Source organism: Micrococcus sp. HOU01, assembly GCF_035609305.1.
GTDB lineage: Bacteria > Actinomycetota > Actinomycetes > Actinomycetales > Micrococcaceae > Micrococcus > Micrococcus luteus.
The window spans coordinates 2,269,990-2,326,891 of the sequence record NZ_CP141211.1 but is presented as its reverse complement, the minus strand read 5'-3'; the positions used below and the strand labels follow the sequence as shown (position 1 = coordinate 2,326,891).

The window sequence follows — 56,902 nt, the reverse complement described above, 5'->3', positions numbered from 1 at the left end:
CGGCCGTCCAGGCGGCGGAGTCCTCGCGCGCCGCCGCGTCCCGTTCGGCCGCCGCGGCGGAGGCCTCGCGCTCGCAGTCCGCGGCCGCGTCGAGCTCCCGTGCGGCCGCGCAGTCTGCGGCCGCGTCGAGCTCTCGTGCGGCCGCGCAGTCTGCGGCCGCGTCGAGCTCTCGTGCGGCCGCGCAGTCTGCGGCCGCGTCGAGCTCTCGTGCAGCCGCGCAGTCCGCGGCCGTGCGCGGCACCCACGTCACCGTGTACAACGCGACCCGTACCCAGGGCCTCGCCGCCTCCTACGCGCAGCGGCTCACGAGCTCCGGCTACACCTCGGTGGACGCGAAGAACTGGAGCGGCTACGGCATCCAGTCCTCCACCGTCCTGTACAACGGCTCGGCCAACAAGGCCGCCGCCGAGGCGGTCGGCAAGGAGCTCGGCTTCCCGGTCATGCAGACCCCGAACCTGCAGGTGAACGGCGTCGCGGTGGTCGTCACCGGCTGACCCGACCGTCGTGCGGCCGTGCCGGCCGCGCACCCTTTCCGGCCCCCGGCGGGGCGCCTTCCGAGGCGTTCTGCCGGGGGCCGTCCGCCGTCCGCGGAAGGGCGGGCCCCGCACTGCGGACCTTTTGCACTCTCCCGGTGCGAGTGCTCATAATGGGGTTAGCACTCCGAAGGCGCGACTGCCAGCCGTACCCCGGTCGGTCCGGCGCCGTGGAGGAGGACCTGTCCACCGGTGAGGCCCCCCAGGGGCCGTCCGTCGCGGGCATCGGCGCGGGTCAGCCACCAGCAGTAGGAAGCCGACGTCCAGAAAGGACCTGCACATGGCCAAGACCATCGCATTCGACGAAGAGGCCCGCCGCGGCCTGGAGAAGGGCCTGAACACCCTGGCCGACGCCGTGAAGGTGACCCTCGGCCCCCGCGGCCGCAACGTGGTGCTGGAGAAGAAGTGGGGCGCCCCCACCATCACCAACGACGGCGTCTCCATCGCCAAGGAGATCGAGCTCGAGGACCCGTACGAGAAGATCGGCGCGGAGCTCGTCAAGGAGGTCGCCAAGAAGACCGACGACGTCGCCGGCGACGGCACCACCACCGCCACCGTGCTGGCCCAGGCGCTGGTCCGCGAGGGCCTGCGCAACGTGGCCGCGGGCGCCGACCCGCTGTCCCTGAAGCGCGGCATCGAGAAGGCCGTGGAGGCCGTCACCTCCGAGCTGCTCTCCGCCTCCCGCGAGATCGAGACCAAGGACCAGATCGCGGCCACCGCCTCGATCTCCGCCGCGGACAAGCAGATCGGCTCCCTCATCGCCGAGGCCCTGGACAAGGTCGGCAAGGAGGGCGTCATCACCGTCGAGGAGTCCAACACCTTCGGCCTCGAGCTCGAGCTCACCGAGGGCATGCGCTTCGACAAGGGCTACATCTCCGGTTACTTCGTGACCGACGCGGACCGCCAGGAGGCCGTCCTCGAGGATCCCTACATCCTCATCGTCAACTCGAAGATCTCCTCCGTGAAGGACATGGTGGCGATCCTCGAGAAGGTCATGCAGTCGGGCAAGCCGCTGCTGATCATCGCCGAGGACGTCGAGGGCGAGGCCCTGGCCACCCTCGTGGTCAACAAGATCCGCGGCACCTTCAAGTCCGTGGCCGTGAAGGCCCCGGGCTTCGGTGACCGCCGCAAGGCCATGCTCGCCGACATCGCCATCCTCACCGGCGGCCAGGTCATCTCCTCCGAGGTGGGCCTGTCCCTGGAGAACGCGACCCTCGACCTGCTGGGCACCGCCCGCAAGGTGGTCATCACCAAGGACGAGACCACCATCGTGGAGGGTGCCGGCGACGCCGAGCAGATCGCCGGCCGCGTGGCCCAGATCCGCTCCGAGATCGAGAACACCGACTCGGACTACGATCGCGAGAAGCTGCAGGAGCGCCTCGCCAAGCTGGCCGGCGGCGTGGCCGTCATCAAGGCCGGCGCGGCCACCGAGGTGGAGCTCAAGGAGCGCAAGCACCGCATCGAGGACGCCGTGCGCAACGCCAAGGCCGCGGTGGAGGAGGGCATCGTCGCCGGCGGCGGCGTGGCCCTGATCCAGGCCGGCGCCAAGGCGTTCGGCGGCCTGCAGCTCGAGGGCGACGAGGCCACCGGCGCGAACATCGTGAAGGTCGCCATCGAGGCTCCGCTGAAGCAGATCGCCTTCAACGCCGGCCTGGAGCCCGGCGTCGTGGCGGACAAGGTCAAGACCCTCGACGACGGCCACGGCCTGAACGCCGCCACCGGCGAGTACGAGGACCTGCTGGCCGCCGGCATCAACGACCCGGTGAAGGTGACCCGTTCGGCCCTGCAGAACGCCGCGTCCATCGCGGGCCTGTTCCTGACCACCGAGGCCGTCGTCGCGGACAAGCCCGAGAAGGCCGCCGCCGGCGCCGAGGGCATGGACCCGATGGGCGGCATGGGCGGCATGATGTGATCAGCCGCTGAGCCGGCCCGACCCGTTCGGGCGCCAGCCTGCGAGGCCCGTCTCCCCGTCCGGGGAGGCGGGCCTCGCCGCGTCCCGGGCCGGCACCGGGGCGCCCCGCTCAGGCCGAGAGCGCGGCTCGTTCCGCCGCCAGGTTACGGCGGGCGGCGGCCTCCCAGCGTGCTCGGCCGGGCGCGGTCCGATACAGCCGCCCGGCGTCCAGCAGGGCGTCCAGCACCGCGCCGCGACCGCGGGCCCAGTCCGCGTCGGACACGTGCGCGTAGTCCCGCCGCACCGCGGCCACGTAGCGGGCGTAGGCCTCGGGGGAGCGGCCGAGGACCTCGAGGTCCGCGTCCGAGAGCACCGCCCCGGCCGCGTCGTGCGGGGCGGGGTCATGGGCCGCGGTGAGCAGCACGAGGCGTGCCACCTCGTCGACGACGTCGGCCGGCACGGCCAGCCGCGGATCGGTGAGCACGTCCCGGGCCAGGGCGGCCGAGTCCGCCTCGTCCTGGCCGGCGGGCGCGGCGGGGTCCCCGACGTAGACGGCGTCGTGGAACCACGCGGCCAGGCGGACCGCACGCGGATCCGGCCCGGCCTTCGCCCCCGCCCGCTCGAGCAGGTCCACGGACTCGAGCACCGCGAGCAGGTGGGCCGGGTCGTGGTAGTGCCGATGCGGCTCCGCCCAGCGGGCCAGCAGGTCGCGTCCCGCCGTCGTCACCGCGTCCGGGCTCGCCGCCGTGCCCTCGAACAGCCGCGCCCAGCGCCGGGCGAGGACGACGTCGCGCTTCTCGGCGCGGCTCCGGGCGGGCACGCGCAGCCCCGAGGCGGCGAGGCGGCGCACCAGCTCCCGTCCGGTGACGGGCACCGCCCCGCGGGCCACGAGCTCGGCGCGTCGGTGCGCGGGCACGTCGTAGTGGTCCCGGTCGAAGGCCCGCTCCGAGAGCCCCGCCGCCCGCGCGAACGCGTGGAGCTCCTCGAGGGAGGCGTCGGAGACGAGGTGGGAGAACACGGTGCCGTGGGCGGGCCACGCGGGCGGGTCGATCAGGACGGTCATGCCCCCACTCTAGGAAGCACGGACCGGGGCGCGGCCGGCCGGCCGCACCCCGGACCGTTCCGGGCGCTCAGAACCGGAACATCGCGGCGTTGGCGGTCTCCGCGTCCTGGTACTGGGTGGCGGCGGCGTCCATCGCGCGGCGGATGCCCGCCAGGGACTCCTCCACGCGCTGCTGGGTGGCGCGCCACTCGGTGAGCACACCCTGGAAGTTCGCGGCCGCCTGGCCGCGCCAGGTGTCCTGCAGCTGGCGCAGGTTGGCCTCCATGGTGCTCACCTCCGCCTGGAGGCGGCCGATGGAGCCCTCCACCGCCCCGCTCTTGGCCCGCAGGTCCTCGACGTCGATCTGCACGATGCTCATGTGACTGTCCCCTCTGATGAGTGCTGATGGGCGGCGGGTGCCGCCGGGCACCACGCTAGGGACGCGCGTCGCGCCCGGCCGCCGGGTTGTCCCCGCCTGGGGACGGGACGCTGGCCTCGGGCGCCTGTGCAGGAGCAGACACCCGACGGCGGCGCTCGGCCGAGGCACGACGGAACCGCTCCGCCGCCCGCAGCAGGCGGCTGCGCCGGGCGGCGTCCGCGGCGCTGGCGCCGGCGCCCGACGGCGCGGTCAGGGCGAGGGGGCCGCTGGGCGGACCGGCCGCGTCGTCGTCGGTGTCCTGCGCGGACGGGCGCTCGTCCTCGACGTCCTCGTCCGCCTCGTCCTCGAACGGCGCCCACGGCAGGTGGACGGAGAAGGTGGCGCCGCCGCCCTCGGTCTCCAGCAGCCGGACGGAGCCGCCGTGCTGGGCCACGATCGCCGCGACGATGGCCAGGCCGAGCCCCGTGCCGCCCGTCTCGCGGTGCCGGGAGGTGTCCGCGCGGTAGAACCGCTCGAAGATGCGGGCGCGGTCCTCCTCGGACACGCCCGGCCCGTGGTCACGGATCTCGATCACGGAGCTGCGGCCCGCGCCGTCCGCCCCGGCCCGGCCGCCGAGGTGGTCGACCGTGCCGACCGCGATCTCGATGGGGGTGCCGGCGGGGGTGTAGCGCAGGGCGTTGGCCATGAGGTTCACCACCACCTGGCGCATCCGGTTCTCGTCGCCGAGGATGGGCGCCGGAGCCGCCCGGTCGCCGTCGGGGCCCACGAGGGTGACCTTGCGGTCCGGGGCGTTCACGGACGCGTCCATCATGGAGTCCATCGCGAGGATGAGCAGGTCCACCGGGGCGTGCTCGAGGGGGCGCTGCTCGTCGAGGCGGGCCAGGGTGAGCAGGTCCTCCACGAGGCGCGTCATGCGGGTGGCCTCGGACTCGATGCGCTGCATGGCGGCGGCGACGTCCTCCTCCTCGCGCAGCCCGCCGTGCCGGTACAGCTCGGAGAACCCGCGGATGGTGACCAGGGGGGTGCGCAGCTCGTGGGAGGCGTCCTGCACGAAGCGGCGCATCTTGTCCTCGGAGATCTCCTTGTCCCGGAACGCGGACTCGATGTGCGCGAGCATGGCATTGAGGGAGCGGGAGAGCCGGCCCACCTCGGTGTCGGGCGCCGCGCTCTCCACGCGCTGGCTCAGGTCGCCGGCGGCGATCTTGGCGGCGGTGCGCTCCACGCGGTTCAGGGTGCGGAACGCGCGCTGGACCGCCAGGTTGGCCACGATCACGGTGCCCGCCGTCGCGAGCAGGCCGATGGTCACGACGATCGAGGTGACGCGCTCGACGGAGGAGGTCACGCTCTGCAGGGGAAGGGCCACGGCCATGGTGCCGTCGCCGCTGCTGAGCCCGTACAGCTGCACGCGCCAGCCGCTCGAGTCCGGCTGTGTGCCGGGCACCTCGAAGGAGGCGGAGCCGCGCTCCAGGGCCTCGGCCGGGGTGATGTCCGGCAGGGCCGGCTCGTCCGCACCCGGCATCACCGGGGTCTGGACGACCCGCGCGCCCTCGTTGTCCCACACGACGCCGTAGAAGCGCAGGATGGGCAGCTGCGGCATGTAGTACTCGCCGGTCTGGGCGACGTTGGCCAGGTACATCGAGACGGTGTCCCGGTTGGCGGCCATGTCCTCGTCCAGCTGGCGCACCGCCTCCTGGCGGAACAGCACCGCGGTCGCCACGGCGGTCACGGCGACCAGGGCCAGCATGAGCGCCGCGATCATCACGACCAGCTTGGTGCGCAGGGACTGCCCCTGCCACGCGCCCCTCAGCCAGGCGCGCGGATGGCGGACGCGGGCCGCCGCGGCGTCGAGCCGCGCACGCACGTCAGCGCTTGTCCGCGGTGCGGAGCATGTAGCCGACGCCGCGCTTGGTGTGGATCATCTTCTCGCGGCCGCCGACGTCGATCTTGCGGCGCAGGTAGGAGATGTAGGACTCGACGATCGAGGCGTCCCCGTTGAAGTCGTACTCCCACACGTGGTCCAGGATCTGGGCCTTCGAGAGCACCCGGTTCGGGTTCATCATGAGGTAGCGCAGCAGCTTGAACTCGGTGGGGGAGAGCTCCACGACCTCGCCGCCGCGGCGGACCTCGTGCGCGTCGTCGTCGAGCTCGAGATCGTCCACGCGCAGCACCGCCGCGTCGTCGTCGTCGAGGGAGGCAGTGCGGCGCAGCACGGCGCGGATGCGGGCGACCACCTCGTCGAGGGAGAACGGCTTGGTCACGTAGTCGTCACCGCCGACCGTCAGGCCGGTGATCTTGTCCTCGGTGCCGTCCCGCGCGGTGAGGAACACGACGGGGAAGTGACGGCCGGCGGAGCGCAGGCGGCGGGTCACGGTGAAGCCGTCCATGTCCGGGAGCATCACGTCCAGCACGGCCAGGTCCGGCTGGAACTCCTCGGCGGCGTCCAGGGCCTCCCGGCCGTTGGCCGCGGCCGTGACCTCGAAGCCGGCGTAGCGCAGGGACGTGGAGAGCAGCTCGCGGATGTTGGGCTCGTCGTCCACCACCAGGAGGCGTGCTTCGGGGTTCTGAGGCTGCATGGAGCCCAGTCAACCGCCCCGACCTGGGAACACCCTGAAAGGGTGCTGGATGTCACGGGGCGTCGTTGGCCCGACGGCTCAGGGGCGCGAGCGCCGGACGGCGCCCAGCACCACGTGCAGCAGCATCAGGCCGAAGCCGACGGGCAGGCCGAACAGCGCGAGCGCGAACAGCGCCGGGGACGCCGGCCACGCCAGGAAGTACGCGACCAGCAGGGCCACCAGGGCCAGAGCGGACACCGCCGTCACGGCCACGCCCAGCACCAGGACGACGCCACGACCGCCCCGGTGATCGGCGGGGTCGGCGGCGGGCGCGGAGGCGGGGAGGGTGGAGGTCCGAGGCATGCCCGCCACTCTAGTCGGGCTATCCTGGGAGGTCATTGACGACCACGTCCTCCGCCGTCCCCTCCGGGCGCACGGCCAGGCTGGTCCCACCGATGCCGCGGCGCACCGCCACGCCGGTGCCGGACCCCGCCGACCCGAGACGAGAGCACGGCCGCCCCTGCGGCGCCGGCCCGACGCGGTGGACCCATATGACGAGGAGCAGGTGACGCACATGCCCACCGGGCGCATCAAGTTCTACGACTCGACCAAGGGCTTCGGGTTCGCCCAGACGGACGAGGGCGAGGAGGTCCACGTGCCCGCCTCGGCCCTGCCGGCCGGGGTGACCGAGCTGCGCGGAGGCACCCGCGTGGAGTTCGGCGTGGCCGAGGGCCGCCGCGGCAAGCAGGCGCTCTCGCTGCGCGTGCTCGACGCCGCACCCTCGGTGGTCCGCAACCACCGACCCGGCGCCACCGAGATGGCCGTCCTCATGGAGGACCTCATCACGTGGCTGGACCAGACCTCCAACGGCCTGCGCCGCGGCCGCTACCCCCAGCGCGCCCAGGCGCAGAAGATGGCGCAGGTGCTGCGCCGTGTCGCCGACGACCTGGAGGCCTGAGCCATGACCACCCACGACGACGCCCCGCGCGTCGACCACCGGAGCCCCGACGCCGAGCCCGCGCCCGCCGAGGAGAGGACGGCCGCGCCGCCCGCGCGTCGCCGGGCCCCGCGCCGCGACGAGCTGCTCGCCGCCGCCGTGGACGCCGCCCGCGCGGGGCTGGCCGGGCTGGCCGCCCCGGACGAGGTGGGGGAGCACGTGGACGTGCTCGTGGACGACGACCGGCTCCTGACGCACCGCTTCGCGTGCCGCATGCCCGGCTACGCGGGCTGGCTCTGGTACGTGACGATCGCCCGGGCCCCACGCGCCAAGCAGGTCACCGTGTGCGAGACCGGCCTCATGGCGGGGGAGGGTTCGCTCGTGGCGCCCCCGTGGGTGCCGTACGCCGAGCGCGTGAACGAGGAGGAACGCGAGCGGCACAAGGCCGTGGCCGAGGGCCGCGTGCCCGGCGCCCCGGCGCCCGAGGCCGCGCCGGACGACGCCGCCCAGACGGCCCCCGAGCCCGCGGCGGCCGACCGCGGCTGAGCCGGCGCACCCCGGCGGCTCAGGCCAGGCGCTCGACCACGTGGTCGATGCAGCGCAGCAGCGCCGCGACGTCCTCGGGCTCGGTCGCGGCGAAGGTCGCGATCCGCAGCTGGTTCCGGCCGAGCTTGCGGTAGGGCTCCACGTCCACCACGCCGTTCGCGCGCAGGGCCTGGGCGACCGCCGCCGCGTCGACGTCGTCGGAGAAGTCGACGGTGCAGACCACGGCGGAGCGGTCCTCGGACCGGGCCACAAACGGCGTGGCGAACGACGACGCCTCGGCCCACGCGTACACGCGCGAGGAGGAGTCGGCGGTGCGGGCGGTCATCGCGTCCAGCCCGCCCTGACCGTTCATCCAGCGCAGCTGCGCGTCCAGCATGACGAGCGTGGCCAGCGCGGGCGTGTTGTAGGTCTGGTCCTTGAGGGAGTTCTCCACGGCCGTGGCCAGGTCCAGGAACGCCGGGATCCAGCGGCCGGACTCCTTGATCTCCGCGACCCGCGCCAGGGCCCGCGGGGAGAACAGCGCGAGCCACAGACCGCCGTCGGACGCGAAGTTCTTCTGCGGCGCGAAGTAGTACACGTCCGCCTCGGACACGTCCACCGGCAGGCCGCCCGCGGCCGAGGTGGCGTCGACGACGACCAGGGCGTCCTCGTCGATGCCCGCGGGGCGGACGACGGGCGCCATCACGCCGGTCGAGGTCTCGTTGTGCGGCCACGCGTACACGTCGACCCCGGCCACGGCCTCCGGCTCGGGGCGGGTGCCCGGCTCGGAGGTGCGGATGTCCGACGGGGCCAGGAACGGCGCCTGGTCGGTGGCCTTGGCGAACTTCGAGCCGAACTCGCCGAAGCTCAGATGCTGGGCGCGCTCGCGGACCAGGCTGAAGGCGGCCGCGTCCCAGAACGCGGTGGAGCCGCCGACGCCGAGGATCACCTCGTAGCCCTCCGGCGCCGAGAACAGCTCGGCGACGCCCGACCGGACGCTCGCCACCAGGTCCTTGACCGGCTTCTGGCGGTGCGAGGTGCCGAGCAGCCCTGCCGCGTCCTGGAGCGCCCTCAGCTGCTCGGGGCGCACCTTGGACGGGCCGGCGCCGAAGCGGCCGTCGGCCGGCAGCAGGTCCTGGGGGATGGTGATCTCGGCGGGGGAGGTCATGCGTGCTCCTGACGCTTCGGGGTCGCGGGTCGTGCCCATTCTCCCGCGCCCGGGACCACCGGCCGTCCACGTGACTCACGCCTCGCTAGGATGTCCGGGACGAAGAGCCCGAGGGAAGAGGACGCGCCATGACGGATCTGATCGACACCACCGAGATGTACCTGCGCACGATCCTCGAGCTCGAGGAGGAGGGCATCCCCCCGCTGCGCGCCCGCATCGTCGAGCGACTGGAGCACTCCGGACCCACCGTCTCCCAGACCGTGGCCCGCATGGAGCGGGACGGGCTGGTGCACGTGGGCACGGACCGTCGGCTGGAGCTGACCGTGGCGGGCCGCGAGCGGGCCGTGTCCGTGCTACGCAAGCACCGCTTGGCCGAGCGCCTGCTCGCGGACGTGATCGGCCTCGAGTGGGAGCTCGTCCACGAGGAGGCCTGCCGCTGGGAGCACGTGATGAGCGACCAGGTGGAGCGCCGCCTGCTCACGTTGCTGGAGAACCCCACCGAGACCCCCTATGGCACCCCGATCCCGCCCCGGCCCGAGCAGGCCTCCGCCGAGGACTGGAGCCGCGAGATGGGCCTGGCGGGCACCCGGCTCTCCGAGGAGGCCGCCACCGCCGGCCGGTTCCGCGTCCGCGGGCTGGCCGAGGGCGTGCAGACCGACCCCGAGCTGCTGGCTCAGCTGGCCGGCGCCGGCGTCACCCCGGGCCGCGTGGTGCGTGCCCAGGCCGCCCGCGACGCCGGGTACATCCGAGTCGAGGGCGAGGCGGAGAACGGCGCGGCCGCGGACGGCGGGGCCCTCGAGCTCGCCGAGGCCACGGCCGCGCACGTGTGGGTCGAGCGTCTCGACGGCTGAGACGCGGTGCGCCGCCGTCGTGCGTGACGGGGGCGTGATGGCCCGGTGACGGGCCGGTGAACCTCTTCCGCCGCCGCAGGCGACACGTGGCGCGCCGATGCACCCGCGTCTAGCGTGGAGACACGACGCCCCTGTGTCCCCACGCTTCCGAGGCCCCCGATGCGCACACTCGTCCTCAACGCCGGCTACGAACCCCTCTCGGTCGTCTCCGACCGCCGGGCGCTGCTGCTCGTGGCCACCGGCAAGGCGAGCGTGCTCGAGGACGCCGGTGACCCGATGCGCAGCCCCACCCGCGCGTGGGGCCGGCCCCTCGTGATCCTGCTGCACCAGTACATCCGGGTGCCCCACACGGATGCGGCCCCGGTCTCCCGCAAGGGCGTGCTGCGCCGGGACGGACACCGCTGCGCCTACTGCGGCGCCCACGCCACCACCGTGGACCACGTGCGGCCGCGCTCGCGGGGCGGCGAGAACTCGTGGGAGAACCTCGTGGCCTGCTGCCTGCGCTGCAACGGGGCGAAGGCGGACCGCTCGCTCGAGGCCCTGGGCTGGCGGCTGCGGGTGGAGCCGGTGCGCCCGCGCGGGGCCCAGTGGCGGATCCGCGAGCTGGAGCGGCCCGCCGAAGCGTGGCGGGACTACCTGCGCCTGGCGGCCTGACGCCGGAAGCGGAATCGCGCCCGCCCGTGCCCGGCGGTTCCTAGACTCTCCAACGGTCGAGAGAGCGGAGGGGCCCATGAGCATGGAGTCGGCGGCACGGATGTCCATGATGCGGATGACCCGCGGGCAGTCCGACGCCCAGCAGAGCCTCGCCCGCGGCACGGTGCGCCGGACCATCGCGTTCGCGGGCCGGTACCGCACCCGCCTGATCGTGTTCGTCGCGGCGTCCATCGTGGGCGCGGTGCTCGGCGTGGCCTCGCCCGTGCTGGCCGGCGACGTCGTCAACGCGATCACCGGCGGCGCGGACCGCGGGCTCGTGGTGCGGCTGGCCCTGCTGATCGCCCTCGTGGCGGTGCTCGACGCGGCGCTGTCCGTGTTCACCAAGTGGCTCTCCGCCGGGCTGGGGGAACAGGTCATCTACGACCTGCGCACCGCCGTGTTCGACCACGTGCAGCGCATGCCGGTGGCGTTCTTCCAGCGCACCCGCACCGGCGCGCTCGTCTCGCGCCTGAACAACGACGTGATCGGGGCGCAGTCGGCGATCTCGCGGACGCTCTCCGGCGTCGTCGCGAACGTGGTGTCCGTCGCGCTGACCCTGGGCGTGATGGTGGCCACCAGCTGGCAGGTCACCGTCCTGTCCCTCGTGATGCTGCCGCTGTTCCTGCTGCCGGCCCGGGCGGTCGGCTCGAAGCTGGCGGGCCTGTCCCGCGAGCGGGCCGGGCACAACGCGGCCATGGGCGACCAGATGACCGAGCGGTTCTCCGCTCCCGGCGCCACACTCATCAAGCTCTTCGGCCGCCCCGCCGCCGAGTCCGCCGAGTTCGCCCGCCGCGCGGACCGCGTGCGCGCCACCGGCGTGGACATCTCCGTGCGCCAGGCCGTCTTCACCACGCTGCTCACCCTGGTCTCCGCGCTCGCGCTCGCGGCCGTGTACGGCGTGGGCGGGCTCCAGGCGATCGCGGGCACCCTCGACGCCGGCGACGTCGTCACCCTCGCCCTGCTGCTGACCCGCCTGTACGCCCCCCTGACCGCGCTGGCGAACGCCCGCGTGGAGATCATGAGCGCGCTCGTGAGCTTCGAGCGCGTGTTCGAGGTCCTGGACCTGGAGCCGCTCATCACGGAGCCCGCGCGGCCCGCGGCCCTGCCGGAGGGGCCCCTGTCCGTGCGGCTGCGGGACGTGCGCTTCGCCTACCCCACCGCGGAGCAGGTGTCCCTGGCCTCCCTCGAGGAGGTCGCCGTGCTGGACACGCGCGGCGGCGAGGAGGTGCTGCACGGGATCGACGTGGCCGTGCCCGCCGGGGCCACCGTGGCCCTCGTGGGCTCTTCGGGTGCGGGCAAGTCCACCATCGCCTCGCTCGTCACGCGCCTGCACGACGTCACCTCCGGCGCCGTCGAGATCGGCGACGTGGACGTGCGGGACCTCGCGTTCGCGGACCTGCAGCGGGCCGTGGGCATGGTGACCCAGGACGGCCACCTCTTCCACGAGACCGTGCGCGCCAACCTGACGCTGGCCCGCCCCGACGCGACGGACGAGCAGCTGTGGGACGCCGTCGAGCGGGCCCGCCTGCGCCCCGTGGTCGAGGCGCTGCCGGACGGGCTGGACACCGTGGTCGGCGAGCGCGGCTACCGCCTCTCCGGCGGCGAGCGGCAGCGCATGACGATCGCGCGGCTGCTGCTGGCGGCTCCGCGCGTCGTGGTGCTGGACGAGGCGACGGCGGCGCTGGACTCCACCAACGAACGCGCCATCCAGGAGGCGCTGGGGGAGGCGCTGGCCGGGCGGACCGCGATCGTGATCGCGCACCGGCTCTCCACCGTGCGCAGCGCGGACGAGATCCTCGTGGTCGAGGCCGGGCGGATCGTGGAGCGCGGCACGCACGCCGCGCTGCTCGCGGCGGGCGGGCGGTATGCGGAGCTCTACACCACGCAGTTCGCCGACGCGGAATGAGGCGGCGACCGGACCGGCCGCCCAGGTGCCCCAGGCCGGAATCGAACCGACGGCCTACCCTTTAGGAGAGGGTCGCTCTATCCAACTGAGCTACTGGGGCGCGGACCGTGCGTCGGTCCGGTGAGCGAGTCTAGCCGAGCCCTTCAGGCCGCCCGCGTGGCGCGACCACGACGGCGCCGCCCGGCCCACAGCATCACGGCCACCGCCAGCGCGAGCAGCGCCAGCAGGACCCAGCGGGTCAGCGTCAGGGCGGCGGCCAGGCCGGTGCCCGGGCCGCCGGCGGCGATCGCCTGCTCGATCGCGATGTTCTCGCAGATGTCCACGACCGCGAACAGCACGCCCAGCCCGAAGACGGCCCACTTGGCGCCGACGGGACGCAGGCGCCACGCGCCGACCGCGGTGACCGTCAGCGCCACGGCGATCGGGAAGATCACGCCGGCCGTCTTGTGCACCCAGTTCAGCTGGCCGCGGGCGTCCTCGTCCATGACCGCGGAGAGCGCACGGATGTGGTCCTGCCCGTAGAACAGCAGGGAGTCCGGCATCGCCAGTCCGCCGCTGAGCTGGGTCATCTGCTGCAGCACCAGCAGGTGGAGGTACGCGCCCACGAGCAGGGTGGTCACGATCAGCGCGCTCACCGGGATCGCCGGGCTGCCCTCGCGCTCAGCGGCCGCGGCGAGGTCCTCACGGACGTTGACGTCCCGCAGCGTGGGACGGGAGCGCGGGGACTCGGCGACCGGGCGCGCGGCGGGCCGCGACGGGCGCGGACGGGACTTGCGGGACTTCTGGGACACGGGGCACCTCCGCGGTCCATCCTCCCAGACCGTCCGAGCCGGCCCGGCCTCGTCCGTCCCGTCCCGCCCCGCCCAGCTCACTTTCGAACGTGAAATCGGGGTCATGGGGACTTTCGAACGCGAGATGGGCCCCACATCACGTTCGAAAGTGCGGGTGGGGTGGGGTGGGGGGCGGGGTCGAGTCGGGGGCGGCTCAGTCCGCGTGGCGGGGCCGCGGGCGGGGGACCCGGACGGGTGCGTCGGCCGCCGGCTCGGTGGCCGGGGCCGGCCCCGCGGTGGGCTGCGGCTCGGACGCCGGCTCGACAACCGACAGGGGCGCCGTCGTCGGGGCGGGCTCGGCGGTCTGTGCCGGCACGGCGTCCGCCGCCTCCGACGCCGAGACCCGGGTGCGTGGCCGCGCCCGGACGCGTCCCGCCGTCGGGAATTCGAAGAGCCAGCGCACCCGTCGGTAGCCGAGCGCGAGGGCGAGCGGGACGAGGAACGTGAACGACGCGATGGCCACGTAGAAGTCGACCGGACGGACCGCGGCGAGGTCGCGGAAGGCCGCCACCGCCAGGATCAGCACCGGCATGTGGGCGACGTAGAGGACCATCGAGCGGCGGCCGCAGAACTCGAGGAACGGCAGACGCGGCAGGCGCGGGCCGAGCCACAGCACCACGAGGATCCCCGGCAGCGCGGCGAACACGGACCAGGGCTGGCGCTCCGCCACCACGAGCGCGCCGGTGCGCGTGGCCGTCACGGTGAGCACCATGAGGATCACCGCGATCACGCCCAGGGCGGCGGGCGCCGTGCGGATCCGGGGGAGCAGACGCGCGGAGGCGGCACCGAGGAAGAAGTACACGCCCCAGTACAGCGGGCGCACCCAGTCGCGGGGGCCGCTGACGAACTCGAGGAGCAGGACGAACAGGACGACGGCGACCACCAGCGCCGGGACGCGACGGATCACCGGGCCGATGAGGTAGCAGAGCATGAGCACCCACAGGAACCACAGGTGCCACGCGCCGCCGCGCCAGAACTCACCGGACAGCAGGGACCCGGGCCTGCCCGTGGCCAGCGCCAGCACGACCATCCAGACGACGAACGGCCACAGGATCCGCTCCGCCTTGCCGCGGTAGTACGTGCCCAGCGGCTTGGACACGGAGCGGGGCAGCAGGACGCCGGACAGGAACACGAGCATCGGCATCCGCCACGACTGGAACACCTGCGCCACGTTCGCGAACGCCACGGAGCTGAAGGCCGCGTCGAGTCCCTGCGGCATCGTGTAGGTGTGGGCGAACATCACCAGCAGCACGGCGAACCCGCGCATCGCGTCCATCCAGGTCATCCGGCTGGGGGTGGACCCGTGGGACACGGGCGGGGTCGGCGTGGTGGACATGGCGGCTCCGGGGTGACGTGGTGGGGCAGGGGAAGGAGGCTCCGCCGCCACATCGCGCGGAACGCCCAGAAGACCATAGCGGGCCGGTCGATTCCCGCCGGCTTTCGAACGCGAAATGGGGGTCATGGGGACTTTCGAACGCGAGATAGGCCCCGCATCACGTTCGAAAGTGCGGACGGGCGGGGTGGGGTGGGGATGTCGACGGCGGCCCCGCTGTCGCGTCCGGGGCCGCGCCTAGACTGGGTCCGCCATGGCTGACCTCTTCTCCGCGCTCGGACGCACGCCCCTGAACCTCGACCGCACCCGCCGCCCGGCGGACCCGGAGACCGCCCTGCCCGGGCTCGTGCCCCCGGCCGTCACGCGCGCGGCCGCGGACCCCGAGGCCTGGGGCGAGGACGTCCGGCCGGCCGCGCCGACGCACACTCCCGAGTCGCTCGTGGCGGGGCTCAACCCGCAGCAGGCAGCCGCGGTGACCCACACGGGGGCGCCGCTGCTGATCGTGGCGGGCGCCGGCTCGGGCAAGACCCGGGTGCTGACCCACCGCATCGCGTGGCTGCTCGCCACCGGACGGGCGCGGCCGCACGAGATCCTCGCCATCACCTTCACGAACAAGGCCGCCGCGGAGATGCGCGAGCGCGTGGCCGGTCTGATCGGTCCCACCGCCCAGCGGATGTGGATCTCCACGTTCCACTCCTCCGCCGTGCGGCTACTGCGCAACGAGGCCGCCAACATCGGGCTGAAGTCCACGTTCACCATCTACAACTCGGCGGACAGCCTGCGCCTGGTCACCACCGTCGCCAAGCAGCACGAGCTGGACCCGAAGCGCTTCGCGCCCAAGGCCCTGCTGAACCGCATCAGCTCCCTGAAGAACGAGCTCGTGGAGGCGGACGACTACGCCGCCACCGTGGCCGAGGGGGACCCGTGGGGCCGCGCCGTCGCCGCCGTCTACCGGGACTACACGGCCCGCCTGCGCCAGGCCAACGCCCTGGACTTCGACAACCTGATCGGCATGACGGTCCACATGTTCGAGGCGTTCCCGCGCGTGCTGGACAACTACCGCCGCCGGTTCCGCCACGTCCTCGTGGACGAGTACCAGGACACCAACCACGCCCAGTACCGCCTGATCCGGCTCCTCGCCGGCCCGGCGGGTGACCCCGAGGGCGTGGAGACCCCCGGCGGCGAGCTGACGGTCGTCGGCGACTCGGACCAGTCCATCTACGCGTTCCGCGGCGCGGACATCCGCAACATCGTCGAGTTCGAGCAGGACTTCACGGACGCCGTCACCATCAAGCTCGAGCAGAACTACCGCTCCACGCAGACCATCCTGGACGCCGCCAACGCGGTGATCGAGCGCAACCCGGACCGCCGTCCCAAGCGCCTGTGGACGGCCGAGGGGGAGGGCCCCGCGATCGTCGGCTACGCCGCGGAGAACGAGTCCGCCGAGGCGGAGTGGATCGCCACCACCATCGACCGGCTGCAGGACGAGGACGGGATCCGCCCGGCCGACGTCGCCGTGTTCTACCGGACCAACGCGCAGTCCCGTGCGCTCGAGGAGCGGCTGGTGACGCGCGGCATCCCGTACCGGGTCATCGGCGGCACGCGCTTCTACGACCGCAAGGAGATCAAGGACGCGCTCGCCTACCTGCGGGTGATCGTCAACCCCGACGACGACGTCAACGTGCGCCGCATCCTCAACGAGCCCAAACGGGGCATCGGGGACCGGGCCGAGGGCGCCATCGCCGCGTGGGCCGAGCGCAACCGCTCCACGTTCTCCGCGGCCCTGCGCGACGCCGAGAACGCCCCCGGCATGGCCGCCCGCTCGCTCAAGGCCGTCCGCGGCTTCGTGCAGATGATGGACGACCTCGGCCAGGTCGCCGAGTCCGCCGGCCCGGCCACCGTCCTGGAGGCCGTCCTCGAGCAGTCTGGGATGCTGGCCGCCCTCCGCGAGTCCGAGGACCTGCAGGACGAGTCCCGCGCGGACAACCTCGGCGAGCTCGTCGCCGTCGTCCGCTCCTTCGAGACGACGCACCCGGACGGCACCCTGTCCGACTTCCTCGAGCAGGTGGCGCTCGTGGCGGACGCAGACCAGCTGCCCACGGCCCCGGACGTGGAGGGCGAGGCGCTCGCCGAGCAGCAGGGCCAGGTCACGCTCATGACGCTGCACACCGCCAAGGGCCTCGAGTTCCCCGTGGTGTTCCTGACGGGCATGGAGCACGGGGTGTTCCCGCACGCCCGCTCGATGACGGACGAGAAGGAGCTCGCGGAGGAGCGTCGCCTCGCGTACGTGGGCCTGACGCGCGCCCGCCGTCGCCTGTTCCTGACGCGCGCCGAGGCACGCTCGCTGTGGGGCCAGCACCAGTTCAACCCGCCCAGCCAGTTCCTCGGGGAGATCCCGGAGACGCTCATCGACTGGGAGCGGGAGGGCACCACCCGCTCGGCCGGCTCGTTGAGCCTGACCGGCGCCGGCACCTCGCGCTACGCGGGGCGGTTCGGCGGCGGGCGGCCGGCCTGGCGGTCCCGGGACGACGACGGCGCGCGGCCCCAGCGCCTCACCCGCGGGGACGAGCCGGCGGACCTCACGGTGCCCTCCGGTGTGGTGCGCGGGAAGGCGCCGAGCCGGGTGCAGCCGCAGAAGGAGATCGTGGCGCTCAGCCCAGGTGACCGCGTCTCCCACGCGACCTTCGGCGAGGGGCGCGTGGACGCCGTCGCGGGCGCCGGGGACAAGACCGTCGCGACCGTCACCTTCGACGTCACCGGGGCGCAGAAGCGGCTGCTGCTGCGCTACGCCCCGCTGACGAAGGTCGAGGGCTGACAGGACCGGCCCGCCGACCCCCCGGTCTCTCCGGGGTGTGGACTAGAGTGAGCCGTGGAACGCCGCCGTCCGCCGCCCTGCTGTGCCCCCGTGCCCGGCCCGGCCACGGAGGGGGCGTCGACGTCGGCCGCGCCCGCGGGCGAGGCCGGCAGACCCTGTCTTCGACCAAGAAGGACACACCACCGTGGACCTGTATGAGTACCAGGCGCGCGATCTGTTCGAGGCGCACGGCGTCCCCGTGCTGGCCGGCATCGTTGCGCAGACCCCGGACGAGGCCAAGGCGGCCGCGGAGAAGATCGGCGGCGTCACCGTCGTCAAGGCACAGGTGAAGGTCGGCGGCCGCGGCAAGGCCGGCGGCGTGAAGGTCGCCAAGACGGCCGACGAGGCCTACGAGCACGCCAAGGCCATCCTGGGGATGGACATCAAGGGCCACACCGTGCATCAGGTCATGATCGCCCAGGGCGCCGACATCGCCGAGGAGTACTACTTCTCCGTGCTGCTGGACCGCGCGAACCGCACCTACCTGGCCATGTGCTCGGTCGAGGGCGGCATGGAGATCGAGCAGCTCGCCGAGGAGCGCCCCGAGGCCCTGGCCAAGGTGCCCGTGTCCGCGCTGACCGGTATCGACGCCGAGACCGCGCAGAAGATCGTCGCCGAGGCGGGCTTCCCCGAGGAGCTGCGCGCCGACGTCGCCGAGGTCATCCAGAAGCTCTGGGAGGTCTTCGAGAAGGAGGACGCCACCCTCGTCGAGGTGAACCCGCTGGTGAAGACCGGCGACGGCACGATCCTCGCCCTGGACGGCAAGGTCTCCCTCGACGACAATGCGCAGTTCCGCCATGAGGGCCACGCCGCCCTCGTCGACGAGCGCACCGAGGACCCGCTGGAGGCCAAGGCCAAGGCCAACGACCTCAACTACGTGAAGCTGGACGGCCAGGTCGGCGTGATCGGCAACGGCGCCGGCCTCGTGATGTCCACCCTCGACGTCGTCGCGTACGCCGGCGAGCAGCACGGCGGCGTGAAGCCGGCCAACTTCCTGGACATCGGCGGCGGCGCCAACGCCGAGGTCATGGCCAACGGCCTCGACGTCATCCTGGGCGACGAGCAGGTCAAGTCCGTGTTCGTGAACGTCTTCGGCGGCATCACCGCGTGCGACCAGGTCGCGAACGGCATCGTCAAGGCCCTCGAGATCCTGGGCGACGCCGCCACCAAGCCGCTGGTCGTGCGCCTGGACGGCAACGCCGTGGAGGAGGGCCGCCGCATCCTGCAGGAGGCGAACCACCCGCTCGTCACCCTGGCCGCCACCATGGACGAGGGCGCCGACAAGGCCGCCGAGCTCGCCCACTCCGCGAACTGACCGTTCGGAAAGACTGAGGAAACAGCTATGTCGATCTACCTGAACAAGGACTCCAAGGTCATCGTCCAGGGCATCACCGGCGGTGAGGGCACCAAGCACACCCGCCTCATGCTCAAGGCCGGCACGAACATCGTGGGCGGCGTGAACGCCCGCAAGGCCGGCACCACCGTGTCCCACGAGGACAAGGACGGCAACGCCGTCGAGCTGCCCGTCTTCGGCACCGTCACGGAGGCCATGGAGAAGACCGGCGCGGACGTGTCCGTGGCCTTCGTGCCGCCGGCCTTCGCCAAGGACGCCGCCATCGAGGCCATCGAGGCCGAGATCCCGCTGCTCGTGGTCATCACCGAGGGCATCCCGGTGCAGGACACCGCCGAGTTCTTCGCCCTGTCCCAGTCGAAGACCGGCGAGGACGGTAAGCCGAAGACCCGCATCATCGGCCCGAACTGCCCCGGCATCATCACCCCGGGCGAGGCCCTGGCCGGCATCACCCCGGCCACCATCACCGGCTCCGGCCCCATCGGCCTCGTGTCCAAGTCCGGCACGCTGACCTACCAGATGATGTACGAGCTGCGTGACTTCGGCTTCTCCACCGCCATCGGCATCGGCGGCGACCCGGTCATCGGGACCACCCACATCGACGCCCTCGAGGCGTTCGAGGCCGACCCGGACACCCAGGCCATCGTGATGATCGGTGAGATCGGCGGCGACGCCGAGGAGCGTGCGGCCGAGTTCATCAAGGCCAACGTCACCAAGCCGGTCGTCGGCTACGTGGCCGGCTTCACCGCCCCGGAGGGCAAGACCATGGGCCACGCCGGCGCCATCGTCTCCGGCTCCGCCGGCACCGCGCAGGCCAAGAAGGAGGCCCTCGAGGCCGCGGGCGTGAAGGTCGGCAAGACCCCGTCCGAGACCGCCCAGCTCATGCGGAAGATCCTGCAGGCCCAGGCCTGATCCCGCGGTGCGGGGCGCCGAATCCGGCGCTCCGCACCGGCAGGCGGAGGCACCACGGCCCCTGTCCCTCGTCCTGAGGGGCAGGGGCCGTGTGCTGCGCGGGGTGGAGCGGGCGGTGGACGCCCGTCAGCCCACGTTCGCGCCGAAGAGCAGGCCGAGCACGTAGGTCACGGCGGCGGCGCCGTAGCCGATCGCGAGCTGGCGCAGGCCCCGGGCCAGCGGTGAGGAGCCGGACAGCAGCCCGACCACACCGCCGGTGAAGAGCAGGGCCGCGCCCACCATCACCGCCGCCAGGCCCAGGGCCCACAGCCCGGACATGCCGAAGATGTACGGCAGGATCGGGATGAGCGCGCCGGAGGCGAAGAACGCGAAGCTGGACAGGGAGGCGCTCCACGCCGAGCCGATCTCCGCGAAGGAGTCCGAGTGGTCCACCGGCCCCTGGGAGCCGTCGGGACGGGCGGAGAACTGCGGGTTGCAGTCGCACGTGAGATAGCCGAGGCGCTCGAGCGCGCGGTGCTCGGCGTCCTCGGGCGTCATGCCGCGGGCCAGGTAGACGAGCTTGAGCTCGTTGTGGTCCAGGTCCAGGTGCTGGGCCGCTTCGAGGGTGATCTGGGTGGGGGAGGAGGCCTCGAGCAGCTCCCGCTGGGACCGCACCGAGACGTACTCGCCGGCCGCCATGGACAGCGCGCCCGCCAGCAGGCCGGCCACGCCGGTGAACAGCACCACGGACGGCGCCACGCCCGTCGCGCCGATGCCCATCACGAGCGCCAGGTTGGAGACCAGCCCGTCGTTCATGCCGAAGACGGCGGCGCGGAAGTTGCCGGCCAGCTGCTCGCGACCCCGGGCGGCGAGGCCGCGCACGACCTCCTCGTGGATGGCCTCATCCGCCACCATGCCCTCGGGGGCGTCCTGGTCCTCCGCGTAGGGAGTGTCCGACTCGGCGCGCTGAGCCAGGGCCAGCACGAACACGGAGCCGAAGATCCGCGCGAGCCAGCGCAGCAGGATGCGGTGCAGGGAGGGGCGCGGCGGGTTCTCCGCGTGCTCGCCCAGGAGGGCCCGCCAATGCTGTTCGTGGCGGCGCTCGGCCTCGGCGAGGCCGAGCAGGATGTCGCGCTCCACGCCGTCCTTGCGAGCGGCGATGTCGCGGTAGATCTGGCCCTCGGCGATCTCGTCGGCGAGGTAGCGGCGCCAGCGTCGGACCTGTTCGCGGGTCGGCTCGGGACGTGCCGCGGGCGTGGCGGTGTGGGCGGGGCTCATGGGGCTCCATCGGATGGGCGGGCGGGGACGGGCGGCGCCGTCGCGGCCGGGCGCGCCCGACCGGCCAGTCTACGCCGTCGCTACCATGGCCGCATGGACGCAGCAGAGACCCCCGACGGCCCCGAGGCCGCCGCCCACGACGGCGGCCGGCCGGCCTGGCAGCGCCGCCTCCTGGCGGGCGGGGAGGAGCCGGACCCCCGGTTCACGCTCGCCAACGAGCGCACGTTCCTGGCCTGGGTCCGGACGGCGCTGGCGCTGCTGGCCGGCGGGGTCGCGGTGGAGGCGTTCACCGGCGCCCTCTTCGCGCCGCCGGTCCGGGTGGTGCTGAGCACGGTGCTGCTCGTCCTGGCGGCGCTGCTCGCCCTGGGCGCGGGCGCGCGCTGGCTCCGGGTGGAGCGTGCGATGCGCCGCGGCCGTCCGCTGCCGCTGCCGCTGATCGTCCCGGTCCTGGCGGGGGGCGTCGTGCTGGCCGTCGTGGTCCTGATGCTCGCCGTCGTCCTGCCGCGGGGCTGAGGCGATGCGCCTGCATCACGACCCGGGGCTGCAGCCCGAGCGCACCGTGATGAGCTGGGGCCGCACGGTCCTGGCGCTGGGCGTCCTCAGCCTCACGTTCCTGAGGTGGTGGCCGGCCGTCGGCGCGTGGGCGTTCGGGCCTGCGGTGGTGGCGGCCGTCGGCGGGGCGGCGGTGCTGGCCACGCAGCGCCGGCGCTACGTGGCGCAGGCAGACGGGATCGCGCGGGAGCAGGCCCGGCCGGCCCTGGCGTCGGTGGCCTGCATGGTCGCGCTGGTGGTGGGCTTGGCGGCCCTCGGGATCAACGCCACGCTGCTGCACGCGACCTGATCCGCGGACGACGACGGCACCCCTCACCTGCGCGGGCAGGTGAGGGGCGCCGTCGTGCCTCCGGAGGCGGACCGCTCAGCGGGCGATCATGCCGTGGGGGTCGATGACGAACTTCTCCAGGGAGCCCTGGTCGAACTCCGCGTAGGCCTGGGGTGCCTCGTCCAGGCTGATCACGCGCGGGTTGACCATCTCCGTCAGGTACGGCATCCGGTCCCACAGGATCGACATCATCAGCTGGCGGTTGTAGCGCATGATGGGCGCCTGGCCGCCGATGATGTGGGGCGACTTGATCCAGGCCTTGCCGAAGTCCACCGGGAAGGTGCCCTCCTGCTCGGCCTTCGTCTCCGCGATCGGGTCCGGCCCGTAGATGCCGATGATGCCCGTGGCGCCGCCCGGACGGGTGATGTCCAGGACCTGGTTCACGGCGGCGATCGGCTGCATCTCATCGGACGCGGAGCCCAGGCCGTGGGCCTCGGAGCCGACGCAGTCCACCGCGCAGTCCACCATCGGCTCGCCGAGGATGTCGTTCACGGCGTCCTGCAGGTTCTCCGTGGTGGAGAGGTCGATGGTCTCACAGCCGTGCTTGCGCACCAGCTCCAGCCGCGAGGCGTCCTGATCGCCCACGATGATGCACGAGGCGCCCAGCAGCCGAGCGGCGGCCGCGGCGCACCGGCCCACAGGGCCGGCGCCGGCGATGTAGACGGTGGAGCCGGGCTTGGCGCCGGCCGACATGAGACCGTGGAACGCCGTGGGCAGGATGTCCGAGAGCACGGCGAGATCCAGGATCCTCTCCATCGCCTGCTCCTGGTCCGGGAAGCGCAGCAGCTGGAAGTCGGCGTAGGGCACGAACAGGTACTCGGCCTGTCCGCCCTGGAAGTCGCCCAGATTGAAGCCGTAGGCGGCGCACGCCTGCTCCGGGTTGGCGGTCTCACAGACCTCGGTGCGGCCGGCGCGGCAGTTGCGGCAGCGGCCGCAGGCCACGTTGAACGGCACGGAGACGAGGTCGCCCTCCTGCAGGAACTGGACGTCGCTGCCGACCTCCAGCACCTGGCCGGTCATCTCGTGACCCAGCACCATGCCCTCGGGTACGGGGAAGGAGCCGCGGTAGATGTGCAGGTCGCTGCCGCAGATGTTGGTCGCGACGATCTTGAGGATGACGCCGTGCGGGGCGGCGGAGCCGTCGGGCATCTCCAGCTTGGGGAAGTCCAGCTCGTCGACGCGCACGTCCTTGATGCCGTGGAATGCCACGGCGCGGTTCTTGGTGGTCATGAGAACTGTTGCCATTCTGTCTCCAACGAGGCCACGACGGGGCGGGAGACGGGGCGAACCCGAGGGGGAATCCCGGTCTCAGGCTGTACGGAGACACTAGGGGCCGGGGGGAGCCCGCGTGAAGGGTCGCCCGCCGCCGCCCGCCGCACCGCATGGTCTCGGCCACCGTGTGGGCGTCGGAGGATCACAGGCCCCGGGGTCGTCGGCCAGCGGCACTCTCAGACCGCGGGGCCGACGCCGTGGCGGGAGCGCACCCGCCAGGCCTCGAGGACCGCGGGATCGGTGGGCCGGGTCATCAGGCTGAGGAGGACGTACACGACGGCGGAGGCGGCCAGGCCGACGTAGATCGGCTCGTTCGCGAAGACGCCCTCGAAGGGCTCCGCCGCGTTCAGCTCGAGCCAGCCCATGGTGCCGAGGGTGCCCACCGTCCCGACCACCATGGACCACAGGGCCGCCGTGCCGGTGCCGCGCTTCCACACGAGGCCGCCGACGATCGCGACGAACAGGCCGCCCACGAGGATGTCGTACGCGATGGTCAGGGCCGCCACCACGTCCGGGACGACGATCGCCAGCCCCAGCACGACGGCGCCGAGCAGCAGCACCCAGCCGCGGTTCGAGGCGAGCTCCGCCGCGGTCTCCGGAGCCTCGTCCTCGGCGGTGGCGCCGTCCTCGGCGGCGGTGGCCTCGCCGCGGAGGATCGGGAGGATGTCGGTGCGCATCACGGTCGAGGCCGCGATGATCGCCCCCGAGGCGGTGGACATCATGGCCGCGACGGCGGCCGCCAGGGCCACGCCGCCCACGCCGACGGGCAGCAGGTTCTGGGCGACCCACGCGAACACGTCGTCGGTGGTGGCGATGTCCGCGGTCACCGTGCGCGCGGCCATGCCGATCAGGGCGCCGGCGACGCCGTAGACGATGCAGTACAGCCCCGCGGTGGCGCCGCCGATCTGCGCCACGCGCGGGGAGCGGGCCGTGAACACGCGCTGCCAGACGTCCTGGCCGATCAGCAGGCCGAGGGTGTAGACCACGAAGTAGGTGACGATCGACTGCACGCCGATCCCGTCCCAGCTGAAGAACTCGGCGCCCAGGCGCTCCTGCATGGCGCTCCAGCCGCCGGCGTTGGCCAGGGAGAGGGGGAGCATGAGGGCGAACAGGCCGACGGTCATGATGAGGAACTGGGCCATGTCGGCCAGGGTGATGGACCACATGCCGCCGAGCACGGAGTAGGCCAGCACGATGCCGCCGCCCACCAGGACGGACAGCCAGCGGTCCCAGCCGAAGAGCACCACGAAGATCGACGCGTAGGCGCCCGTGGAGGTGGCGGCGAGCATGAGCGTGTAGGCGAGCATCACGAAGGAGGAGGCGTGGGAGGCCCCGCCACGGCCGTACCGCAGGCGGAGCATCTGCGAGACGGTGTAGATCTTCAGGCGGGCCAGCATCGGGGCGAACGCCACCGACAGGATGAGCACGCCGACGCCGATGGCGGCCACGAGCCACGCGCCGGAGAGCCCGAACTCGTAGCCCAGGCCGACGCCGCCCACGGTGGCGGCGCCGCCGAGCACGACGGCGGCCATGGTGCCGGTGAACAGCACCGGCCCGAGACGGCGGCCCGCCACGAGGTAGTCCTCCGAGCTGGCGGCGCGGGCCTTGCCCCACCAGCCGAAGGCGAGCATGCCGACCAGGTAGACGGCGACGATGGTCAGGTTGAGGGTCACGGGCGGTCCTTGGGGCGAGGGGATCCGGGGCGCCGGATGCGGGGGCGCCGCGGCGGGACAGGAGTGATCGGCGTGTTGCCGATCACACGAACCGGGTCTACGGTAAACACATGTTGCTTATCAGACAACATGTCGTCCAGGGGGACATCGGCGATGTCGCCTGGCCGACGTCGGGAGGAGCGCGATGAAGGCCCTCCCGCTCGAGACCGCGCCGGGCCAGGCGCTGATCGGCCGCCGGCTGCGCGCGCTGCGCGAGGCGCGGCGGCTCACCGTGGCCCAGCTGGCCGAGGCAGCCGGCGTCAGCAAGGGCTTCCTCTCCCGCCTCGAGCGGGACCTGACGAGCCCGTCCGTGAGCACGCTCGTGACCCTGTGCCAGGTGCTCGGCGCGAGCCCGGGCGACGTCCTGGACGCGCCCGAGGTGACGGTCGTGCGCCTCGCCGACGCCCCCGCGGTCAACCTCGGCGGCGAGGGCATCCGCGAGCGCCTGATCACCCCGCGCGGCCGTCGCGACCTGCAGATCCTGCGCGCTGACATCGCGCCGCGCGGCCGCGGGGAGGCGGAGCTGTACACCGTGGACTGCCGCGTGGAGGCGGTGCACGTGGTCACCGGCCGCCTCGAGCTGCGGACCACCGAGGCCGTGCACCTGTTGGAGGAGGGGGACACCGTCACCTTCCCCGGCCGCGAGCCCCACTCGTGGGCCAATCCGGACGACCGCCCCGCCGTCGTGCTGTGGACCCTCGTGGGCCACGCGTGACCCCGTCCGGCGCGCCCACACCGGAAAGACCAGACCGACCAGACCGAACCGAACCGCCCAGAGAGGACATCCAGATGCTCGAGATCCCCCGCGTCGAGGACAACGGCCGCCTCGGCCCCGTGAACTCCGCCCTCGTGCCCCGCTACGGCGGCACCCCCACCTACGCGCTGCTGCCGCGCCTGGACGAGGCGGCCGCGGCCGGCGTCGCCCCGGAGATCAAGGTGGTCGGCGTGCCGTTCGACGCCGGCGTCTCCTACCGCCCCGGTGCACGCTTCGGTTCCGGCCACGTGCGGCAGTCCTCGCGGCTGCTGCGCCCGTACAACCCCGCCACGGACACCTCGCCCTTCGCGCAGGCCCAGGTGGTGGACGCCGGGGACATGGCGGTGAACCCGTTCACCATCGGCGAGGCCATCGAGGCGATCCAGCAGGACGCGATGGACCTCACCGAGGACGGCTCCTCGCTCATGACCATCGGCGGCGACCACACCATCGCGCTGCCGCTGCTGCGCGCCGCCTCCGCCCGTGCGGGTGAGCCGGTGGCCCTGCTGCACTTCGACGCCCACCTGGACACGTGGGACACCTACTTCGGCGCCGAGTACACCCACGGCACGCCGTTCCGCCGCGCCGTGGAGGAGGGGATCCTGGACACCGAGGCCATCTCGCATGTGGGCACCCGCGGTCCGCTCTACGGCAAGAAGGACCTCGACGACAACCACCGCATGGGCTTCGGCATCGTCACCTCCTCGGACGTGTTCCGTCAGGGCGTGGACGAGATCGTGGACCAGCTGCGCCAGCGCATCGGGGGCCGGCCGCTCTACATCTCGGTGGACATCGACGTCCTCGACCCCGCGCACGCGCCGGGCACCGGCACTCCCGAGGCCGGCGGCATCACGAGCCGTGAGCTGCTCGAGATCCTCCGCGGCCTGCGCGGGCTGGACATCGTCGGCGCGGACCTGGTGGAGGTGGCCCCGGCCTACGACCACGCCGAGCTGACCGGCGTCGCCGCCTCCCATGTGGCGTACGACCTCATCTCCCTGATGGCCGACCGCCGCGCCACCCGCGCGGCCGCCGGTGAGGAGCCGGGCCGATGACGGACGAGCAGACGACGACGGCAGCTCCGCGGCGCAACGGCGGCGATCTCGCCGTCGAGACGCTCCACGCCCTGGGTGCACGGACGGTCTTCGGCATCCCGGGCCAGCACGCGCTCGGCCTCTTCGACGCCCTGTCCCGCTCCCCGCTGGAGTTCGTCTCGAACCGCGTGGAGAACAACGCCGCCTTCGCCGCGGACGGGTACGCCCGGGCCACCGGCGAGGTCGGCGTCCTGTTCCTGTCCACCGGCCCGGGTGCGCTCACCTCGCTGGCCGGCCTGCAGGAGGCGTACGCCACGGGTGTGCCGATGCTCGTGATCGCCTCGCAGATCCCGCTGTCCGGGCTCGGTGCCCGGCGCAAGGGCATGCTGCACCAGCTGGACAACCAGAAGGCCTCGGCCCGCAACGTCACCAAGGCCCAGTTCACGGTGCACCACGCCTCGGGCATCCCCTCCGCCATCCAGGACGCATGGGCCGAGGCCGTCACCGTGCCGCAGGGGCCGGTGTGGGTCGAGATCCCGCAGGACGTGCTGCTCGGCGAGGTCATGGTGCCCCCGGTCGAGGACGCCCTGGCCGTGCCCTACAACCATCCGCCGCGCGCCGAGCTCGTGGCCGAGTCCGTGCGCTGGCTGCGCGGAGCCGGGCGGGTGGCGATCGTGGCCGGCGGCGGTGTGCGCCGCTCCGGTCGGGCCGCGATGGCGAGCCTGCGGGAGGTCGCGGAGCTGCTCCAGGCACCCGTGGTCTGCTCGCCGGGCGGCAACACCGCCTTCCCGTGGGAGCACCCGCTCAGCCTCGGCGGCTGGGTGGAGGACCGCCTCGTCACGGACCTGCTCGAGGATGCGGAGGTGCTGCTGGTGGTGGGCTCCTCGCTCGGCGAGGTCACCTCGAACTACTTCACGCTCGAGCCGCGCGGCCGCCTCATCCAGGTGGACGCGGAGCCGCGCGTGCTGGAGACCAACCATCCCACGCTGGGGGTGCGCGCCGACGCCGGCCAGGCGCTCGAGGCCCTCGCCGCGGCGCTGCGCGAGTCGGGCTCGGTGTCGCAGGACGCCGCCGTCTGGCACGGCCACACCCCGGCCGAGGTGGTCGCCGACGTCAACGCGCGGATCGGCGCCCGGCTCGACGCCCAGGACCTCGGCGTGGAGCGCCGGCTCCTGGCGGACATCCGCGCCGCCGTCCCGTCGACCATGCAGACGTACTGGGACATGACCATCGCCGCCTACTGGGCGTGGAACTGCTGGGACGCGCAGGAGGGCGAGTTCCACTCGGCGCAGGGCGCCGGGGGCCTCGGCTACGGGTTCCCGGCCGCGTTCGGCGGCGCGCTGGGCCTGGCCCACCAGGGACGCACCGGGATCGACGGGCGCGTGCTCGCCGTCGCCGGCGACGGCTCGGCGATGTACTCCATCGCCGAGCTCGCGGCCGCCAGGCAGCACGGCGCGGCGGTGACGTGGCTGATCATCGACGACGGCGGGTACGGCATCCTGCGCGAGTACATGGAGGGCGCGTTCGGCAAGGCCACGGCCACCGAGCTCGACCGGCCGGACTTCCAGGCCCTCGCCGCCTCCTTCGGCGTGCCCGCCGAGACGGTGGGAGTGGGGGACGTGCGCGGCGCGCTCGAGCGCGCGTTCCAGGCGGACGGGCCGAACGTCGTCGTGGTGCAGACCCGCCTGGCGATGTGGGCGCCGAGCCACCTGGGGGAGGCCCCGGAGGTCTGAGCCGGCCCGGCGCCGGAATCGCTGACTCGACCCTGAGAGTGCGCGCCACCTTTCCAGGTGCATGTTTCAGCAACGGAGCTGGACCGGCAGGTAGTTGAGGCGTCGACCGAGGCGCCGGCGGTCCCGCCCGTGTCAGAAACCGCCCAGGAGATGTCCTGGAACCATCCCGCCGATCTCACGAAAACGTCCGGCATCCGTTGCCATGCTGGCCTCTCGACGCGGCCCGCCACCCGGCGGGCGCCCCACGAGAGGAACTCCAGGGCCCCCTGGCTCCCGACCCGCTCCCGCCGTCCCTTCCCCCAGGTCTCCGAGGGAGGCGAGGCCCCCGCCGTCACGCCCACCTTCGAGGGCCGGGCCTTCCACCGCCCGGCCGAGGACGTCGAGGACCAGGGCGCCGCCTTCGACGTCGGCACGCTCGTCTCCCGCCGCAACGCGCTGGGCATCTTCGGCGCGGGGGCGGGAGCCCTCGTCCTCGCCGCGTGCGGTGTCCAGGAGGGCGCCTCGTCCTCCTCCGGCTCGACGTCGGCGAGCGCCGGCTCCTCGTCACCCGCGGCCTCCTCCTCGTCGGCGGCGAGCGCCTCGCCGTCCGCCACCCTGACCGAGATGGTCACCGAGACCGCAGGCCCGTACCCGGGCGACGGCTCCAACGGCCCGGACGTGCTCGACGCGTCCGGCATCGAGCGCTCCGACCTGACCACGAGCATCGACACGGGCACCGTCGCCGAGGGCGTCCCGCTGACGGTGACGATGAACGTGATCGACATGGCCCACGGCGACGCCGCGATGACCGGCGCCGCCGTGTACCTCTGGCACGCCGACGCGCAGGGCCGCTACTCGATGTACTCGGACGGCATCACGGAGGAGACCTACCTGCGCGGCGTCCAGGTGGTGGGCGACGACGGCACGGTCACCTTCACCACGGTGTGGCCCGGCTGCTACGCCGGCCGGTGGCCCCACCTGCACTTCGAGGTGTTCCCGGACAGGGCGTCCATCACGGACGCGACGAACAACGTCCTCACCTCCCAGATCGCCATGCCCGAGGAGCAGTCCGCGCAGGTCTACGCCACCTCGGCCTACGACGGGTCGACGGCGAACTTCGCCAAGGTCAGCCTCGAGACGGACAACGTCTTCTCGGACGGCTACGAGACGCAGCTGCCGCAGATCACGGGCTCCGTGGAGAAGGGCTTCGCCATCACCATCGACGTCCCGATCGACACCACCACCGAGCAGGAGCAGGGTGGGATGGGCGGGCCCGGCGGCGGGCAGCCGCCGGCGGGCGGCGAGGGCGGGCAGCCCCCGGCGCGCCCCTGAGTCCGGCGGACGTGGGCTGAGCCGTCCGACCCGGCCCGAGCGTCCTGCCTGCGGCTCAGTCGGTCTGGGACTCGTTGCGCTCGGGGTGCCGGCCGAACACGAAGTGGCGGCCGGACACGCGCTGGACGTCCACGCGGACGTAGAAGTCCTTCAGCGTCGGCACCCACGGCTCGATGCCGAGGGACTCGGCCTCCGCGATCTCCGCCTCGGTGTCCAGGCGGCGCGCGGTGCCGTGCACGAGCACGGACCAGGCCTGGTCGGCCAGGATCCCGTCGGCCTGCACCACGACGCGCGGATTCACCGTGAGCTCGGCGAGCTTCGAGCCGGGCGCGGTGCGGAAGTAGATGGCGCCGTCGTGGGCCCGCACGTTCACCGGCACGATGTCCGGCCGCCCGTCCACGGCCAGCCCGAGACGCGCGTGGCGCACGCGGCGCAGCAGTCGCCAGACCTGGTCCTCGTCCAGCACCAGGACGGCCTCGCCGTCCGGGTGCTCGAACATCAGGTGGTCCCCGGGCTCCGCGACCGGATCGGGGCGCTGCATCGACGGGGCGTCGGCGGTGTCGTGGTGCTGCGGGGTCATCGGGGCCTCCTGGCGTGCCGGGACGGGCGCCGTCGGGAGCGGCGCTGAGATCGGGCTCACACCCACTCTAGACATGGTCGGTCGCCCGCGAGGCGAGGATGTCGCCCAGCACCGCCGCCGTCGTCGGCGCCTCGCGGCCCGGGGCGACGGCGAGCGCGAACGGGCACGTGTGGGCGCGCGGGCCGTCGTCGACGAGCCGACCCGACGACGGCGCCCCCGGGTCCGGCGTGAGCCACCTGCCCCCGGCGCGGCGCAGGATCAGCTGCCCCGCCGCGACGTCCCAGGGCTTGGTGTCCACGTACAGCGCGGCGTCGGCCCAGCCCGCCGCCGTGTGGGCGAGCTCGAGGGCGCCGGAGACGGTGCGGCGCACGGTCGCGTGGGCGGCCACGAGACGTCCGAAGCGGCGCAGCGCCTCCTCGCCCTCGCGCGCGATCGCCTCGCCCGCCGGATAGGAGGTCACGAGGTTCTGGGCGCGCTCGCCGCCGGCCGGCGCCGGCCGGGCGACCTCGGCCAGCGGGCGCTCCGGCCCGTCGCCGCGGGTGAGGTAGGCGCCGTCCCCGTCGGCGGAGAACGCCAGCCCGCCCACGGGGTCCAGCACGACGCCGGCCACCACCTCGCCGTCGACCTCGGCGGCCAGGGACACCGAGAACATCGCGAAGCCGTGCGCGAAGTTGGAGGTGCCGTCGATGGGGTCGACGATCCAGGTCAGCCGGGCGGCCTCACCGGTGCCGGCCTGCGCCCCGAGCTCCTCGCCGAGCACGCCGGAGCCGGGGACCGCCGTCGTGAGCGCGGCGACGAGCCGGGCCTCGGTGTGTCGGTCGTGCACGGTGACGAGGTCGTGGTGCGTGGTCTTGGCCTCGGGCCCGATGGCGGTGGGGGAGCGGAAGGCGGCGGCGAGGTCGCCGACGACCGCGCGGGCGGCGTCGAGGGCGATCGCGCGGAGCTCGGCGGGGCGGGGCAGGGCTGGGCTCATGCCCCGAGCCTAGGCGGGGGTCCGGACACGCCGGACCGCACGCGAGACAATGGGGCCGACCCCCCCGAGCAGAGGAGCCGCCATGACCGAGCACCCCCTCCCGACCCCCGACGACGACGCCACCCTCACCGGCCCGCAGACCCCCACGCCCCAGCGCGTGGCCGCCGTGCGTGCGCTGCGCGAGCTGCTCGCCGCCGGCTACGGCACCGAGGCCCGGCCGATCGCCTCCTACGGCGCCCCCGCGCCCGGCACCCTCGGCGGCGTCTACCCGGACTACGACAACCGCGTGTTCCCCGGCCTCGTGGCCGCGCAGGAGCTGGCGGGCATCGACGTCGACTACCTGCGGAACGTGGACCGGGTGAGCGAGGCCGGCATCGCCGAGGCGTCCCTGGCCGACCTCGGCACGCTGTTCACCTACCTGGTGCGCGGCGAGCGGTTCACGGACGGGCACGTGGCCGCCGCGATCGAGAACGGCAAGGTCGGCCGCATGCTGGACCGCCTGACCGCGCTGGTCCCCGAGATCCGCTGAGAGCGCGCGCGGTGCGGAATACTGGACGCATGCCCGCAGCCTCCGACGCACCCACGCCCGCGCCCCGGCGCGGCCGCCTGGCCCCTTCCGGTGACCCCACTCCCGTGGAGAACGTCGCCACGCACCTGCAGGAGGGATGGAACCGCTGGCACCGCGCCCGCGCGCTGCGTGCCGGCAACGTGCCGACGGTCATGGCGTTCACGGGCTACGGCAGCACCAGCTGGGTGCGGATCCTCTCCCGTGTGGTGATCGCCTCCGACGAGGAGTTCATGAACGGCCGTCGGCTGTCGAAGGTGGTGGCGGACGGCATGCGCGGCTGGCGCAACTTCGTGGCCCCACCCATGGCCTATGCCGAGGTGGAGGTGCAGGTGGGGGACCTGCGGACCACGGTGCGCACGGACCGGATGGGCGTCGTCGACGTCGTGCTGGACGTCGAGCTGGAGCCCGGCTGGCAGACCGCCACCCTCCATGTCGGCGGCCAGGAGGAGCGCGCCGTCATGGACCTGTACATCTGCGAGCCGGGTGCGCGGGTCGGCCTGGTCTCGGACATCGACGACACGGTGGTGGTCACCTCGCTGCCCCGCCCCCTGCTGGCGGCCTGGAACTCGTTCGTGATCGACGAGCACGCCCGCACGCCCACCCCGGGGATCGCCGTGCTGCTGCGCCGGATCGCCGAGCTCGAGCCGAAGGCCCCCGTGCTGTACCTGTCCACGGGCGCGTGGAACGTGGCGCAGACCCTCACCCGCTTCCTGGGCCGCAACCTCTACCCGCTCGGCGCCCTGCTGCTGACCAGCTGGGGGCCCACGAAGGACCGCTGGTTCCGTTCCGGCCAGGAGCACAAGAGGGTCCAGCTCGAGCGCCTCGCCGAGCAGTTCCCGGACATCCAGTGGATCCTGGTGGGCGACGACGGCCAGCACGACCCCGAGATCTACGCCGAGTTCGCGCAGCGCCACCCCGACCGGGTCAAGGCGATCGTCATCCGGCAGCTGACCCCCTCCCAGGCGCTGCTCGCGGGCGGCCGGGCGGAGGACACCCGCCATTCCACCCCGGGCATCCCGTGGTGCTACGGCCCGGACGGGGCCACGCTGTCCAATCAGCTCGAGGACCTGGGCATCCTGCCCGTCGAGTTCGTGGACGTGCAGCCCGAGGCCTGGCGCGAGGACATCCTCGGCGACGACGAGGCGCCGGCGACCCTCGACGCCGCGGCGCAGCGCGACGGCCGGTCCGCGGACGAGGAGGCCGCCCGATGACCGCCTCGCGCTCCGTCGAGGTCCGCATCCCGCTGCGCTGGGCGGACATGGACGCCTACGGCCACGTGAACAACATCGCCGTGGTGCAGCTGCTGGAGGAGGCCCGCGTGGCGGCCTTCGGCGTGCCCGCGAACACCGGCGCCGGTGGCGGGCAGGCCCCGCCGATCGACCTGCTCGAGGGGGTGGCCCCCGGTGTGCGGACGTTCATCTCCGAGCACACCGTGAAGTACCGGGCCCAGATGCCCTACCGCCCCGTGCCACTGCGCGTGGTGGTGAGCGTGGACGCCGTGAAGGCCGCCTCGGTGCACGTGGGCTACGCCCTGCACGACGGCGTCGACGACACCCTCTGCGCCACCGCGACGTCCGTCATGGTGTTCGTCGACGGGCAGACGGGCCGCCCCGTGCGCATCAGCCCCGAGCAGCGGGCGGCCCTGGCCGGCTGAGGTGGGCTGCGGCGGGCTGCGGACCGCCCGGCAGCCGCCCAGCGACATCACCGCTGTGCAGCACGGCTGCGATGTCGCAGAGCGGAGGCCCGCCGCTCGGGCTCGCGAAGGTCGGGACCGGGCCCGTGGGACGGCCGCGGATCAGACCGAGCGGGGGACGCCCGCGGCGGTGAGGATCCGCGCCAGCCGGTCCGGCCGCAGGAGGTCTCCCCACGTCCAATGCGCGCCCGCCCGGGTGACCAGCTGCAGGGCCACCTCCCGTTCCTTCTCCCGGCGGATGCTGGCGCGGCGGGCCGTGTCGTCACCGTCGAAGAACGACAGGTCGTACTTGCCCAGCCCGTCGAACTCCCCGTACACCCCCACCTGCTCCCACCAGAAGTCCGTGCGGGCCACCTCGCGTCCGTTCGCATCCCGGTGGCGATGCTGCAGGGCCGTGGGCGGGACGAAGCCGAGCTCGTGGACGATGGCCCGGCTGTAGGACTCGCCGGCGGATTCCGCCCGCGCGTCGGCGAAGTGCCAGGCCCGCTCGAATCGGCGGAGGGCGGCCGCCGATCCGAGCCGGCTCTCCGCCTGCCTCGCCCAGCGTGCGGCCTCCTCGGGCCGGGCTCGGACGAGCGCGTCCAGCGTGGCCACGGCGTCGCGGAACGGGGTGGCCGCGCCGAGGACCAGCAGCACCGTGGGCAGCGGATCCGCCAGGACGGTCCCGAGGCTCTGCCCGTCGGACAGGACGGCCTCGACCCGCTGAGGCGCGGCGGGGTCCGCCTCCGGCAGCCCCCACCGGGGTCGGCGGCGCGGCAGGCCGGGAGGCCGGCGGTTGTGGGCCATCAGGGAGGGGGCGAAGGGACGGCGGGTCAGCGGCCCGGCGCCGTGATGCCCGGGGGAGGGGGCGCGCAGCTCGAGCGCGGGCGGCTCGACGGCCGGCCCCAGACCGTGCAACCGGGCCGCGGTCAGGCCCGTGAACACCGTCGCGGGGCGGGCGATCGAGAGGGCGACGGCGGACACGACCGCCCTGTCCCACGGACGCAGCGCGGCCCAGTCGCTGACGCTGATGTAGACGCGCGGGCAGAGCCGCACGAGGACCCCGCGGGTCCAGGCGCGTTCGAGACGGCGCCGCGCCGCCCCGTCGTGAGGGTCCGCCGCGCTGAGCAGGGGCCCGCGTCCCGGGAGCAGCGCACGCGAGTGGTCGGAGAGCAGGGTCATGCGGCCCAGTCTCGTGGGCCCGTCGGGGGCGCGACGGGTCGGCCGCGCCGGCGGTGGAGGGCACCCGACGTCGGGGGGCCTGTGCAGGAGCCGGGCGCCCTCAAGCGACCGCCGCCCTGCGACATCACCGCGCGTCAGAACGGCGGTGATGTCGCAGGGCGGCGGAGGATCACGGAAGGGGCAGGGCGGGGACTCAGACCACGCCCTGGGCGATCATCGCGTCGGCGACCTTGATGAACCCGGCGATGTTGGCCCCCGCCACGTAGTTGCCGGGCGTGCCGTACTCCTCGGCGGTCTCCACGCAACGGTCGTGGATGTCACGCATGATCTGCTCGAGCCGGTCGTGGGTGTAGTCGAAGTTCCACGAGTCCCGCGAGGCGTTCTGCTGCATCTCCAGCGCCGACGTCGCCACGCCGCCCGCGTTGGCGGCCTTGCCCGGGCCGAACAGCGTCCCGGAGTCGACGAACAGGTGGGAGGCCGCCTCGGTGCAGGGCATGTTCGCGCCCTCGGCCACGGCCTTCACCCCGTTCTTCAGCAGGGTTCGCGCGGCGGACTCGTCGAGCTCGTTCTGGGTGGCACACGGCAGGGCCACGGTGCCCTCGACGTCCCAGACGCTGCCGCCGGTCACGTAGCGGGACCGCCCGCCGCGGCGCTCGGCGTACTCGGAGATACGGCCACGCTCGACCTCCTTGATCTGCTTGAGCAGGTCCAGGTCGAGGCCGTCCGGGTCCACGATGTAGCCCGAGGAGTCGGACGCGGTGAGCACGGTGGCCCCGAGCGCGGCGGCCTTCTCCGCGGCGTAGATGGCCACGTTGCCGGAGCCGGAGATCAGCACCTGCTGGCCGTCCATGGATTCGCCGCGCGTGCGCAGCATGGAGTCGACGAACATCACGGCGCCGTAGCCGGTGGCCTCGGTGCGGACCAGCGAGCCGCCCCACGTCAGGCCCTTGCCGGTGAGGGCGCCGGCCTCGAAGCGGTTGGTCAGTCGCTTGTACTGGCCGAACATGTAGCCGATCTCGCGGGCACCCACGCCGATGTCGCCGGCCGGCACGTCCGTGTGCTCACCGATGTGGCGATGCAGCTCCGTCATGAAGGACTGGCAGAACCGCATGATCTCGCGGTCGGACTTGCCGGCGGGGTCGAAGTCCGAGCCGCCCTTGCCGCCGCCGATCGGCATGCCGGTGAGCGAGTTCTTGAAGATCTGCTCGAAGCCCAGGAACTTGACGATCCCGAGGTACACGGAGGGGTGGAAGCGCAGCCCGCCCTTGTACGGGCCGAGCGCCGAGTTGAACTCCACGCGGAACCCGCGGTTGACCTGCACGACGCCGGCGTCGTCGATCCACGGCACGCGGAAGATGATCTGGCGCTCCGGCTCGCAGAGGCGGTGCATGACCCCGGCCTCGACGTACTGGGGGTGGCGCTGCATCACCGGTCCCAGCGCCTCGAACACCTCGGACACCGCCTGGTGGAACTCGGCCTCGCCGGGGTTGCGCGCGAACACTTCGTCGCGCAGGGTCTCCAGAGACTCATTCATGGTGTCCTCCTCGGACGTCGGGGTAGAGACGCCCCGCGGTGCCCCGCCGTGGCGCGCCGCGGTCGGAGGAGGCCGCGGTGCCTGACGCCCATCCTGACAGGGAGCGCGCTCTGTTACCGAAATGAGACGCGGGCCACCCCGGGCCCTGCGTTCGGCTCAGCGCGGCGGCGCGGCCTCGGTGTCGATGCTGGCCTGCTGGCTCTCGCTGTAACGCGGCCCCGCCACGGTCGCGTCGTTGACGAGGTCGTCCAGCCGGGCGACGTCGGCCGGGGTCAGCCGTACCTCGTGCGCGCCCCGGTCCTCGAGCCAGTGGTCCCACGAGGTGGTGCCCGGGATCGCCAGGACGTCCTCGCCCTGGGCCAGGACCCAGGCGACGGCGAGCCCCGCCGTGCTTGTCCCGAGCCGGACGGCCTCGGCCGAGAGCGCCTCGCGCAGCGTCAGGTTGGCCTCGTAGTGGCCCTCGGCGAAGCGGGGCAGCCGGTGCCGCAGGTCTCCCGCGTCCAGCCCGCCCAGCCGCGGCGGCGCGTCCGTGAGCAGGCCGCGGCTGACGGGGGAGAAGGCCACGAAGGCGGTCCCATGGCGGCGGCACGCCTCGAGCACGCCCCACTCGGGGTTGCGGGTGGCCAGGGAGTACTCGGACTGCACGGCCGCGATCGGGTGGACGGCCACGGCCCGGGTCAGGGTGGCGGCCGAGACCTCGGACAGGCCGATCGTCCCGATCTTGCCCTCCGTGACGGCCTCCGCGAGCGCCCCCACGGACTCCTCGACGGGGACCTTCGGGTCCAGCCGGTGCAGGTAGTACAGGTCGATCCGGTCCTGGCCGAGCCGGCGCAGGGAGGCGTCCACGTGCGCGCGCAGCGTCTCCGGGCGGCCGTCGATCCGCCGCTGCCCGTCCCGCACGAGCCCGCCCTTGGAGGCGAGCAGGACGCGCTCGCGGACGTCCGCCCCCGCCCGGGCGAGCGCGCGCCCCACGAGCTCCTCGCTGCGGCCGCCGCCGTAGAGGGTGGCGGTGTCCAGGTGGTCGGTGCCGTCGTCCAGCACGCGGGTGAGCAGGTCGACGGCGGCGGCGTCGTCGAGGAATCCGGAGTAGCCGTGCACGATGTTCATGCACCCGAGGCCGACGGGGTGCACGTCCTTGCCGGCGAGGCGGCGGGGCGCGGCGGGATCGGGCAGGGGGCCGGGCTCGGCGGGGCGGGGGTGCGGGGTGGCGTCCATGCCCGCCACCCTAGCCACGGCTCCGGACGCGAGACCCGGGCCGCACGGCGTCCGGCCGGCGTCCGGCCCGGGGCTCAGCCGAACACGCGCGCGGCCAGCAGCGACGGCGCCGTCAGCAGCCGGCGGGCCAGCTCCACGCGGCGGCGCTCCTGCACCGCGATCGCCTTCTCGTAGTAGCCCATGAGCTGCTCGCACAGCACCGGCCAGGTCCGGCCCTGCACCGACGCCCACGCCGCGTCGGCGAACGCGGCCCGCTTGACGTCGTCGTACACGAGGTCCGCGACGTGGCGGCGCAGCTCGTCCAGCTCGCCGGGCGGGTAGAGCCAGCCGGTGCGGGAGGCGTCCACGATGTCGAGGGGGCCGCCGCGGCCGACGGCGACGACGGGCACGCCCGAGGCCATCGCCTCCTGCAGCGTCTGGCCGAAGGTGTCGGACTCGCCGGGGTGCACGAACAGGTCCAGGCTGGCCACGTGGCGCGCGAGGTCCTCGCCCCCCTGGAAGCCGGCGAAGTGCGCGCCGGGCAGCTCCCGCTCGAGCTGTTCGCGCAGCGGCCCGGAGCCGATGACCACGAGGCGGGTGCCCGGCAGGTCCGAGAGCACCCGCAGGTCCCCGACCTGTTTCTCGTGCGCCAGCCGCCCCACGAAGCCCACGAGCTTCTCGCCGTTCGGGGCGAGCTCGGCGCGCAGCGCCTCGTCCCGCTTGGCGGGATGGAATCGGCGGGAGTCGACGCCGCGGCCCCACAGGTGCACGCGTCGCACCCCCTGGCGGTGCAGCTGCCGGACGGTGAACGACGACGGCGCGAGCGTCAGCGTGGCCGTGTTGTGCAGGCGCGCCACGTGGCTCCACAGCACGTCCTCCAGCCACGGGGCGCCGTACCGGGCCGCGTAGCCGGGGACCTCGGTCTGGTAGACGGCCACGGAGGGGATGCCGAGCTCCTCGGCCGCCTGCACCGCGCGCCAGCCCAGCACGAAGGGGGAGGCGATGTGCACCACGTCCGGGGCGAAGTCGGCGAGCATGCCGCGCAGCCGGCCCACCGTGCCGGCGGCCACCCGCACGGAGGTGTACCCGGTCAGGGGCACGGAGGGCAGGGTGCGCACGGGGAAGCCCTCGACCTCGCGGGGGGCCTCACCGGCGCCCGCGCGTTGGGTCCACCCGGCGGACCACGAGGCGGCCGGGGCGACCACCATCGCCTCGTCGCCCCGTTCCCGCAGGTGGCGCAGCACCTGGAGGATGGAGTTGGTGACCCCGTTCATATGGGGCAGGAACGATTCGGCGACCACGACGACACGCACGTGGCCGACGCTAAGGACCCCGGACCACGGCCGGGACACCCGCCGACGACGGCCCGGTGACCCCGCGGTGAACTCTCGGGGCGCGTGACGGTTGTCGCACCGGCCCGCGCGGCCCGCCCCCGTCCAGGCGCCGCCCGGAGTCGGGTGGCACCATGGACGGGTGAGTTCCCGCCCCGCTGCGCCCCGTCTGCTGCGCCCCGTCCCCCTGCCGCTGTGGCTGCAGGGGGTGGTCGAGGCGCTCGTCACGGCGATGATCAGCCTGCTGGCGGTCATGGTTCCCACCCTCGCGGTGTGGGCCACGGGCGGGTTCGAGCGGCCGACCATCGAGGGCGCCGTCCAGGTGGGCGGCGTCCTGTGGCTGGCCCTGCACGCGGTGCCCGTCACCGTGGCCACGGCCATGCCCACCGCGCCGGATCACCTCATCACCGGCACGGCGTGGCTCGTGCCGTGGGGCCTGACCCTGGTCCCGCTCGCGCTGTCCTGGCGGGCCTGCCGGCGCCTGGCCCGCGCGTCCTACCGGGACCAGGCGTGGCAGGCCTTCGTGGGCGCGGTGGGGGCCTACGCCCTGGTGGGGCTGGCCGTGGCGTTCCTGCCCGGCACGGACGAGCTGACGGCCCACCCCGCCCCGGCGGCGCTGCTGCCCGCCCTGCTCTTCGGCGTCGCCGCCCTCGCGGGGGCGCGGCGCGAGGCCGGCACCTGGGCGCACCTGATCGGCCTGGACCTCACGGAGCGGATCTCGCGGCGCTCGCAGTACGAACGCTGGGCCGGCTCGTACGCCTGGTCCGTGGTGCGCGCCGCGGCCGTCGCCGTGCTCGCCCTGACGGGCCTGAACGCGCTGCTCGTGGCGGGGCGGCTGGCCGTCGAGTGGGCCGCCGTCGTCACCGTGGCCCAGGCGATCGGGGGCGGCCCGCTGGGCGGCCTGCTGGTGGCGCTGCTGCAGATCGGCTGGCTGCCCACGTTCACCGCGTGGTCGATCGCGTGGACGGCGGGCCCGGGGTTCTCCGTGGGCGCGGACAGCCTCTACTCCGTGTTCGGCGCGACGCCGGCCACCGCGCCTGCCCTCCCGGTGCTGGGTGCGCTGCCCGTGACGTGGTCGCCGTGGCAGCTGCTCCTGCTGGCCGTGCCGATCGGCGCCGGCGCCGTGGCCGGCGTGTGGCTGCTGCGGGAGGGGGAGAACCACCTCGACGACTGGCTGCACACCCGTCACGGCAGCCGCGCGGTGTCCCTGACGCTGTCCACGCTGGCCCTGGCCGTGCTCACCGGACTGCTCGCCGGGCTGCTGCTGCTCGTGCCGCTGGCCCTCACCTCCGGGACGCTCGGGCTCGGCACGCTGACGGACATCGGCTCCCACGTCTGGGCGGTGTGCGCCGCCGTCGCCGGGTGGGTCGCGCTGGGCTGCGCGGCCGGCTACCTCGCGGCCCTGGCCGTGGCCGGGCACCGGGACGGGACGACGACGGTGCCGCGGTCCGGCGACCGCACTCCCCGCATCGGGCCGCTGGCCGCGCTGCGCGGCCGGCCGTCCCCGCGCCGGGCGCGGGACTGACGCCCGCGGCTCAGGGTCGCAGCTGGGGCACCCCCGTGCGCTCCTCCACCTGACGGGTGAACTCGTCCGCGCACGCCTGCTGCGCCCGCGCGGTGAGCGCGGAGGCGCTGCACTGCTCGAGCTGGGCCGTCGCGTCCCACGCGAGCAGCGGCAGTGCCGCCGTCGTCAGGCCCACCAGTGCCATCGCCATGCCGGCGGACGCCACCGCGCGGGTCAGCCCCGAGCGTTCGGCGCCGCGGCTCGTGACCCACACGCGCACGCCGAGCACGAGGGCGACCAGCCCCAACGCAAGGGCGATCAGCTTCCACGGCAGCACGAGGGAGAAGGAGAGCAGCATCCCCAGCAGCGCCACGGACTGCCACAGCAGGGCACGGCCGGTGCGGACGCGGCCGGGGTCCGGGGCGCCCTGCGGCGGGCGGGGCGGGGAGGAGGGAACGGGGGCGGACACCCCCTCACCCTACGATGGGCGCATGCGCATCGTTGCCCTCGTCTCCGGTTCCGGCACCAACCTGCAGGCCGTCCTCGACGCCGTCGCCTCCGGCGCCCTGGACATGGAGATCGCCGCGGTGGGCGCCGACGTCGCCGACGCCGGCGGCCTGGAGCGTGCCCGCGCCCACGGGATCGAGACGTTCGTGGTGTCACCGAAGGACCACGCGGACCGACGCGCGTGGGACGAGGCGCTCGCGGACGCCGTCGCCGCCTACGCGCCGGACTGGGTGGTGTGCTCCGGGTTCATGCGGATCCTGGGCGCCCCGCTGCTCGAGCGGTTCGAGGGCCGCATCCTCAACACCCACCCGGCCCTGCTGCCGTCCTTCCCGGGGGCCCACGGCGTCCGGGACGCGCTGGCGCACGGGGTGAAGGTCACCGGCTGCACCGTGCACGTGGTGGACGCGGGCGTGGACACCGGCCCGATCCTCGCGCAGGCCGCGGTGCCCGTGCTGGACACGGACACCGAGGCCGAGCTGCACGAGCGCATCAAGGTCCAGGAGCGGGCCCTGCTGCTGCGCGTGCTCGGCGAGCTCAGTCGGCGCTGACCTCGAGGGCGCGGCCGCGGGTCTCCGGGGCCAGCGCCAGCATCGCCGCGCAGGCCAGGACCACGAGCCCGCCGGTGACGGCGAACGCCCCCGGCAGCCCGAGGGCGGGGACCAGCGTGCCCACGAAGAGCAGCGGGCCCAGGCCCGCGCCCACCCGCGAGGCCGCCGACGCCCAGCCGAAGCCGGAGGCGCGCAGCGTCGTCGGGTACAGCTCGGAGACGTACGTGTAGAGCACCGGGATCGCGACCTGCACCACGAAGCCGAACGCCAGCACGAGCGGCAGCACCGCGGCGGGCACGTCCAGCACGCTCGCCAGCCAGACGGTCAGGGCGCTCGCGACGACGGCGCTGACGGCCAGCAGCCAGCGGCGGCCGGTGACCTCGATCAGCACGGTGGCCACGACCACGCCGAGCAGGCCGGCCGCGGCCATGCCGGAGGTCATGATGAAGGCGCGGCCCTCCGCGTAGCCGGCGTCGATGAGGAACGTCGGCAGCCACTGCAGCGCGATGTAGTAGACGAGCATGATGGCCACGAACAGGGCCCAGGCGACCGCGGTGATGCGCGGGGAGAACCGCCAGACCGCGGCGAGCTGCGCGCCGACGCCGCTGGAGCGGGCCGGCTCGGCCGGGGGCATCGTGTAGGGCCGGCGAGGCGCGCCGGTGGCCGCCACCATGCGGTCGATGACGGCGCGGGCCTGTGCCTCGCGGCCCCGGCTCATCAGGAACAGCGGGGACTCGGGGATGCCCAGGCGCACGACGAACACGAGCAGGGCCGGCAGGACCATGGCCAGCAGGGGCAGGCGCCAGTCGCCCCACGTGCCCACGAGCCAGGCGGAGACGAGGCCGCACAGCGCGGCGCCGACGGGCCACCAGCCGTCCATCGCGGCCAGGACGCGGCCACGCAGCCGGCGCGGGGTGAACTCGCCCACGAGCGCGTAGTCCACGGGGATCGTGCCCCCCAGGCCCATGCCGGCCACGAAGCGGAACAGCGCGAACCACAGCAGGGAGTCGGTCAGCGCGCCCGCGATCGTGAACACGGAGAAGATCGCGAGCGTCCACGCGAACGCCGCCTTGCGGCCGATGCGGTCCGCGATGGTGCCCCACAGGAACGCGCCCACGGCCATGCCGATGAGGTTGGCGGTGCCGATCCACGCGGCGTCGGCCTTGTCCAGGGCCCACTCCTCGCGCAGCAGCGGGATCATCACGCCGTTGAGCGTGACGTCCCACGCGTCGAACATGAAGCCCAGGCCGCCGATCAGGAAGATGCGGCCCTGGACGGACCAGCGCCACGGCAGCTCCTGGACGACCGCCTCACCGGTGGGCAGGGCGGCGTCGGGGGCGACGACGTCGGGCGCGGGCCCGGGGTGCGCGCCGTCGGCGCTGGGGCGGGGCGGGGTGGCGGAGGACATGGTCGGCTCCCGTTCGTCGGGTGGAGTGGGGGGCGGTCCGTCACGCGGACGCCTGGGCCATTATGCGGCCCGGCCTATGCTGGAGGACACCCGGACCCCCTCGAAGGAGCGCCCCCTCGTGACCTCTGCCCAGCCCACCACCACCGTCCTGGACACGGTGCCCCTGAAGCGGGCCCTGATCTCCGTGTACGACAAGACCGGCCTCGAGGAGCTCGCCACCGGGCTCCACGCCGCGGGCGTGCAGATCGTCTCGACCGGCTCCACCGCCCAGCGCATCGCCGCCGCCGGTGTGCCCGTCACCGAGGTCGCCGAGGTCACCGGGTTCCAGGAGTGCCTGGACGGCCGCGTGAAGACGCTGCACCCGCGCGTGCACGCGGGCATTCTGGCCGACCGTCGTCGCGAGGACCACGTGACCCAGCTGCGCGAGCTCGAGGTGGAGCCGTTCGACCTCGTCGTCGTGAACCTCTACCCGTTCGTGGACACCGTGAACTCGGGCGCCGCGGAGGACGCCGTCGTCGAGCAGATCGACATCGGCGGGCCGTCCATGGTGCGCGCGGCCGCGAAGAACCACGCGTCCGTGGCGATCGTCGTGGACCCGGCCCGCTACGGAGAGGTCGTCCAGGCCGCGCAGTCCGGCGGCTTCGACCTGCACGCCCGCCGGCGCCTGGCCGCCCTGGCCTTCGCCCACACCGCGGCGTACGACAACGCCGTGGCCGCCTGGACCGCCGCCCACTTCGGCGAGGACACGCACGCCGACGAGATCCCTGTGTTCCCGCCCTACGCCGGCTTCTCCCTCGAGCGCGCGCAGATCCTGCGCTACGGCGAGAACCCGCACCAGCCCGCGGCGCTGTACCTGGACTCCTCGGCGGCCCCCGGCATCGCGCAGGCCGAACTGCTGCACGGCAAGCCGATGAGCTACAACAACTACGTGGACGCCGACGCCGCGGTGCGCGCCGCCTTCGACCACCCGGTCCCGGCCGTGGCGATCGTCAAGCACGCCAACCCGTGTGGCGTGGCCGTCACGGACGAGGGCACGGACATCGCGCAGGCGCACGCCAAGGCCCACGCGTGTGACCCGGTCTCCGCGTTCGGCGGCGTGATCGCGGCCAACCGCCCCGTCACCGCCGCCATGGCCGCCCAGGTGAAGGACGTGTTCACGGAGGTCGTCGTGGCCCCGGCGTTCGAGCCCGAGGCCCTGGAGATCCTCTCCGCCAAGAAGAACCTGCGCCTGCTGAGCCTGCCCGAGGGCTTCCTGCGGGACGCGGTGGAGGCCAAGCAGGTCTCCGGCGGCATGCTGCTGCAGATCGCGGACGCGGTGGACGCGGACGGCGACGACCCGGCCACCTGGACCCTCGCCGCCGGCCCCGCCGCCGACGAGGCCGTCCTGGCCGACCTGGCCTTCGCGTGGCGCGCCGTGCGCGCGGCCAAGTCCAACGCCGTGCTGCTGGCCCACGACGGCGCCACGGTGGGCGTGGGCATGGGCCAGGTCAACCGCCTCGACTCCTGCCGCCTGGCCGTCGAGCGCGCCAACACCCTGGGCGCCGCGCAGACCGGCGGGCAGGACGTGAGCAGCGCCGGCGGCGCGGAGAACGTCTCCGGGGAGGGCGCCCCCGAGCGGGCCCGCGGGTCCGTGGCCGCCTCGGACGCGTTCTTCCCGTTCGCGGACGGGCTGCAGATCCTCATCGACGCCGGCGTGAAGGCCGTCGTCCAGCCGGGCGGCTCCGTCCGGGACGAGGAGGTCGTGGGCGCGGCCGAGGCCGCCGGCGTGACCCTGTACCTGACCGGGGCGCGCCACTTCTTCCACGGCTGAGCGGGGCGGGCCGATGGTGTGGAGCCCCTCGGCCTGGTCGTCTCCTTCTTCATCGCCCAGGCCGTGCGGGGCACCTGAGCCGGCCACGATCCACGCCGCCGTCGTCGGGGGGCGCCCCCGCCGACCCGACGCCCCCCTGGTACCCGGGCGACCCCGCCCGGCCCGGCGAGGGCACCGGCGACGGCCGGGGGCGCTGACGCCGAGCCACACACGGTGTGGCGCGTCCGAGGCGCCGGGTAGATTGGCGGGGAGTCACCCGTTCCCTGCCGACGAGGGCCGCGTCTCGAGTGCGGCCAGAAGGAGAGATCATCCGCATGTCGAAGATCATCTACACGCTCACGGACGAGGCGCCCATGCTGGCCACCGCGTCGCTGCTGCCGATCGTGCGTGCCTACGCGGGCACCGCCGGCGTGGAGCTGGAGACCCGTGACATCTCGCTGGCCGGCCGCATCCTCGCCGCGTTCAAGGACGTCCTGCCCGAGGACCAGCGCACCGCGGACGCCCTCGCCGAGCTCGGCGAGCTCGTGAAGTCCCCCGAGGCGAACGTCATCAAGCTGCCGAACATCTCCGCCTCCGTGCCGCAGCTGCGCGCCGCGATCAAGGAGCTGCAGGCGGACGGCTACGCGCTGCCGGAGTACCCGGACGAGCCGAAGACCGATGAGGAGAAGGACGCGAAGGCGCGCTACAACTCGGTCAAGGGCTCCGCCGTGAACCCGGTGCTGCGCGAGGGCAACTCGGACCGCCGCGCCCCGAAGGCCGTGAAGGCGTACGCCAAGCGCTTTCCCCACTCGATGGGCGAGTGGACCCCTGACTCCAAGACCGCCGTCGCCACCATGGGCGCGGACGACTTCCGCGCCAACGAGCAGTCCGTGACCCTGCCGGCCGCCGACGTGCTGACGATCGAGTTCACCGGCGAGGACGGGAAGACCACCGTGCTCAAGGAGGGCCTGAAGGTCCTCAAGGGCGAGGTCGTGGACGGCACGTTCATGTCCGCCAAGGCCCTGGACGCGTTCCTCGCCGAGCAGGTCAAGCGCGCCAAGGAGGAGGGCATCCTCTTCTCCGCGCACCTGAAGGCCACCATGATGAAGGTCTCCGACCCGGTGATCTTCGGCCACGTCGTGAAGGCCTACTTCTCCGAGCTGTTCGAGAAGTACGGCGAGCAGCTGGCCGCCGCCGGCCTGTCCGCGAACAACGGCCTCGCCGCGATCGAGGGCGGCCTGGACAAGCTCGACGCCGAGACCGCCGAGGGTGTGCGCGCCGCCATCGCCGCCGCCTACGAGAACGGCCCGGACGTGGCCATGGTGAACTCCGCCAAGGGCATCACCAACCTCCACGTGCCCTCCGACGTGATCGTGGACGCCTCCATGCCCGCCATGATCCGCACCTCCGGCCGCATGTGGAACAAGGACGACCAGACCCAGGACACCCTGGCCGTCATCCCGGACTCCTCCTACGCCGGCGTCTACCAGGCCGTGATCGACGACTGCAAGGCCAACGGCGCCTACGACCCCACCACCATGGGCACCGTCCCGAACGTGGGCCTCATGGCGCAGAAGGCCGAGGAGTACGGCTCGCACGACAAGACGTTCATCATGGACGCCGCGGGCACCGTGGCCGTGAAGAACTCCGCCGGGGAGACCCTGCTCTCCCACGACGTCGAGGCCGGCGACATCTGGCGCGCCTGCCAGACCAAGGACGTCCCGGTGCGCGACTGGGTGAAGCTGGCCGTGACCCGCGCCCGCGCGTCCCAGACCCCGGCCGTGTTCTGGCTGGACGAGACCCGGGCCCACGATCGCGAGCTCATCAAGAAGGTCGAGGAGTACCTCAAGGAGCACGACACCGAGGACCTGGACATCCGCATCCTCTCCCCGGTGGAGGCCGCCAAGCTCTCGGTGGAGCGCATCCGCCGCGGCGAGGACACCATCTCCGTGACCGGCAACGTGCTGCGTGACTACAACACGGACCTGTTCCCGATCCTCGAGCTGGGCACCTCCGCGAAGATGCTCTCGGTCGTCCCGCTGCTCAACGGCGGCGGCCTGTTCGAGACCGGTGCGGGCGGCTCCGCGCCGAAGCACGTGCAGCAGCTGGTGGAGGAGAACCACCTGCGCTGGGACTCCCTCGGTGAGTTCCTCGCGCTGGCCGTGTCCTTCGAGCACGAGGCGGTCGCGAACGAGAACCACCGCGCGCGGGTCCTGGCGGACACCCTGGACGCCGCCACCGGCACCCTGCTGATCGAGGGCAAGTCCCCGAAGCGCAAGGTCGGCGAGCTGGACAACCGCGGCAGCCACTTCTACCTGGCGCTGTACTGGGCCCGCGAGCTGGCGAAGCAGACCGAGGACGCCGAGCTGGCGGCCGCGGCGAAGCCGATCGCCGAGGAGCTGGAGGCCCAGGAGGAGACCATCCTGGCCGAGCTCAACGGCGTGCAGGGCTCCCCGGTGGACCTGGGCGGCTACTACTGGCCGGAGCTGGAGAAGGTCACCTCCGTGATGCGCCCGTCCGCGACGCTCAACGCGATCGTGGACAAGCTCTCCGTCTGAGCGACTGAGCGACTGAGCGGCTGAGCGCCGGGGGCCGGGTCGCGTGCGTGGAGCGCGCGGCCCGGCCCCTTCTCGTGTCCGCAACGCGGGTTGAGTTGTCACGGGTGTGCGTGCCCGGGACCCGTGACAACTCAACCGACGTTGCCGTGGGGAGGGGCCGGTCAGCCCGCGCGCGCCGCCTCGTGGGCCAGCAGGGCCTGCTTCGCGGCGGTGCCGTAGAGGTAGTGGCCGGCCGCGCCGTCGGCGCGCACCACGCGGTGGCAGGGCACGACGACGGCCACCAGGTTGGCGGCGCACGCCCCGCCGGCCGCGCGCACGGCCCGCGGGGCCCCGCACCGTTCGGCCAGGCCGCCGTAGGTGGCGGGGGAGCCGGGAGCGATGCCGCGCAGCTCCCGCCACGCCCGCTGCCGGAACGCGGTGCCCGGCTGGGTGACGTCGAGGGCGTCCAGCGCGACCACGTCCCCCGCGGCGTAGGCGGCCAGGGCGTCGGCGACGGGCTGGGAAACACCCGGACGCGGCTCCACGGGGCGCGGGTTCATCTCGCGGTCGGCGGTCTCCGGGTCCAGGGCCACGAGCCGGTCCATGAGCGTCTCGAGGAGGCGCCCGACCGCGGCGGCGGGGGGCTGCGAGTCCCCCGGCACGGCCACGCCGGAGGCGCGCACCGTCTGGTCCTCGGGGGAGAAGACGGCCACGAGGGTGAGCTCGGTGGCGGGCAGGGCGGCGGCGGTCCAGCGCAGCTCGGGAAGCAGGTCCATCCCCTCATTGTCCTGCACGGCCCGGCCCGGACAGGTGTTCGCCCGTCCGCTCCCTGTGTCAGGCTGGCGTCCATGACCGAGATCCGCGTCTTCGAGCACCGCACCCTCCTGCGCCACCCGCGTGAGGTCGTCTTCCGCTGGCTGGAGAACCCCGGCGCGCTGGAGCGGCTCACCCCGCCCTTCGCCGGCGAGGTGGTCCAGGGACCCACGGACGGCCTCCGCGTGGGCTCCGAGTCGCGACTGCGCATCCAGGCCCCCGGGGCGGCCGGCCTGTTCGCCGGCGCGGCCCACGGGATGCTCACCGGCCTGCTGCCGGACACCGTCGCCTCCCGCCTGCCCGGCGGGGCCGCGCCCGCGGTGCCGTGGCGGGCCCGCCACACGGCCTACGAGGAGGGCCGCATGTTCCGGGACGAGATGGTCTCCGGCCCTCTCGCCTCCTGGCGGCACACGCACCTGCTCGACGACGCTGCGCCCGGTGAGGCGGACACGGCGGACGGCCGGCGGGGCACGGTCGTGACGGACCACATCGAGTACGCCCTGCCGGGGGAGTCCCTGGTGTCCCGCGTGCCCGGTCTGGGCGCCGCGGCCTCGCGCCGCACCCACGAGGCCTTCGAGGCGGAGCTGGGCCGCCAGTTCGCCTATCGGGCCCGCGTGATGGCCGATGACCTGGACTTCCACGCCGCCCATCCCGGCCCCCTCGTCGGCGGGCCGGCTCGCACGGTCGCCGTGACGGGGTCCGGCGGACTGATCGGCCGGCAGCTCTGTGCCCTGCTCACCACCGGCGGCCACCGCGTCATCCGGCTCGTGCGGAGCCCGAAGAAGGCCGGCGCGCTGGACGCGGCGCTGTGGGACCCCGGCCGGGAGACCGTGGACGAGGACGCCCTGGCCGAGGCCGACGTCGTCGTGAACCTGGCGGGCGAGCCCATCGCCGGCCGGTTCTCGGACGCGCACAAGGAGGCCGTGCACGACTCGCGCGTACGCGGCACGCGCACCCTCGTGGACGCGCTCGCCCGGATCGCCGCACGGGAGGGGGACGACGCGCGGGCGCGGGCGCTCGTGAACGGCTCGGCGATCGGGTACTACGGGGCGGACGCGGGCACGGGCCCGTTCGGCAGCGGCCTCGTCGAGGATCTGGAGCCCGGGGACAACTTCCTCGCCGAGGTCGTCGCGGACTGGGAGGCCGAGGCCCGACGCGCCGAGACGTCCGGCATCCGGGTGGCGATGCTGCGGACCGGCGTGGTCCTGAGCCCGGCCGGGGGCATGCTGCAGCAGGTGCTGCCGCTGTTCCTCGCGGGGCTCGGCGGCCCGGTCGCGACCTCGGGCGGGGAGAGCCACGACGGCAGCCCGTGGCTGAGCTGGATCGGCGCGGATGACATCGCGGGGGCCTTCGCCCACGCGGTGCTCGACGACGGCGTCACCGGCCCGGTGAACGCGGTGGCGCCCGAGCCGGTCACGGCCCGGGAGTTCGCCACCGTGCTCGGGCGGGTGCTGCGCCGGCCCGCGGTCATCCCGGTGCCCGAGGCCGGGCCGCGCCTGCTGCTGGGCGAGGAGGGCCGAGTGGAGACCGTGGCGGCCGACCAGAAGGTCGTGGCGGACCGACTGGTCGCCTCCGGCTACGAGATGCGCGACCCGGAACTGGAGGGCGCGTTGCGCCACATCCTCGGGCGGTGACGGGGGTGGGGCGACGTCCCACGGGGACGCCGCCCCCGCGGGTTGTCAGTCCTGCAGCGCGCCGGTCTCCCGGATGAGCTGGCCCAGCGCGGTGAACGCGTCGCGGGCCAGCGCCTCCCACAGGGCCAGGGCCAGCTGGGGGAAGCCCTCCTGGAGCGCGACCATCACCTGGGCGGTGAGGACTCGCGCCGTCACCGGCCCGCGCGCGCGGACGGTGGAGGGCTGGCGGCCGGGCTGGCCGAGGGCCATCTCGCCGAACGTCATCCCCGGGGTGAGCAGGGTGCGGCGCACGCGGCGGCTGCCCGTGCCCTGACCCGAGAGCTCCACGGTGCCGGAGACGATCACGTAGATGCCGCCGAACGGCTGGCCGGCGCGACGGATGATCTGGCCGTCCGCGTAGACCCGCTCGTCCATCATGGACTCGAGCAGACGCGCGTCGTCCGCGGAGAGGTGCTGCAGCAGAGGTGCCACGGCCGCCTCCTGGGCGTCCCGCGGCAGCAGGTGGGGGGCGTGCCGGGAGAGCAGCCGCTGCTCGGCCCACTGGGCGGCCCGCGAGCGGGAGTCGAAGAACACGAACTGCGCGCCCTCGGCGGCGGGGTCCACCCCCTCGGCCTCATCCTGCAGTGGCTCGGGCAGGTCCACCTCCACGGACTCCTCGACGGCCGACATCAGCTCCTTCATCTCGGCGGCGTCCCGGTCCACGACGACGATGTCGAGTCCGTTGCCCAACGCGCGGGCGAACCACTGGGCCACCAGCAGCCGGGCCGGACGGGAGATGGAGCTGACCGAGCGCATGTCCACCACGAGCGTCTCGAGGGCCTCCGGCAGATCGCGGCTGACGCGAGCGATCGCGTCGACCTGGCTGAAGCCGAGGTGACCGCCCAGCTCCATCACGTGCACGGTGTCCGCGAACCGCCCGAGCGCCTCGAGGACGACGGCGCTGCGCACCGTGCCCGAGGGCGCCTGATCGATCCGGTAGTGGGTGCGCAGGGCCGCCCGCGGGGAGCCGGTGACCACCGACGGGTGCAGCTCGAAGTCCTCGACGATGGTCCGCAGGGCGGCCATCGCCACGGTACCGAGCCCGTTCTCGTCCGTCGTGTCCGACTGCAGCGCCAGACCGAGGTGGCCCGGCACCACCACGAGCACCGTGCCGCCGCGCGTGGACGCCCAGCCGGGCTGGCCGACGTCGTACGCCCACCGGGAGTCCCGGGTGTCCATGCCGCAGGAGTCCATCACGGACAGCACACCGCGGACCGTCTCCTCGCTCAGCACACGGTCCCCGGTGACGGGGTGGACGCCGCCGTGCGCGAGGGTGCCGGCGAGCAGGGCGAGGTCCTCCACGGTCACGGTGGCGGCACGCACCGTGGCGATGTCCTCGAGCAACGTCTCGGGGTCGGCGTCCAGCGTGTCGAGGGACTTCATCAGCCACGCAGCCGACCGGGTGTGGTGCTGGGCGCGGTTCTCCGCACGCGCGGCCGACTCCGTGACGGTGACCTCGCGGTCGAACAGTGCGGAGAGCAGCTGCATCATGCGTGCGGTGCGGTCGCGGCCACCGCGGCCCTTCACGAGGGAGGCGGTGGCCACCGCGCCCGCGTTCTGCAGCGGGTTGTGCGGCAGGCCCGTGACGGCGTCCACCTCGACCCGGTGGTCCAGGTCGCGCACGGGGGCGGCTCCCACGCGCTCGCCCACCCGCACCGCGCCGAGGTCCTCGAGGGCCTGCGCGTGGAACAGGGGAGAGGCGAGCGTGGCGAGCGGCACGGGCGTCATGGATCCGGAGACGTAGCGGTGCCCGTCCACCAGGAGCATCGCGACGCCCAGCCCGTCCGGGACCTCCCCCTCACCCGCGTGGGCCGACGTGAGGCGATCGAGGTGCTCCTGGACGGGTGTGGTCATGGGTCACAGCCTAGTCAGTGGGACGGTCCCGGGACAGCGTGGCGGAGGCGGGCACAATGGGTCCCGATGCCCACCCCCGTCGATCCCGTCACCGTCCCCTCCGTCCTCTCCGCCGCCCTCGGCCGCCTCAGCGCCGGCCTGACGTTCGCCGCCGCCCTGCCCGAGCTCGGATCGGCGCTGGACGCGCGCGGGGCGGCCGTCGTCGAGGCGCCCCCGGGCACGGGCAAGACCACCGTGGTCCCGCCCGCGCTCGCGGTCCGGCTCGCGGACCACGGCGGCGGGCGCGTCCTGGTCACGCAGCCGCGCCGGGTCGCGGTGCGCGCGGCGTGGCGGCGGCTGCGCACGGCGGTGCTGGCCGCCGCGGCCGACGTGCAGCCCGGCGCCGACCCCGACGCGCAGGCTCGACTCGGGGACGCCGCCGTCGGGTATGCCGTGCGCGGCGACGCGGCGGGCGGCGGGGCCTCGGTCGTCGAGTTCGTGACCCCCGGCCTGCTGCTGCGCCGCCTCCTCGCCGACCCCGGGCTCGACGGCGTGGACGCGGTGGTCCTGGACGAGGTCCACGAGCGGGACCTGGACACGGATGTGCTCTTCGCCCTCCTCGCCGACCTGCGGCAGCTGCGCCCCGAACTCGTGCTCGTGGCCATGTCCGCCACCGTGGACGCGGCGGCCCTGGCCACCCGCTGGGCCCGCGGCATGGGGGAGGAGGCGCCCCTGCCCGTGGTCTCCACCCCGGCCGTGCTGCACCCGCTGCGCGAGGAGCACGCCCCCTTCCGCGGCCACCGCCTCACCGCCGAGGGCCGCGTGGACCGGGCCTTCCTCGACCACGTCGCGGCCACGGCCGTGCGCGCCCACGCCGAGGCGCTCGACGCCGACCCGACCGTGGATGCCCTCGTCTTCGTGCCCGGCGTGGCCGAGGTCGAGGCGGTCGCGGGGCGCGTCGCCGCGCTCGCCCCGGACACCGAGGTCCGCGTCCTGCACGGCCGCCAGGAACCCGCCGACCAGGACGCCGCGCTCGCCGGCCGTATCGACCCCGCCGTGCCGCGCGTCGTCGTCGCGACGGCGGTCGCCGAGTCCTCGCTGACCGTGCCCGGGGTGCGCCTCGTCGTCGACTCGGGCCTGGCCCGAGAGCCGCGCCGGGACCGGGGGCGGGGCATGGCCGGGCTCGTCACCGTCCAGGCCTCGCGTGCGGCCGCCGGCCAGCGGGCGGGCCGCGCCGCCCGCCTCGGCCCCGGCACCGTGGTCCGCTGCCACACCGCCGCGGCCCTGGGCACCGCGCCCGCAGCCCCGACGCCGGCCCTCGCCGTCGTCGACCTCGCACCGGTGGCCCTGGCGTTCGCGGCGTGGGGCGCCCCGGGCGGCCGCGGGTTGACCCTGCCCGAGGACCCGCCGGCCGACGCGATGGCCGCCGCCGAGCGCACGCTCGCCTCCCTCGACGCGGTGGACGCGGACGGGCGCATCACCCCGCACGGAGCCGTCCTGGCCGAGCTGCCCCTGGACCCGCCGCTCGGCCACGCCCTCCTGCGCGCGGCACCGTGGACGGGGCCCCGCCCCGCGGCCGAGGCGACGGCGGCCCTCGCCCTGGACCTGCGCGCCCCCGGGGCCGACCTCGAGGCACTGGTCGCGGCCCTGCGGGACGGCCGGCACCCGGAGGCCGGGCGCTGGCACCGGGAGGCGGACCGACTGGAACGACTCGCCCGTCGGCACGCGCACCACGCCCCGGAGACGCGGGAGCCGGACGAGCCCGGGCCCGAGGCGGCGGCGACCGCGCGGCGGCACCCCGCCGGCCTCGTGGCCGCCCTGGCCTTCCCCGCGTGGATCGCCCGACGCGCGGGGGAGGCGGGCGCGTACCCGTTCGCCTCCGGCACCCGCGCGGCCCTGCCCCGCGACGCCGCCGGCGGCGACCTGGCGGGGCAGGAGTGGCTGGCCGTGGCCGAGGTCGCCCGCGTGGCCGGGGACGCGGCCGGCACGGGTGCCGCGATCCGCGCGGCCGCGCCGATCGACCGGACGCTCGCCGAGCTCGCCGGCGCGGGCCTGCGGCGCACCGAGGACACCGCCGACTGGCGCGGGGACCGGCTCACCGGCCGCCGCGTGGACCGGCTGGGCGCGCTCGTGCTGACGGAGACGCCGGCCCCCGTCGCCCCCGACGCCGCGGCCCAGGCCGTGCGCGCCGCACTCGCCGCCGACGGCCTCGCCCGGTTCGACCCGAGCGGTCGGACCGAACGCCTGCGCCGCCGGGTGCACCTGCTCCACCGCGTCCTCGGCGCCCCGTGGCCGGACCTCTCGGATGCGGGGCTGCCCGGCCTGGACGCGCTGGTCGACGGGCTTGCGGCCGACCTGGCCGCGGGGCGGCCCCTCGCGCGCCTGGACGCCGAGGCGCTGCTGCGGGGCGCCCTGCCCTGGCCGGAGGCGGGCCGGCTGGACGAGCTCGCCCCCGAGCGCCTGCCCGTGCCGAGCGGGCGCGCCGTCGTCGTGGACTATCCGGGCGTCCACGAGGACACCCCGCCCGTGGTCGCCGCCAAGCTGCAGGAGTTCTTCGGGGCGCGTGTCACCCCCGCTGTGGCGGACGGTCGTGAGCCGGTGGTCCTGCACCTGCTCTCCCCGGCAGGCCGCCCGCTCGCCGTGACCGCCGACCTGCCCTCCTTCTGGGCCGGCCCCTACGCGCAGGTCCGGGCCGAGAACCGCGGGCGGTACCCCAAGCACCCCTGGCCCGAGGATCCCGCCGCCGCGGAGCCGACCGCCCGGACGAGCCGCCACGCCCGCTGAGAAAGGGGTCCGCGAAACGTGCAGGAATCGCTGTGATGCGTGATGATGGCCGTCACATCCGACTCGCATCGATTGAGGTTCCACTTGTGAGACACGACACGCGGGCACGTCAACGGCGCCGGGCCACGCTGGCCGGCGCCGTCGCCGCGGGCGCGCTGATCCTGGCCGGGTGTGCTCCGGCCGAGCAGACGCCCACCCTGACCTGGTACACCAACCCCGACGACGGCGGGCAGGCGAAGATCGCCGCCCAGTGCACCGACGCCGCGAACGGCCGGTACAGAGTCGAGACGTCCATGCTTCCGACGGACGCCGCCTCCCAGCGCGAGCAGCTGACCCGCCGCCTCGCCGCGGGCGACACGTCGATGGACATCATGTCCCTCGACCCGCCGTTCGTCCCCGAGCTCGCCGAGCCCGGCTTCCTGGCCCCCGTGCCGGAGGAGATGCAGGCGTACGCGAAGGACAACGCCCTGGAGGGCGCGCTCGCGGCCGCCAGCTGGAAGGACGAGCTCGTCACGGTCCCGTTCTGGGCCAACACGCAGCTGCTCTGGTACCGCAAGTCGGTCGCCGAGGCCGCGGGGCTGGACATGTCCCAGCCCGTCACGTGGGACCAGCTGATCGAGGCCGCCCGCAGCCAGGACAAGGACCTGGCCGTCCAGGGCGCCCGTGCGGAGTCCATGACCGTGTGGCTCAACGCGCTCATCGAGGGCGGCGGGGAGCAGATCGTCCCCAACGCCGAGGCGCCCACGGACGAGGTCACCACGAACCTCGACTCCGAGGCCGGCCGCACGGCCGCCCGGATCATCTCCACGATCGGCAAGGAGGGTCTCGGCAGCGCCGGCCTGCCGACCCAGGACGAGAACGCCTCCATGCTGCTCTTCCAGGGCAAGAACGGCTCGTTCATGGTCAACTGGCCGTTCGTCTGGCCGGCCACCCTCGGCTCCGTGGAGGAGGGCTCGCTGCCGGAGGACCTGCCCGAGGACATCGGCTGGGCCGTCTACCCCCGCACCGTCGAGGGCAAGGACGCCGCGCCGCCCGTGGGCGGCATCAACCTGGGGGTGGGCGCGAAGTCCGAGCACCAGGACCTCGCCTGGGACGCGATCTCCTGCATCACCACCACCGAGCACCAGAGCCAGTACTTCGTCGAGAACGGCAACCCGCCCGCCGACCCGGCGGCCTACGACGCCCCCGAGGTCGCCGAGAAGTACCCCATGGCGGACACCATCCGGGAGTCCCTCGAACTCGGCGCCCCGCGGCCGCAGACCCCGTACTACAACGAGGTCTCCACCGCGATCCAGCAGCGCTACGCGCCGCCGTCGGGCGTCTCCGAGTCCACCCCGGCCGAGACCGACGACTTCATCCAGGAAGTCCTGAGAGGGGAGCGTCTGCTGTGAGCCACGTCGACACCGCACCCGCCGCATCCACCCCGCGCGCCGCCGAGGGTCGTCGCCCCCGCCGGGTGAAGTCCCAGCGCGCGAAGTCCGAGGCGCGTCTCGGCTGGCTCCTGGCCGGCCCCGCGTTCTTCGTGATGCTGTTCGTGGTCCTGTACCCGATCCTGCAGGCCCTCTACAACTCGCTGTTCACGTACCGGCTCACCGCGCCGGGCGACCGCGAGTTCGTGGGCCTGGGCAACTACGGCGTGATCCTCACGGACCCCGTGTTCTGGAAGGACCTCGGGGTGACCCTGCTGATCACCGTGGTGACCGTGGTGGTCGAGCTCATCCTCGGCTTCCTGCTGGCCCTGGCCATGCACCACGCCATCAAGCAGACCCGCGGCCTGATCCGCACGATCATCCTGGTGCCGTACGGCATCATCACCGTGGTCTCCGCGTTCGCGTGGTTCTACATGTTCTCGATCGACTCGGGCTACATCAACGCCTGGTTCGAGTGGCTGCCGGGCGTCGACGCGGACCTAAACTGGTTCGCGCAGGGCAGCACCGCGCTGTTCGTGATCATGCTCTCCGAGATCTGGAAGACCACCCCGTTCATCTCCCTGCTCCTGCTGGCCGGCCTGGCCCAGGTGCCGGGCGACCTCACCGAGGCCGCCTCCGTCGACGGCGCCTCCTGGTGGCAGCGGATGAAGCTGGTCATCCTGCCGAACATGAAGGCCTCGATCATGGTGGCCGTCCTGTTCCGCGCGATGGACGCGTTCCGCATCTTCGACTCCATCTACATCATGACCAACGGCGCCTACGGCACCGAGGTCCTCTCGCTGCTGGCCTACCGCACGTCCATCGGCCGGCTCGAGATCGGCATGGGTTCGGCGGTCTCCGTGATCCTGTTCCTGTGCGTGGCCCTCATGGCGGTCATCGCCGTCAAGGGCTTCAAGGTGGACCTGGCCGACCGAGGAGGTTCCAAGTGAGCACCGCCGCATCCGCTCCCGCCCCCGAGGGCCGCGCGCCCCACCGTCGCGGCACCGGCAAGGCCACCGCACTGTGGTGGATCCTCACCGTCGTGATCGGCGTGTGGTGCCTCTTCCCGCTGTTCTCGATCTTCGCGACCAGCTTCAAGACGCCCGCCGACCTCTCCAACGGCAAGCTGCTGCCCACCCAGTGGTCCACCGTGAACTACGAGGAGATCTTCGTGGGCGGCTCGCGCGAGCTGTTCCTCACGGCGCTGCGCAACTCGATCGGCATCACCGTGATCGCCACGATCATCGCCGTCATCCTGGCCACGCTGTGCGCCTACGCGATCGCCCGCCTGGACTTCCCGGGCAAGCGGCTCGTGCTCACGGTGTCCCTGATGGTCTCGATGTTCCCCGTCATCTC

The 56,902-nt window shown here is 73.8% G+C and carries 49 protein-coding genes and 1 tRNA gene (2 of these 50 running past the window's edge); 28 read left to right on the top strand and 22 right to left on the bottom strand.

Translation table 11 applies throughout. The features are described 5' to 3' along the window. Together SOY78_RS10695 and groL are read left to right on the top strand one after the other, a co-directional pair. A protein-coding gene (locus SOY78_RS10695; RefSeq protein ID WP_182488655.1) for a LytR C-terminal domain-containing protein crosses the window boundary here: on the top strand, positions 1-494 show its 3' portion. The gene continues 571 nt to the left of window position 1, outside the view; the window shows 494 of its 1,065 coding nt (coding positions 572-1,065); its start codon lies off the left edge, out of view; it ends in the stop codon at positions 492-494. Positions 495-813: 319 nt separating this feature from the next. Beyond that, positions 814-2,445, top strand: a complete 1,632-nt coding sequence (gene groL / locus SOY78_RS10690; RefSeq protein ID WP_036382487.1) for a chaperonin GroEL — start codon at positions 814-816, stop codon at positions 2,443-2,445. A 109-nt stretch (positions 2,446-2,554) separates the two neighbouring features. On the opposite strand, the gene SOY78_RS10685 is transcribed toward groL, so the two are convergent. From SOY78_RS10685 to SOY78_RS10665, 5 genes are all read right to left on the bottom strand, one after another. Continuing rightward, positions 2,555-3,487, bottom strand: coding sequence for a DUF4031 domain-containing protein (locus SOY78_RS10685; RefSeq protein WP_324701563.1), 933 nt, complete (start codon positions 3,485-3,487; stop codon positions 2,555-2,557). Positions 3,488-3,554: 67 nt separating this feature from the next. Beyond that, positions 3,555-3,845 carry a WXG100 family type VII secretion target gene (locus SOY78_RS10680; RefSeq protein ID WP_010079419.1) on the bottom strand — a complete coding sequence of 97 codons (291 nt, stop codon included), beginning with the start codon at positions 3,843-3,845 and terminating at the stop codon, positions 3,555-3,557. Between the two features lie 55 nt (positions 3,846-3,900). Then, the gene (locus tag SOY78_RS10675; RefSeq protein WP_324701562.1) at positions 3,901-5,706 is read right to left on the bottom strand and encodes a sensor histidine kinase; all 1,806 of its coding nucleotides are present in this window, start codon (positions 5,704-5,706) and stop codon (positions 3,901-3,903) included. A 1-nt stretch (position 5,707) separates the two neighbouring features. Then, a complete protein-coding gene (locus SOY78_RS10670) occupies positions 5,708-6,418 on the bottom strand; it encodes a response regulator transcription factor (protein ID WP_041103075.1) in 711 nt (236 codons plus the stop codon). Positions 6,419-6,496: 78 nt separating this feature from the next. After that, a complete protein-coding gene (locus tag SOY78_RS10665) occupies positions 6,497-6,760 on the bottom strand; it encodes a hypothetical protein (protein ID WP_041103073.1) in 264 nt (87 codons plus the stop codon). A 211-nt stretch (positions 6,761-6,971) separates the two neighbouring features. On the opposite strand from SOY78_RS10665, the gene SOY78_RS10660 reads away from it, so the two are divergent. Continuing rightward, entirely contained in the window at positions 6,972-7,355 is a 384-nt protein-coding gene (locus SOY78_RS10660) for a cold-shock protein (RefSeq protein WP_020628350.1), read from the top strand. A gap of 3 nt (positions 7,356-7,358) precedes the next feature. Continuing rightward, the gene (locus SOY78_RS10655; RefSeq protein WP_144820270.1) at positions 7,359-7,880 is read left to right on the top strand and encodes a DUF3027 domain-containing protein; all 522 of its coding nucleotides are present in this window, start codon (positions 7,359-7,361) and stop codon (positions 7,878-7,880) included. Between the two features lie 19 nt (positions 7,881-7,899). Here SOY78_RS10655 and serC read toward each other — a convergent pair whose 3' ends face one another. Then, on the bottom strand, positions 7,900-9,027 hold the full coding sequence (gene serC / locus SOY78_RS10650; protein ID WP_324701561.1) for a phosphoserine transaminase: 1,128 nt from the start codon (positions 9,025-9,027) through the stop codon (positions 7,900-7,902). Positions 9,028-9,155: 128 nt separating this feature from the next. Between serC and SOY78_RS10645 the strand changes: the two genes are divergently transcribed. The 3 genes from SOY78_RS10645 (at position 9,156) to SOY78_RS10635 (ending at position 12,477) form a co-directional block, all read left to right on the top strand. Next, on the top strand, positions 9,156-9,878 hold the full coding sequence (locus tag SOY78_RS10645; RefSeq protein ID WP_036317987.1) for a metal-dependent transcriptional regulator: 723 nt from the start codon (positions 9,156-9,158) through the stop codon (positions 9,876-9,878). Between the two features lie 159 nt (positions 9,879-10,037). After that, positions 10,038-10,532 (top strand): HNH endonuclease, encoded by a 495-nt coding sequence (locus tag SOY78_RS10640; RefSeq protein WP_020628346.1) that lies wholly within the window; start codon positions 10,038-10,040, stop codon positions 10,530-10,532. Between the two features lie 76 nt (positions 10,533-10,608). Then, complete coding sequence (locus SOY78_RS10635) at positions 10,609-12,477, top strand: ABC transporter ATP-binding protein (protein ID WP_060974277.1); 1,869 nt, start codon at positions 10,609-10,611, stop codon at positions 12,475-12,477. Between the two features lie 26 nt (positions 12,478-12,503). On the opposite strand, the gene SOY78_RS10630 is transcribed toward SOY78_RS10635, so the two are convergent. From SOY78_RS10630 to SOY78_RS10620, 3 genes are all read right to left on the bottom strand, one after another. Next, positions 12,504-12,577: transfer RNA gene (locus SOY78_RS10630), tRNA-Arg, on the bottom strand. A gap of 43 nt (positions 12,578-12,620) precedes the next feature. Further along, the gene (locus SOY78_RS10625; RefSeq protein WP_044659023.1) at positions 12,621-13,268 is read right to left on the bottom strand and encodes a hypothetical protein; all 648 of its coding nucleotides are present in this window, start codon (positions 13,266-13,268) and stop codon (positions 12,621-12,623) included. 193 nt (positions 13,269-13,461) lie between these two features. Next, entirely contained in the window at positions 13,462-14,643 is a 1,182-nt protein-coding gene (locus SOY78_RS10620) for an acyltransferase family protein (RefSeq protein WP_324701560.1), read from the bottom strand. A 250-nt stretch (positions 14,644-14,893) separates the two neighbouring features. Between SOY78_RS10620 and pcrA the strand changes: the two genes are divergently transcribed. From pcrA to sucD, 3 genes are all read left to right on the top strand, one after another. Then, the gene (gene pcrA, locus SOY78_RS10615; protein ID WP_324701559.1) at positions 14,894-17,455 is read left to right on the top strand and encodes a DNA helicase PcrA; all 2,562 of its coding nucleotides are present in this window, start codon (positions 14,894-14,896) and stop codon (positions 17,453-17,455) included. A gap of 184 nt (positions 17,456-17,639) precedes the next feature. Further along, on the top strand, positions 17,640-18,809 hold the full coding sequence (sucC, locus tag SOY78_RS10610) for an ADP-forming succinate--CoA ligase subunit beta (protein WP_036382513.1): 1,170 nt from the start codon (positions 17,640-17,642) through the stop codon (positions 18,807-18,809). 27 nt (positions 18,810-18,836) lie between these two features. Further along, positions 18,837-19,757, top strand: coding sequence for a succinate--CoA ligase subunit alpha (gene sucD / locus SOY78_RS10605; protein ID WP_036382515.1), 921 nt, complete (start codon positions 18,837-18,839; stop codon positions 19,755-19,757). 126 nt (positions 19,758-19,883) lie between these two features. On the opposite strand, the gene SOY78_RS10600 is transcribed toward sucD, so the two are convergent. Beyond that, positions 19,884-21,014 carry a VIT1/CCC1 transporter family protein gene (locus tag SOY78_RS10600; protein ID WP_036382517.1) on the bottom strand — a complete coding sequence of 377 codons (1,131 nt, stop codon included), beginning with the start codon at positions 21,012-21,014 and terminating at the stop codon, positions 19,884-19,886. Positions 21,015-21,107: 93 nt separating this feature from the next. Between SOY78_RS10600 and SOY78_RS10595 the strand changes: the two genes are divergently transcribed. Then, positions 21,108-21,527: a YidH family protein gene (locus SOY78_RS10595; RefSeq protein WP_036382519.1), complete on the top strand. Its 420-nt coding sequence runs from the start codon at positions 21,108-21,110 to the stop codon at positions 21,525-21,527. 4 nt (positions 21,528-21,531) lie between these two features. After that, the gene (locus SOY78_RS10590) at positions 21,532-21,855 is read left to right on the top strand and encodes a DUF202 domain-containing protein (protein WP_036382520.1); all 324 of its coding nucleotides are present in this window, start codon (positions 21,532-21,534) and stop codon (positions 21,853-21,855) included. Between the two features lie 75 nt (positions 21,856-21,930). On the opposite strand, the gene SOY78_RS10585 is transcribed toward SOY78_RS10590, so the two are convergent. Both SOY78_RS10585 and SOY78_RS10580 read right to left on the bottom strand, forming a co-directional pair. Next, a complete protein-coding gene (locus SOY78_RS10585; protein ID WP_036382522.1) occupies positions 21,931-23,124 on the bottom strand; it encodes an alcohol dehydrogenase catalytic domain-containing protein in 1,194 nt (397 codons plus the stop codon). A 218-nt stretch (positions 23,125-23,342) separates the two neighbouring features. Beyond that, a complete protein-coding gene (locus SOY78_RS10580; RefSeq protein ID WP_036382525.1) occupies positions 23,343-24,839 on the bottom strand; it encodes a sodium:solute symporter in 1,497 nt (498 codons plus the stop codon). A gap of 184 nt (positions 24,840-25,023) precedes the next feature. Here SOY78_RS10580 and SOY78_RS10575 point away from each other — a divergent pair, with 184 nt between their 5' ends. The 4 genes from SOY78_RS10575 (at position 25,024) to SOY78_RS10560 (ending at position 29,707) form a co-directional block, all read left to right on the top strand. Next, positions 25,024-25,593: an XRE family transcriptional regulator gene (locus SOY78_RS10575; RefSeq protein ID WP_036382527.1), complete on the top strand. Its 570-nt coding sequence runs from the start codon at positions 25,024-25,026 to the stop codon at positions 25,591-25,593. A 74-nt stretch (positions 25,594-25,667) separates the two neighbouring features. Continuing rightward, entirely contained in the window at positions 25,668-26,684 is a 1,017-nt protein-coding gene (gene speB / locus SOY78_RS10570; RefSeq protein WP_324701558.1) for an agmatinase, read from the top strand. Beyond that, a complete protein-coding gene (locus tag SOY78_RS10565) occupies positions 26,681-28,396 on the top strand; it encodes a thiamine pyrophosphate-binding protein (RefSeq protein WP_324701557.1) in 1,716 nt (571 codons plus the stop codon). The genes speB and SOY78_RS10565 overlap by 4 nt, the downstream gene beginning before the upstream one ends. A 129-nt stretch (positions 28,397-28,525) precedes the next feature. Continuing rightward, positions 28,526-29,707: an intradiol ring-cleavage dioxygenase gene (locus tag SOY78_RS10560; RefSeq protein WP_324701556.1), complete on the top strand. Its 1,182-nt coding sequence runs from the start codon at positions 28,526-28,528 to the stop codon at positions 29,705-29,707. 55 nt (positions 29,708-29,762) lie between these two features. On the opposite strand, the gene SOY78_RS10555 is transcribed toward SOY78_RS10560, so the two are convergent. Together SOY78_RS10555 and SOY78_RS10550 are read right to left on the bottom strand one after the other, a co-directional pair. Beyond that, on the bottom strand, positions 29,763-30,287 hold the full coding sequence (locus tag SOY78_RS10555; RefSeq protein WP_324701555.1) for a pyridoxamine 5'-phosphate oxidase family protein: 525 nt from the start codon (positions 30,285-30,287) through the stop codon (positions 29,763-29,765). A gap of 67 nt (positions 30,288-30,354) precedes the next feature. Next, positions 30,355-31,260, bottom strand: coding sequence for an inositol monophosphatase family protein (locus SOY78_RS10550; protein WP_324701554.1), 906 nt, complete (start codon positions 31,258-31,260; stop codon positions 30,355-30,357). 82 nt (positions 31,261-31,342) lie between these two features. On the opposite strand from SOY78_RS10550, the gene SOY78_RS10545 reads away from it, so the two are divergent. Genes SOY78_RS10545 through SOY78_RS10535 form a run of 3 tightly spaced genes read left to right on the top strand, consistent with a single transcriptional unit; the run spans position 31,343 to position 33,482 of the window. Further along, entirely contained in the window at positions 31,343-31,789 is a 447-nt protein-coding gene (locus SOY78_RS10545; protein ID WP_134377452.1) for a DUF6508 domain-containing protein, read from the top strand. A gap of 29 nt (positions 31,790-31,818) precedes the next feature. Further along, entirely contained in the window at positions 31,819-33,039 is a 1,221-nt protein-coding gene (locus SOY78_RS10540; protein ID WP_324701553.1) for an App1 family protein, read from the top strand. Next, complete coding sequence (locus tag SOY78_RS10535; RefSeq protein ID WP_002853740.1) at positions 33,036-33,482, top strand: acyl-CoA thioesterase; 447 nt, start codon at positions 33,036-33,038, stop codon at positions 33,480-33,482. Before SOY78_RS10540 ends, SOY78_RS10535 begins: the two co-directional genes overlap by 4 nt. Positions 33,483-33,623: 141 nt before the next feature. Here SOY78_RS10535 and SOY78_RS10530 read toward each other — a convergent pair whose 3' ends face one another. The 4 genes from SOY78_RS10530 to SOY78_RS10515 form a co-directional block, all read right to left on the bottom strand. Beyond that, on the bottom strand, positions 33,624-34,682 hold the full coding sequence (locus tag SOY78_RS10530; protein ID WP_324701552.1) for a hypothetical protein: 1,059 nt from the start codon (positions 34,680-34,682) through the stop codon (positions 33,624-33,626). Between the two features lie 193 nt (positions 34,683-34,875). Then, positions 34,876-36,216, bottom strand: coding sequence for an NADP-specific glutamate dehydrogenase (gene gdhA / locus SOY78_RS10525; RefSeq protein ID WP_163721120.1), 1,341 nt, complete (start codon positions 36,214-36,216; stop codon positions 34,876-34,878). 156 nt (positions 36,217-36,372) lie between these two features. Continuing rightward, positions 36,373-37,431: an aldo/keto reductase gene (locus SOY78_RS10520; RefSeq protein WP_324701551.1), complete on the bottom strand. Its 1,059-nt coding sequence runs from the start codon at positions 37,429-37,431 to the stop codon at positions 36,373-36,375. A 74-nt stretch (positions 37,432-37,505) separates the two neighbouring features. Beyond that, positions 37,506-38,723 carry a glycosyltransferase family 4 protein gene (locus SOY78_RS10515; protein WP_324701550.1) on the bottom strand — a complete coding sequence of 406 codons (1,218 nt, stop codon included), beginning with the start codon at positions 38,721-38,723 and terminating at the stop codon, positions 37,506-37,508. Between the two features lie 160 nt (positions 38,724-38,883). Here SOY78_RS10515 and SOY78_RS10510 point away from each other — a divergent pair, with 160 nt between their 5' ends. Continuing rightward, positions 38,884-40,266: a DUF6350 family protein gene (locus SOY78_RS10510; RefSeq protein ID WP_324701549.1), complete on the top strand. Its 1,383-nt coding sequence runs from the start codon at positions 38,884-38,886 to the stop codon at positions 40,264-40,266. Positions 40,267-40,276: 10 nt separating this feature from the next. Here SOY78_RS10510 and SOY78_RS10505 read toward each other — a convergent pair whose 3' ends face one another. Continuing rightward, positions 40,277-40,714: a hypothetical protein gene (locus SOY78_RS10505; RefSeq protein ID WP_317676364.1), complete on the bottom strand. Its 438-nt coding sequence runs from the start codon at positions 40,712-40,714 to the stop codon at positions 40,277-40,279. Positions 40,715-40,736: 22 nt separating this feature from the next. Between SOY78_RS10505 and purN the strand changes: the two genes are divergently transcribed. Continuing rightward, positions 40,737-41,300, top strand: coding sequence for a phosphoribosylglycinamide formyltransferase (gene purN, locus SOY78_RS10500; protein WP_115165360.1), 564 nt, complete (start codon positions 40,737-40,739; stop codon positions 41,298-41,300). On the opposite strand, the gene SOY78_RS10495 is transcribed toward purN, so the two are convergent. Continuing rightward, complete coding sequence (locus tag SOY78_RS10495) at positions 41,287-42,708, bottom strand: MFS transporter (protein ID WP_317676363.1); 1,422 nt, start codon at positions 42,706-42,708, stop codon at positions 41,287-41,289. The two genes, purN and SOY78_RS10495, sit on opposite strands and share 14 nt — an antisense overlap. Before the next feature lie 118 nt (positions 42,709-42,826). Between SOY78_RS10495 and purH the strand changes: the two genes are divergently transcribed. After that, complete coding sequence (purH, locus tag SOY78_RS10490; RefSeq protein ID WP_317676362.1) at positions 42,827-44,518, top strand: bifunctional phosphoribosylaminoimidazolecarboxamide formyltransferase/IMP cyclohydrolase; 1,692 nt, start codon at positions 42,827-42,829, stop codon at positions 44,516-44,518. A gap of 314 nt (positions 44,519-44,832) precedes the next feature. Then, positions 44,833-47,055: an NADP-dependent isocitrate dehydrogenase gene (locus tag SOY78_RS10485; protein ID WP_324701548.1), complete on the top strand. Its 2,223-nt coding sequence runs from the start codon at positions 44,833-44,835 to the stop codon at positions 47,053-47,055. Between the two features lie 161 nt (positions 47,056-47,216). On the opposite strand, the gene SOY78_RS10480 is transcribed toward SOY78_RS10485, so the two are convergent. Further along, positions 47,217-47,810, bottom strand: coding sequence for a methylated-DNA--[protein]-cysteine S-methyltransferase (locus SOY78_RS10480; protein ID WP_317676360.1), 594 nt, complete (start codon positions 47,808-47,810; stop codon positions 47,217-47,219). Between the two features lie 72 nt (positions 47,811-47,882). Between SOY78_RS10480 and SOY78_RS10475 the strand changes: the two genes are divergently transcribed. Continuing rightward, entirely contained in the window at positions 47,883-49,481 is a 1,599-nt protein-coding gene (locus tag SOY78_RS10475; RefSeq protein ID WP_324701547.1) for a TIGR01777 family oxidoreductase, read from the top strand. A gap of 45 nt (positions 49,482-49,526) precedes the next feature. Here the strand turns inward: SOY78_RS10475 and SOY78_RS10470 are convergent, their stop codons facing one another. Then, positions 49,527-51,374, bottom strand: coding sequence for a glutaminase (locus tag SOY78_RS10470; protein WP_036381998.1), 1,848 nt, complete (start codon positions 51,372-51,374; stop codon positions 49,527-49,529). A gap of 66 nt (positions 51,375-51,440) precedes the next feature. Here SOY78_RS10470 and SOY78_RS10465 point away from each other — a divergent pair, with 66 nt between their 5' ends. From SOY78_RS10465 to SOY78_RS10450, 4 genes are all read left to right on the top strand, one after another. Further along, on the top strand, positions 51,441-54,137 hold the full coding sequence (locus tag SOY78_RS10465) for an ATP-dependent helicase C-terminal domain-containing protein (protein WP_324701546.1): 2,697 nt from the start codon (positions 51,441-51,443) through the stop codon (positions 54,135-54,137). 86 nt (positions 54,138-54,223) lie between these two features. Further along, a complete protein-coding gene (locus SOY78_RS10460; RefSeq protein ID WP_060974376.1) occupies positions 54,224-55,528 on the top strand; it encodes an extracellular solute-binding protein in 1,305 nt (434 codons plus the stop codon). Beyond that, positions 55,525-56,496, top strand: a complete 972-nt coding sequence (locus tag SOY78_RS10455; protein ID WP_324701545.1) for a carbohydrate ABC transporter permease — start codon at positions 55,525-55,527, stop codon at positions 56,494-56,496. Before SOY78_RS10460 ends, SOY78_RS10455 begins: the two co-directional genes overlap by 4 nt. Next, positions 56,493-56,902 carry the beginning of a carbohydrate ABC transporter permease gene (locus tag SOY78_RS10450; RefSeq protein WP_324701544.1) on the top strand. The gene runs 478 nt beyond the window's last position, so 410 of the gene's 888 nt are visible here — the first part of the coding sequence; it begins with the start codon at positions 56,493-56,495; its stop codon lies beyond the right edge, outside the window. The genes SOY78_RS10455 and SOY78_RS10450 overlap by 4 nt, the downstream gene beginning before the upstream one ends.

Excerpts from the sequence above, each read along its gene's own strand:
- groL (WP_036382487.1), top strand. The coding sequence starts at position 814 with ATGGCCAAGACCATCGCATTCGACGAAGAGGCCCGCCGCGGCCTGGAG.
- SOY78_RS10565 (WP_324701557.1), top strand. The coding sequence starts at position 26,681 with ATGACGGACGAGCAGACGACGACGGCAGCTCCGCGGCGCAACGGCGGC.
- SOY78_RS10470 (WP_036381998.1), bottom strand. The coding sequence starts at position 51,374 with ATGACCACACCCGTCCAGGAGCACCTCGATCGCCTCACGTCGGCCCAC.
- SOY78_RS10585 (WP_036382522.1), bottom strand. The coding sequence starts at position 23,124 with ATGACCACCAAGAACCGCGCCGTGGCATTCCACGGCATCAAGGACGTG.
- sucD (WP_036382515.1), top strand. The coding sequence starts at position 18,837 with ATGTCGATCTACCTGAACAAGGACTCCAAGGTCATCGTCCAGGGCATC.
- SOY78_RS10685 (WP_324701563.1), bottom strand. The coding sequence starts at position 3,487 with ATGACCGTCCTGATCGACCCGCCCGCGTGGCCCGCCCACGGCACCGTG.
- gdhA (WP_163721120.1), bottom strand. The coding sequence starts at position 36,216 with ATGAATGAGTCTCTGGAGACCCTGCGCGACGAAGTGTTCGCGCGCAAC.
- SOY78_RS10530 (WP_324701552.1), bottom strand. The coding sequence starts at position 34,682 with ATGACCCTGCTCTCCGACCACTCGCGTGCGCTGCTCCCGGGACGCGGG.
- SOY78_RS10575 (WP_036382527.1), top strand. The coding sequence starts at position 25,024 with ATGAAGGCCCTCCCGCTCGAGACCGCGCCGGGCCAGGCGCTGATCGGC.
- SOY78_RS10485 (WP_324701548.1), top strand. The coding sequence starts at position 44,833 with ATGTCGAAGATCATCTACACGCTCACGGACGAGGCGCCCATGCTGGCC.
- SOY78_RS10520 (WP_324701551.1), bottom strand. The coding sequence starts at position 37,431 with ATGGACGCCACCCCGCACCCCCGCCCCGCCGAGCCCGGCCCCCTGCCC.
- SOY78_RS10590 (WP_036382520.1), top strand. The coding sequence starts at position 21,532 with ATGCGCCTGCATCACGACCCGGGGCTGCAGCCCGAGCGCACCGTGATG.
- SOY78_RS10475 (WP_324701547.1), top strand. The coding sequence starts at position 47,883 with ATGACCGAGATCCGCGTCTTCGAGCACCGCACCCTCCTGCGCCACCCG.
- pcrA (WP_324701559.1), top strand. The coding sequence starts at position 14,894 with ATGGCTGACCTCTTCTCCGCGCTCGGACGCACGCCCCTGAACCTCGAC.
- SOY78_RS10545 (WP_134377452.1), top strand. The coding sequence starts at position 31,343 with ATGACCGAGCACCCCCTCCCGACCCCCGACGACGACGCCACCCTCACC.
- SOY78_RS10670 (WP_041103075.1), bottom strand. The coding sequence starts at position 6,418 with ATGCAGCCTCAGAACCCCGAAGCACGCCTCCTGGTGGTGGACGACGAG.
- purN (WP_115165360.1), top strand. The coding sequence starts at position 40,737 with ATGCGCATCGTTGCCCTCGTCTCCGGTTCCGGCACCAACCTGCAGGCC.
- SOY78_RS10640 (WP_020628346.1), top strand. The coding sequence starts at position 10,038 with ATGCGCACACTCGTCCTCAACGCCGGCTACGAACCCCTCTCGGTCGTC.
- SOY78_RS10595 (WP_036382519.1), top strand. The coding sequence starts at position 21,108 with ATGGACGCAGCAGAGACCCCCGACGGCCCCGAGGCCGCCGCCCACGAC.
- SOY78_RS10665 (WP_041103073.1), bottom strand. The coding sequence starts at position 6,760 with ATGCCTCGGACCTCCACCCTCCCCGCCTCCGCGCCCGCCGCCGACCCC.
- SOY78_RS10660 (WP_020628350.1), top strand. The coding sequence starts at position 6,972 with ATGCCCACCGGGCGCATCAAGTTCTACGACTCGACCAAGGGCTTCGGG.
- SOY78_RS10680 (WP_010079419.1), bottom strand. The coding sequence starts at position 3,845 with ATGAGCATCGTGCAGATCGACGTCGAGGACCTGCGGGCCAAGAGCGGG.
- SOY78_RS10480 (WP_317676360.1), bottom strand. The coding sequence starts at position 47,810 with ATGGACCTGCTTCCCGAGCTGCGCTGGACCGCCGCCGCCCTGCCCGCC.
- SOY78_RS10465 (WP_324701546.1), top strand. The coding sequence starts at position 51,441 with ATGCCCACCCCCGTCGATCCCGTCACCGTCCCCTCCGTCCTCTCCGCC.
- speB (WP_324701558.1), top strand. The coding sequence starts at position 25,668 with ATGCTCGAGATCCCCCGCGTCGAGGACAACGGCCGCCTCGGCCCCGTG.
- SOY78_RS10555 (WP_324701555.1), bottom strand. The coding sequence starts at position 30,287 with ATGACCCCGCAGCACCACGACACCGCCGACGCCCCGTCGATGCAGCGC.
- serC (WP_324701561.1), bottom strand. The coding sequence starts at position 9,027 with ATGACCTCCCCCGCCGAGATCACCATCCCCCAGGACCTGCTGCCGGCC.
- SOY78_RS10645 (WP_036317987.1), top strand. The coding sequence starts at position 9,156 with ATGACGGATCTGATCGACACCACCGAGATGTACCTGCGCACGATCCTC.
- SOY78_RS10620 (WP_324701560.1), bottom strand. The coding sequence starts at position 14,643 with ATGTCCACCACGCCGACCCCGCCCGTGTCCCACGGGTCCACCCCCAGC.
- SOY78_RS10540 (WP_324701553.1), top strand. The coding sequence starts at position 31,819 with ATGCCCGCAGCCTCCGACGCACCCACGCCCGCGCCCCGGCGCGGCCGC.
- SOY78_RS10550 (WP_324701554.1), bottom strand. The coding sequence starts at position 31,260 with ATGAGCCCAGCCCTGCCCCGCCCCGCCGAGCTCCGCGCGATCGCCCTC.
- SOY78_RS10635 (WP_060974277.1), top strand. The coding sequence starts at position 10,609 with ATGAGCATGGAGTCGGCGGCACGGATGTCCATGATGCGGATGACCCGC.
- SOY78_RS10535 (WP_002853740.1), top strand. The coding sequence starts at position 33,036 with ATGACCGCCTCGCGCTCCGTCGAGGTCCGCATCCCGCTGCGCTGGGCG.
- SOY78_RS10655 (WP_144820270.1), top strand. The coding sequence starts at position 7,359 with ATGACCACCCACGACGACGCCCCGCGCGTCGACCACCGGAGCCCCGAC.
- SOY78_RS10600 (WP_036382517.1), bottom strand. The coding sequence starts at position 21,014 with ATGAGCCCCGCCCACACCGCCACGCCCGCGGCACGTCCCGAGCCGACC.
- SOY78_RS10495 (WP_317676363.1), bottom strand. The coding sequence starts at position 42,708 with ATGTCCTCCGCCACCCCGCCCCGCCCCAGCGCCGACGGCGCGCACCCC.